43 protein-coding genes, 2 pseudogenes and 2 riboswitches are annotated in these 51,189 nt (G+C 62.5%); of the genes and pseudogenes, 33 read left to right on the plus strand and 12 right to left on the minus strand.

The annotated features are described in order from the left end of the window. The 3 genes and pseudogenes from P4U43_RS09380 to P4U43_RS09390 form a co-directional block, all read right to left on the minus strand. Positions 1-482: pseudogene (locus P4U43_RS09380) on the minus strand (hypothetical protein); the annotation flags it as partial. An 82-nt stretch (positions 483-564) separates the two neighbouring features. After that, positions 565-2,292 (minus strand): murein biosynthesis integral membrane protein MurJ, encoded by a 1,728-nt coding sequence (gene murJ / locus P4U43_RS09385; protein WP_277358504.1) that lies wholly within the window; start codon positions 2,290-2,292, stop codon positions 565-567. A gap of 91 nt (positions 2,293-2,383) precedes the next feature. Beyond that, on the minus strand, positions 2,384-2,914 hold the full coding sequence (locus tag P4U43_RS09390) for an NUDIX hydrolase (protein ID WP_277358505.1): 531 nt from the start codon (positions 2,912-2,914) through the stop codon (positions 2,384-2,386). 172 nt (positions 2,915-3,086) lie between these two features. Between P4U43_RS09390 and P4U43_RS09395 the strand changes: the two genes are divergently transcribed. Both P4U43_RS09395 and P4U43_RS09400 read left to right on the plus strand, forming a co-directional pair. Next, on the plus strand, positions 3,087-4,529 hold the full coding sequence (locus tag P4U43_RS09395; protein ID WP_277358506.1) for a CCA tRNA nucleotidyltransferase: 1,443 nt from the start codon (positions 3,087-3,089) through the stop codon (positions 4,527-4,529). Next, entirely contained in the window at positions 4,526-5,173 is a 648-nt protein-coding gene (locus P4U43_RS09400) for a histidine phosphatase family protein (RefSeq protein WP_056545578.1), read from the plus strand. The genes P4U43_RS09395 and P4U43_RS09400 overlap by 4 nt, the downstream gene beginning before the upstream one ends. Here the strand turns inward: P4U43_RS09400 and P4U43_RS09405 are convergent. Continuing rightward, positions 5,170-6,330, minus strand: coding sequence for a DUF418 domain-containing protein (locus tag P4U43_RS09405; RefSeq protein ID WP_277358507.1), 1,161 nt, complete (start codon positions 6,328-6,330; stop codon positions 5,170-5,172). The genes P4U43_RS09400 and P4U43_RS09405 overlap by 4 nt on opposite strands. Positions 6,331-6,799: 469 nt before the next feature. On the opposite strand from P4U43_RS09405, the gene P4U43_RS09410 reads away from it, so the two are divergent. The 6 genes from P4U43_RS09410 to P4U43_RS09435 all read left to right on the plus strand — a co-directional run bounded on the left by P4U43_RS09410 (position 6,800) and on the right by P4U43_RS09435 (position 13,509). Further along, the gene (locus P4U43_RS09410; RefSeq protein ID WP_277358508.1) at positions 6,800-7,111 is read left to right on the plus strand and encodes a hypothetical protein; all 312 of its coding nucleotides are present in this window, start codon (positions 6,800-6,802) and stop codon (positions 7,109-7,111) included. Positions 7,112-7,359: 248 nt separating this feature from the next. Then, positions 7,360-8,607 (plus strand): D-inositol-3-phosphate glycosyltransferase, encoded by a 1,248-nt coding sequence (mshA, locus tag P4U43_RS09415; RefSeq protein ID WP_277358509.1) that lies wholly within the window; start codon positions 7,360-7,362, stop codon positions 8,605-8,607. A gap of 50 nt (positions 8,608-8,657) precedes the next feature. Further along, complete coding sequence (locus P4U43_RS09420; protein WP_277358510.1) at positions 8,658-9,425, plus strand: phosphatase; 768 nt, start codon at positions 8,658-8,660, stop codon at positions 9,423-9,425. Positions 9,426-9,532: 107 nt separating this feature from the next. Next, positions 9,533-11,224 (plus strand): formate--tetrahydrofolate ligase, encoded by a 1,692-nt coding sequence (locus P4U43_RS09425; protein WP_277358511.1) that lies wholly within the window; start codon positions 9,533-9,535, stop codon positions 11,222-11,224. 34 nt (positions 11,225-11,258) lie between these two features. Next, entirely contained in the window at positions 11,259-12,302 is a 1,044-nt protein-coding gene (gene tdh, locus P4U43_RS09430) for an L-threonine 3-dehydrogenase (protein ID WP_277358512.1), read from the plus strand. Between the two features lie 13 nt (positions 12,303-12,315). Then, positions 12,316-13,509 (plus strand): glycine C-acetyltransferase, encoded by a 1,194-nt coding sequence (locus P4U43_RS09435; protein WP_277358513.1) that lies wholly within the window; start codon positions 12,316-12,318, stop codon positions 13,507-13,509. 118 nt (positions 13,510-13,627) lie between these two features. Here P4U43_RS09435 and P4U43_RS09440 read toward each other — a convergent pair whose 3' ends face one another. Beyond that, positions 13,628-14,122 carry a DUF2306 domain-containing protein gene (locus P4U43_RS09440; protein ID WP_277358514.1) on the minus strand — a complete coding sequence of 165 codons (495 nt, stop codon included), beginning with the start codon at positions 14,120-14,122 and terminating at the stop codon, positions 13,628-13,630. Between the two features lie 77 nt (positions 14,123-14,199). On the opposite strand from P4U43_RS09440, the gene P4U43_RS09445 reads away from it, so the two are divergent. Beyond that, on the plus strand, positions 14,200-14,820 hold the full coding sequence (locus P4U43_RS09445) for a MerR family transcriptional regulator (RefSeq protein WP_277358515.1): 621 nt from the start codon (positions 14,200-14,202) through the stop codon (positions 14,818-14,820). A gap of 20 nt (positions 14,821-14,840) precedes the next feature. Here P4U43_RS09445 and P4U43_RS09450 read toward each other — a convergent pair whose 3' ends face one another. Together P4U43_RS09450 and P4U43_RS09455 are read right to left on the minus strand one after the other, a co-directional pair. Then, complete coding sequence (locus tag P4U43_RS09450; RefSeq protein ID WP_277358516.1) at positions 14,841-15,818, minus strand: YeiH family protein; 978 nt, start codon at positions 15,816-15,818, stop codon at positions 14,841-14,843. 107 nt (positions 15,819-15,925) lie between these two features. After that, positions 15,926-17,011, minus strand: a complete 1,086-nt coding sequence (locus P4U43_RS09455; RefSeq protein WP_056545557.1) for an inositol-3-phosphate synthase — start codon at positions 17,009-17,011, stop codon at positions 15,926-15,928. 213 nt (positions 17,012-17,224) lie between these two features. On the opposite strand from P4U43_RS09455, the gene P4U43_RS09460 reads away from it, so the two are divergent. The 6 genes from P4U43_RS09460 to P4U43_RS09485 all read left to right on the plus strand — a co-directional run bounded on the left by P4U43_RS09460 (position 17,225) and on the right by P4U43_RS09485 (position 26,899). Beyond that, positions 17,225-18,694 carry a hypothetical protein gene (locus tag P4U43_RS09460; protein ID WP_277358517.1) on the plus strand — a complete coding sequence of 490 codons (1,470 nt, stop codon included), beginning with the start codon at positions 17,225-17,227 and terminating at the stop codon, positions 18,692-18,694. Then, positions 18,691-19,785, plus strand: a complete 1,095-nt coding sequence (locus P4U43_RS09465) for a lipid II:glycine glycyltransferase FemX (protein WP_277358518.1) — start codon at positions 18,691-18,693, stop codon at positions 19,783-19,785. The genes P4U43_RS09460 and P4U43_RS09465 overlap by 4 nt, the downstream gene beginning before the upstream one ends. Before the next feature lie 2 nt (positions 19,786-19,787). Further along, complete coding sequence (locus P4U43_RS09470) at positions 19,788-21,233, plus strand: phytoene desaturase family protein (protein WP_277358519.1); 1,446 nt, start codon at positions 19,788-19,790, stop codon at positions 21,231-21,233. 84 nt (positions 21,234-21,317) lie between these two features. Continuing rightward, a riboswitch (glycine riboswitch) is annotated at positions 21,318-21,419 on the plus strand. Between the two features lies 1 nt (position 21,420). Beyond that, positions 21,421-21,524, plus strand: a riboswitch (glycine riboswitch). 54 nt (positions 21,525-21,578) lie between these two features. Further along, entirely contained in the window at positions 21,579-24,407 is a 2,829-nt protein-coding gene (gcvP, locus tag P4U43_RS09475; RefSeq protein WP_277358520.1) for an aminomethyl-transferring glycine dehydrogenase, read from the plus strand. Between the two features lie 9 nt (positions 24,408-24,416). Beyond that, on the plus strand, positions 24,417-25,529 hold the full coding sequence (gene gcvT / locus P4U43_RS09480) for a glycine cleavage system aminomethyltransferase GcvT (RefSeq protein WP_277358521.1): 1,113 nt from the start codon (positions 24,417-24,419) through the stop codon (positions 25,527-25,529). Next, positions 25,526-26,899 carry an L-serine ammonia-lyase gene (locus P4U43_RS09485; protein WP_277358522.1) on the plus strand — a complete coding sequence of 458 codons (1,374 nt, stop codon included), beginning with the start codon at positions 25,526-25,528 and terminating at the stop codon, positions 26,897-26,899. Before gcvT ends, P4U43_RS09485 begins: the two co-directional genes overlap by 4 nt. 37 nt (positions 26,900-26,936) lie before the next feature. Here P4U43_RS09485 and P4U43_RS09490 read toward each other — a convergent pair whose 3' ends face one another. Beyond that, entirely contained in the window at positions 26,937-27,131 is a 195-nt protein-coding gene (locus P4U43_RS09490) for a hypothetical protein (protein ID WP_277358540.1), read from the minus strand. A gap of 19 nt (positions 27,132-27,150) precedes the next feature. Beyond that, positions 27,151-27,681, minus strand: coding sequence for a P-loop NTPase family protein (locus tag P4U43_RS09495; RefSeq protein WP_277358523.1), 531 nt, complete (start codon positions 27,679-27,681; stop codon positions 27,151-27,153). Positions 27,682-27,762: 81 nt separating this feature from the next. On the opposite strand from P4U43_RS09495, the gene P4U43_RS09500 reads away from it, so the two are divergent. The 3 genes from P4U43_RS09500 (at position 27,763) to P4U43_RS09510 (ending at position 33,372) form a co-directional block, all read left to right on the plus strand. Then, positions 27,763-29,445 (plus strand): ABC-F family ATP-binding cassette domain-containing protein, encoded by a 1,683-nt coding sequence (locus P4U43_RS09500; protein ID WP_277358524.1) that lies wholly within the window; start codon positions 27,763-27,765, stop codon positions 29,443-29,445. A gap of 114 nt (positions 29,446-29,559) precedes the next feature. Then, entirely contained in the window at positions 29,560-32,028 is a 2,469-nt protein-coding gene (locus P4U43_RS09505; protein WP_277358525.1) for a zinc ribbon domain-containing protein, read from the plus strand. A 165-nt stretch (positions 32,029-32,193) separates the two neighbouring features. Then, positions 32,194-33,372, plus strand: coding sequence for an MFS transporter (locus P4U43_RS09510; protein WP_277358539.1), 1,179 nt, complete (start codon positions 32,194-32,196; stop codon positions 33,370-33,372). Positions 33,373-33,403: 31 nt separating this feature from the next. Here the strand turns inward: P4U43_RS09510 and P4U43_RS09515 are convergent, their stop codons facing one another. Further along, on the minus strand, positions 33,404-33,820 hold the full coding sequence (locus P4U43_RS09515) for a hypothetical protein (protein ID WP_277358526.1): 417 nt from the start codon (positions 33,818-33,820) through the stop codon (positions 33,404-33,406). 267 nt (positions 33,821-34,087) lie between these two features. Here P4U43_RS09515 and P4U43_RS09520 point away from each other — a divergent pair, with 267 nt between their 5' ends. From P4U43_RS09520 to rplI, 14 genes are all read left to right on the plus strand, one after another. After that, entirely contained in the window at positions 34,088-34,558 is a 471-nt protein-coding gene (locus P4U43_RS09520) for a hypothetical protein (protein WP_277358527.1), read from the plus strand. A gap of 309 nt (positions 34,559-34,867) precedes the next feature. After that, a complete protein-coding gene (locus tag P4U43_RS09525; protein ID WP_277358528.1) occupies positions 34,868-35,854 on the plus strand; it encodes an ATP-binding cassette domain-containing protein in 987 nt (328 codons plus the stop codon). After that, positions 35,851-36,684, plus strand: coding sequence for an ABC transporter permease (locus tag P4U43_RS09530; RefSeq protein ID WP_277358529.1), 834 nt, complete (start codon positions 35,851-35,853; stop codon positions 36,682-36,684). Before P4U43_RS09525 ends, P4U43_RS09530 begins: the two co-directional genes overlap by 4 nt. A gap of 253 nt (positions 36,685-36,937) precedes the next feature. After that, positions 36,938-37,924 carry a YncE family protein gene (locus tag P4U43_RS09535; protein ID WP_277358530.1) on the plus strand — a complete coding sequence of 329 codons (987 nt, stop codon included), beginning with the start codon at positions 36,938-36,940 and terminating at the stop codon, positions 37,922-37,924. A gap of 211 nt (positions 37,925-38,135) precedes the next feature. Next, positions 38,136-38,996: a PDDEXK family nuclease gene (locus P4U43_RS09540; protein ID WP_277358531.1), complete on the plus strand. Its 861-nt coding sequence runs from the start codon at positions 38,136-38,138 to the stop codon at positions 38,994-38,996. A 218-nt stretch (positions 38,997-39,214) separates the two neighbouring features. Beyond that, positions 39,215-40,162: an ABC transporter ATP-binding protein gene (locus P4U43_RS09545; protein WP_277358532.1), complete on the plus strand. Its 948-nt coding sequence runs from the start codon at positions 39,215-39,217 to the stop codon at positions 40,160-40,162. Between the two features lie 2 nt (positions 40,163-40,164). Then, positions 40,165-41,046, plus strand: coding sequence for an ABC-2 transporter permease (locus P4U43_RS09550; RefSeq protein WP_277358533.1), 882 nt, complete (start codon positions 40,165-40,167; stop codon positions 41,044-41,046). A 34-nt stretch (positions 41,047-41,080) separates the two neighbouring features. Continuing rightward, positions 41,081-42,337 (plus strand): sensor histidine kinase, encoded by a 1,257-nt coding sequence (locus P4U43_RS09555; protein ID WP_277358534.1) that lies wholly within the window; start codon positions 41,081-41,083, stop codon positions 42,335-42,337. Continuing rightward, positions 42,334-43,017, plus strand: a complete 684-nt coding sequence (locus P4U43_RS09560) for a response regulator (RefSeq protein ID WP_082565885.1) — start codon at positions 42,334-42,336, stop codon at positions 43,015-43,017. Before P4U43_RS09555 ends, P4U43_RS09560 begins: the two co-directional genes overlap by 4 nt. 48 nt (positions 43,018-43,065) lie before the next feature. Next, entirely contained in the window at positions 43,066-44,346 is a 1,281-nt protein-coding gene (locus tag P4U43_RS09565) for a M18 family aminopeptidase (RefSeq protein ID WP_277358535.1), read from the plus strand. A gap of 188 nt (positions 44,347-44,534) precedes the next feature. After that, entirely contained in the window at positions 44,535-44,840 is a 306-nt protein-coding gene (gene rpsF / locus P4U43_RS09570; protein WP_026543913.1) for a 30S ribosomal protein S6, read from the plus strand. Between the two features lie 54 nt (positions 44,841-44,894). After that, positions 44,895-45,452, plus strand: a complete 558-nt coding sequence (locus P4U43_RS09575) for a single-stranded DNA-binding protein (protein WP_277358536.1) — start codon at positions 44,895-44,897, stop codon at positions 45,450-45,452. A 99-nt stretch (positions 45,453-45,551) separates the two neighbouring features. Beyond that, a complete protein-coding gene (gene rpsR / locus P4U43_RS09580) occupies positions 45,552-45,791 on the plus strand; it encodes a 30S ribosomal protein S18 (protein WP_005273147.1) in 240 nt (79 codons plus the stop codon). Positions 45,792-45,806: 15 nt separating this feature from the next. Further along, complete coding sequence (gene rplI / locus P4U43_RS09585) at positions 45,807-46,256, plus strand: 50S ribosomal protein L9 (protein WP_056545506.1); 450 nt, start codon at positions 45,807-45,809, stop codon at positions 46,254-46,256. 66 nt (positions 46,257-46,322) lie between these two features. Here the strand turns inward: rplI and P4U43_RS09590 are convergent, their stop codons facing one another. Next, on the minus strand, positions 46,323-46,748 hold the full coding sequence (locus tag P4U43_RS09590; RefSeq protein WP_277358537.1) for a DUF1801 domain-containing protein: 426 nt from the start codon (positions 46,746-46,748) through the stop codon (positions 46,323-46,325). Positions 46,749-47,324: 576 nt separating this feature from the next. Between P4U43_RS09590 and dnaB the strand changes: the two genes are divergently transcribed. Next, entirely contained in the window at positions 47,325-50,984 is a 3,660-nt protein-coding gene (dnaB, locus tag P4U43_RS09595) for a replicative DNA helicase (RefSeq protein ID WP_277358538.1), read from the plus strand. Between the two features lie 12 nt (positions 50,985-50,996). On the opposite strand, the pseudogene P4U43_RS09600 reads toward dnaB, so the two are convergent. Then, a pseudogene (locus P4U43_RS09600) lies at positions 50,997-51,189 on the minus strand (hypothetical protein); the annotation flags it as partial.

Below are 51,189 nucleotides of genomic sequence, written 5' to 3' on the forward strand. Positions count from 1 at the left end.
GCAGACCCGCGGCCGAAACGGGGCATCCGCGCCTTCGGGAGGCGTGCCGGCCGCCGTTCCGGCTCGTGGTGATAGTCGTCGTCGTCCTCGTGGGTTTCCGGCTCCGTGGAACGGGCAACACCGAAGATTTCCGAACCGAGGGTGTCTGTGAAGAACGGTTCGATATAGGGGGCATCCTGCTGGATCACAAGGTCCAGGAGGTCAGCCGCCGGTGCGCGGTTGGTGACAAGGTAGGTGCCGGCGTCGGTGATTCCGAGATCAAGAACCTGGATATTACCGGACCGCTCACCCGTGGCGACTTCGCGGGCGCTCGTGGCAACCTGACCGGCGTTGGAAGGCGATGCCACCAGGATGCTGACCGGCCGATTGAGCACCTGGTCCACGCCATCGAGCACCAGGTCCTTCTCAGCAGAGGCGAGGACGTAAGCGGTGACCTTGTACCGGCCGCCCAGTACTGAGCCGACGTCTACTGCTTCTGGCACGTGTTCCTCCCGGATGTGGATACTTTGTACCAATGCTACCGGCCACTTCCGGGCAGATAGTGCGCACGCGCGGGGCCACCGCTTACCGGCGTGCGAAGCGGGATAGGAGCGGAGCGAGGAAGTCGCTCAGTTCGGTGATCCGCAGGACTTTCAGCATGCCGATGTAGACCCCTGCCATCAGCGGTCCGGCAACCAGCAAAACGACGACGGCGCTTCCCACCGACTGCCAGACGAACCCGTCCGGCTGGTAGGCACCGAAAAACCACAACAGCCCGGCGCCGAAAGCCGCGGCGATGAGGCCCGCAACGGTCAGCCGGACGTGCACGTCGTAAATATGCCCAGCTCCGTATCCGCCGATTTTCCGGACCAGAAACACATGACTGACGACGACGGCCACAATATTGCCGAGGGTGAAGCTGAGAGCCAGCATGGGAACGATGAGAGCCGGCTCGAACAGACTGGCGGTGAGGGCCAGTGCAACCCCGGTGACCGAGAGGATGAGCTGGATTTTCAGCGGGGTGATGGCGTCTTCCGCCGCGTAGAAAACCCGGTTGAGGAAGAAATTGGCGCTGAGGAAGGGCGCGCCGACCGCCAGCAGCGTGATGATCAGTGCGTTGAGTGCGCCGCCGGCACGGATACCACCGGAGAAGACCATGCCAAGCGGCGCGGCCAGGGCCAGTAGCGCTGCTGCACCGAAAACAGTGGCCACGCCGATGGTCCGCATGCCCAGGGACAGTGTTTCCTTGGTGGTTTCCACATCACCCTGCGAGTGCGCGGCCGCTAGACGATTGAACATGACGGTTGCCAGCGATAGCGCAATCACGGAGTGCGGCAGAACATAGACCAGCGACCCGATGTCCAGGTTGGTCAGACCGGCAATGTAGACGTCGTCGGGCAGGTCGGTTCGAGCTTCTGTGGCGATCGTGGCCACCCACTGGTTGATCATGTAGAGACCGTTGCCGATCAGCATGGTCACGATCGTGATGGAAGCCAGCCGTCCTGTCTTGCCGAGCCCGACGCCGCGCCACCCGAACCTGGGACGAAGGCCGAGGTGCAATCGGCGCAGCGGGACGATGAGGACCACCGCCTGGATGACGATGCCGAGGGTGGTGCCGCCGGCCAGCAGCAACGTATGGGTGGGAGTCCACGTATCGGGGGTATGGCCAGTGGTCCGTTCGGCGCCCAGCATCACGATGAAGGCAATGAGGAAACCGATCGAGACGATGTTATTGACCACTGGAGCCCACATGTACGGGCCGAAGGAGCCGTTGGCGTTAAGCACCTGGCCAATGATCGAGTAAAGCCCGTAGAAGAAGATCTGTGGCAGGCACCAATAGGCAAAGACCGTAGTGAGGGCCAGCGCGTCACCGGACACATTGGTGAGCAGGTCCGCCAGGAACGGCGCAGCGAGCGTAATCAGCACCGTAAGAATGAACAGGACGATGACCGAGAGCGTCATCAGGCGGCTCACGAAGTCCGAACCGCGGTCCTCCTGCTGGCTCGCTCGGATGATTTGCGGCACGAGCACTGCGTTGAACACACCGCCGGCAACCATCAGGAAGATGTAGGTCGGCAGGTTGTTGGCAGCAGGAAACAGGTCGGACACCGCGCCGGCCGTGCCGATCGCCGTGGCGAGAAGAGCGACACGGACGAGGCCGAGGATACGCGAAACGAGGGTACCCGCGGCCATGATTGCGCTGGAGCGTGCTGTTGTATCAGTGGGCGGAACGTTGCCCGCGGGAGTGGGACGGCGACTGGGCACCACGCCCGCATCCTGGACCGGTATTGAGGCGGTGTTGGTATCAGACATCGTGACTTATCGTCTCACCATTGGCGGCCGATCCCGGTAACCGCGGTCCACGCAGCAAGCCCGTAATCGCCACGGTATGACGGGCACCGGCTCAGAGGTACTGCGGCAGGACCTCTCGGGCGAGGTCGGCGATACGCCGCTCGTTAGGGAAGGAGAGCTTGCGGCCGAGGTCTGCGAGCGGAACCCATGCGACGTCGACGGCCTCGTGATCGGGATCATTCTCGATGGTCAGATGCCCGCCCGTAGAGACAAGGAGAAAGTGGTGGACCGTCTTGTGGACGCGGTGACCGCTGACAGTGAACCAGTAGTCAATACTGCCGAGCGCTGCGAGGACGCGGCCGCAGATGCCGGTTTCCTCCTCGATCTCCCTTACTGCTGCCTGTTCGTTGTTTTCCTGGTTCTCCGGATGTCCCTTGGGCAAACACCACTCAAGCCGTCCACCGCGGTTCAGCCTCGCGATGATTGCTACGTTGAGCAGGTCCGTAGAGGTGTCGACGACGATTCCGCCGGCCGACACTTCCTCCACCGTGGGGAGGGACTGATGAATTAAAGGCGCGCCTGTTCGGCCCATTGACGCTGTCAATGGGGTGCGCTTTGGTGCGCTCGGAACGGGACGGTCCATGATCCCACTCTAACTACCTTTGCTGGGGGATGATGACCGCGCGGGCGGCTCCCCGCCAGCATGCAGGACGGTCGGCGTGTTGCCGTGCCGATGGTTCCACCGGCGACCCTTTAGCGCGTGCCCCCGTTCCCGTAATGGTGTTTGGGCTGATCTCTGGCACGCTTAAAGGACTATGGTGCACCTGTTGGAAGATTCCCCGTTGACCGCCCCCCTTCCGGCGGTGGTTACTGAGCTAGGACGGCTGTTCGCTGATGCCGGCCACGAGCTTTCACTGGTGGGCGGGCCGGTCCGCGACCTTTTCCTCGGTAGGTCCTCGCCGGACCTCGATTTCACCACGGACGCTGATCCGGATCAGATAATCGCGGTCATCCGGCGGTGGTCCGACGCCTTTTGGGAGATTGGCCGGGAGTTCGGAACGATCGGGCTGCGCAAGGCGTCCTTCACCATCGAAGTCACGACCTACCGCGCCGAGGCGTATGAGCCGTCCTCCCGCAAGCCCGTGGTTGCCTTCGGCACGAATCTGGAGGATGACCTCCTCCGCCGGGACTTTACGATCAACGCCATGGCCTTGCGTCTGCCCTCACTGGAACTCGTGGACCCGTACGGTGGAGTAAAGGACCTGCACGCGGGCCTGCTGCGCACTCCGGGGGCGCCGTCGTCGTCATTCTCCGATGATCCGCTCCGAATGATGCGCGCGGCACGGTTCGCTTCCCAGCTGGGAGTGGAGGTTGCGCCGGAGGTGCGGGATGCGATGACCGCGATGGCCGAGCGCATCACCATCATTTCCGCAGAGCGCGTCCGGGATGAGCTGATCAAGCTCATCAACGGTGCCCACCCCCGGCGGGGCGTCGACCTCATGGTTTCCACCGGGTTGGCCGACCACGTGCTGCCTGAGGTGCCTGCGCTGCGCCTTGAGATGGATGAGCACCACCGGCACAAGGACGTCTACCAGCACTCACTGACCGTGCTGGAGCAGGCGTGCGCACTGGAAACCGATGACGACGGCGCGGTGCCGGCTCCGGACTTTGCCCTGCGGTTCGCTGCCCTGATGCACGACGTCGGGAAGCCGGCCACCCGGCGCTTCGAACCAACCGGCGCGGTGAGTTTCCGCCACCACGATGTTGTCGGAGCAAAGCTGACAGCCAAGCGGATGAAGACGCTCCGTTTCGACAATGACACGATCAAGGCGGTGGCGCGCCTCGTGGAGCTGCACATGCGCTTCTACGGCTACGGCGAGGCGGGCTGGACGGATTCCGCCGTGCGCCGTTACGTGAGCGACGCCGGGCTGCAGCTTGAACGGCTGCACCGGCTGACGCGGTCGGACGTGACAACGCGCAACCGCCGGAAGGCAGAGCGCCTCGCTTTTGCTTACGACGACCTCGAGAACCGCATCGCTGCGCTCGCCGAGCAGGAAGAGCTCGCATCGATACGGCCGGATCTGGACGGAGAAGACATCATGAAGCTGCTGGGTATTCGGCCGGGGCCGGTTGTGGGGCGGGCCTATCGCTTTCTTTTGGAGGAACGCATGGAACATGGTCCGCATACCCGTGAGGCTGCCGAGTCCAAGTTGCGCGTCTGGTGGGCCGGCCAGCCCGAAGCAGGAGATGAATCATGAGCCAGTCCGGAGCAGCTGCCGCTGATCTGACCGCGGCGGGCACACCGCTGCCTAACCTTTGGCTATTGCGCCACGGTGAGACGGAGTGGTCCCGCGACGGCAACTACACCGGCCTCACTGACCTTGCGCTGACTTCGGCCGGCGAGCAGCAGGCACGGGACGCTGCGAGCCGGTTGGCCGGCGTCGAGTTTGACCTGGTCTTCACGTCTCCGCTTCAGCGTGCGCGACGCACGGCTGAGCTGGCCGGTTTTGGTGGCGCCGAGGTGCTCCCGTATGCCCATGAGTGGGACTACGGCGACAATGAAGGCCGTAACAGCGCGCTTGTCCGCAAGGAGAATCCGGATTACCTCATCTGGAAGGACGGCGTCCCAAACGGAGAAACCATTGCCCAGGTGGCAGCACGCGCTGACCGGATCATCTCGAGGGTTCAGGCCGGTTGCGGCACACCGGCGGACCAGGATCCGCAGGCGCAACCGGTGCGTAACGCCCTCCTGGTTGCTCACGGCCACTTCCTCCGGGTGCTTACGGCGCGCTGGCTGGAGTTCGAACCCGTGGAGGGGCGGCGCTTCATCCTTGGTACGGCCGCGGTGTGTGCGCTCGGCTGGGACAAGCGCACTCCCGCCATCCTGCGCTGGAACGTCTAACTTCCCGGTGCCCGCGTACTCCGTCGGCCATACGTGATGCTCCGCAGTAGCCACTCTGCCGGGCCAATTCGTATGCGTGCGAGGAGAAGGCGGCTGAGGATAAGTTGGGCTGCAAAGATGACGACGGCGATTCCCGCCACCGCGCTGGCCGGCAGTCCGTCGGAGAGCCGCAGCCCGTAGGCGGTGAAAACGAGCGCCATGATCACCGACTGCAGGAGGTAGTTGGTGAGCGCCATGCGTCCCGCGGGTGCAAGCAGTCCGCAGAGGCGTGCTCCGGCCGCCGTGCGGAAGAGCAGCAGGAGGAGACTCACGTAGCCGGCTGTCTGCAGAGGCGCGGTGAGCGTTGAGATGCCGAAGGCCAGCACACTGAACCGGTCGCCGCTCCCATAGGTGGTCAGGTAGGCCTGGAAAACACCGGCGGCGAGGCCGACGGGAAGGCAGGTTGCCGCCGTCGTCGTCAGGATGCGGGTGGGGAGCGGCCGTTCCAAAAGGCGGGCCCGGGCGGCCGCGAGCCCGAGGTAGAACATTCCGAGCGAGAGCGGACCCTGAACGAAGACCACACCGGCAACGTTCTCCAGGAAGTTGTCCGCGTTGGCTGCGAAGACCGAGCTTGGGCTCTGGGTGAGCGCGCCTGAATTGACTGCAATAGCGGCGGAAGGAGCACCCGCTCCGGCGCCGGCAATGAAAAGGCCCACAGCCAGGATGAGCGAACCGATCCCTCCAATCAGCGCACTGCCCGTGATGACGGCCGTGGACGTGCGCAGTGAGTGCGTCGCGAGCAGAATCAGGCCCATCAGCGCATACGTCAGGAGGATGTCCCCAAAAAACAGGACGAGACCGTGCAGCAAGCCGAGGACAAACAACGCAGCAAGGCGGCGCTGGATGCGTTGTACCGGGGATGCGGTTGCCGCAATGGCCGCCCGCCACTGCAGATCAAAGCTGTAGCCGAACAGGAAGGAGAAGAGTAGGTAGAACTTCGCTTCGAAGAGAGCTGCAACCGTGAACCGCACTGCGAGGTCAGCTGCCGACCGGTGATTCGGGCTGATTTCGCCGGCAAGGGTGAACGGGTCGGCGAAGTACCAGATATTGACCATGAGGATGCCGCCGAGCGCAAAGCTGCGCAGCGCATCGACCTCGCGGAGCCGTGCAGATCCCATCCGCCTACCTCTCCTCGAATCCTTGGTCAGCCTAACGCTGCCTGGCGGGCTAATGCGCTGCTGCTGTCCCGGCTACTCCCCGTCCGGCAAAATATTCGGAATTTCTCGCAAAAGAGCTAGGCGAAGGCGCTTCGTTTGAGGTAGCTTTGAGAAGTGCCATTGGGAGAACCCAATCTTCCTTTGTTTTTGCACTGTTCAGGTAAGCGCAAGTTAGAAGTGGAGGTGGGATTCGGTGATTAATCTTCTCGGCGGCATGATGGCCGCGCGAACCCGCCCAGCCTCCGCCATCGCTGCGCATTAACTTCCTGCTGAAAACGGCACTTCTCTCCTAATTTCTTCTGCGGAGAAGTTTTCTTTTTCCTTTGTGTGCGTCAGGCGGAACCCGCCTCGCTTTTTCGTGCCTTTCTCACGAATTCCGGGCTCATCGCAGCCCTCTTCTCTTCCCGCACCACAATCTCAGGAGATATCCATGCCTGTTTCAGCCCCTGTTTCCACCGAACGCACCACGGCCCAGGTCGATGCACAGCAGCGTTCACACGGGGAATTCATCATGTCCGGCAGTCTCACCCGCCTCGACCCGGTTCGTGAACCCGACACGCAACCCGTCGATTTATCAGCGGTGATGCCTGACTTCACGCAGCGAGAGGAGGTGTACTTCATGATTAAGAAACTTCGGGAAAGTGTTTCCTTCTGGAAGCGAATACAGGAATCGTCGGTCGATAACGCCTGGGAAAACGCCCAGTCTTTTGCCCTGCCGCAGCATCACCTGTTCATCAAGTAACAGGTGCGTCCATGCGGCGTGTAGCCGCGCCCTGTCGATCCGCGAAGGAGAAACTGATGCAAGTCATCGGTGCCACCACCAGAGAAGCCCGCGCTTCCCAGCGCGGGCTTCCGCCTTTAACGGACCACTCCGGCTCCACGAGGCGCTCCCGCGGAATGTCGTGACTGTTGTCCGCGTTATATGGTCACTAGTGGCCAGAGGTCAAGTGCTGGCAGAAGAATACAACCTGGACGGCGAAGGGAGGGCTCGTGACCCCCGTGAAGCGCGTGGCGATGCTGTCGCTTCACACGTCGCCCTTCGATCAGCCCGGCGGCGGCGACGCCGGCGGTATGAATGTCTATGTACGCTCAGTGGCGCTGGAGCTCGCCAAGGTCGGTATCGACGTCGAAATTTTCACTCGCGCAGCAGCGGACGGGCAACCTCACATTGAGGAGCTGGGCCCGGGCGTCCTGGTCCGCCACCTTATTGCCGGACCCACGCGCCGGGTTCCGAAAGAAGTACTTCCCCAACTCTCCGATGACCTGGCCGACGCCATCGCCGACGCCACCGATCTGCTTGCCGACGGACACTTCGATGTCATCCACTCCCACTACTGGGTCTCCGGCATCGTGGGCTTGACCGTCGCGAAATCCCTCAACCTGCCGTTGGTCCACTCGATGCACACCATGGCGAGGGTGAAGAACCTCCGGCTGCATGCCGGAGGAGTAAGGGAACCTGAATCGCGGATTTCCGGCGAGCAGACCATCGTCAACGACGCCGATCGCCTCATCGCCAACACAAGTACCGAGGCCGCGGAATTGGAATCCCTTTACGGGGCGGCCGCCGAGAAGGTCGACATTGTCGCCCCCGGTGTGGATCTCGACATCTTCAATGCGCTTGACCGGCCCGCCTCGCGTTCCGGGCTTTCGTTCTCTGCCGAGACGTTCCACGTGGTCTTCGCCGGCCGGATCCAGAAGCTGAAGGGTCCCCACCTGCTGGTTGAGGCTGCCGCTGACTTGCTGGCGCGGCGCCCCGACATCCCACTCCAGGTCAGCATCATCGGCTCCGGCAGCGGACCTGAAGCCCTGGAGCTGCGGCCCCTGATCAATCGGCTTGGACTACAGGACGTGGTCCGGCTCTATCCGCCCGTTTTGCCGGAGCAGCTTGCGCACTGGTTCCGCGCGGCCGACGTCGTTGCGATGCCTTCCTACAGCGAATCTTTCGGTCTGGTGGCGCTTGAAGCGCAGGCCTGCGGCACACCGGTTCTGGCAGCGAATGTCGGCGGACTGCCGCAGGCGATCAGTGCCGGGCGAACCGGCGTTCTGGTTGACGGGCATGGTGCCGCACTATGGTCAGCGGCGCTGGAGGTCCTGCACGACGACGGCGTAATGCGCCGCAGGCTCGGCACCAATGCTGCGGTGCACGCGTTGGCTTTCGGTTGGCAGCGGACCGCACTGTTCACGGCGCAGAGCTACCGGACGGCCGTCGAACAATACGAGGGTGCGCCCGCACTGTAGGCCCCAGCACATCAGCCAGTTCCCCAGGACCGTGTGCCTAGGATGGACGGGTGAATGCAGCCGCCGAACTCGCCAGCTATCTCGACTCAGTAGGTATTACCGGGAAGGTTGCCACACCGCGGCAGGACAACCTGCGGCACATGCAGCTGTTCCTCGATGGAAACGAGCACCTCGAGTTTGGTGTGCGGCTTACCCGCACCTGGAGCCTTGATGAGGTGTTTGACCTGATGCACGAGCGCGTCGGCACCAGCGCCGACCGGGATCATCTCGAGGGTCAGGACACCATCGACGCGCACAAGTGCGTCGCAGCACTCGACCGGTTCGCGGACCGGTTTGGCGTGGCCGTCCGCTCGGGCAGCCGGATTCTGTTCGCGACCGGCCACCCCGCAGGGTTGCTGCCCGTTCACGCTGCGCTCGCCGCTGCAGCTGAACGGGGCGGCGCAACCGTCGTCAAGGTCCCCGAGGGCCAGCCCTTCCGTGACGGTGACATCCGGCAGTTGTTCGGTGTCCTGGCCTGGCATCAGTACGGCGGCCTCGTCCACACCCACTATCCGGAGCCGATGCGGCTCAGCCTTGAGCTTCTCGCATCCCAGGGCGCACCCGCGCCCGAGCTGGTCGTGGCCGATCATGGTTGGGCAGGGCATGCCGCATCAGTTGGCATTCCGACTCTCGGCTTCGCCGACTGCAATGACCCCGGCTTGTTTGTCTCCGAGGCTGAGGGGCAGTTGGAGGTCGCGGTGCCGCTGGATGACAATCTGTGCCCCGGTCTGTATGAGCCGATGACCAGCTACGTTCTGGAGCGCGCAGGACTCGGCTAAAGCCCCTCTTCGGCGGCGCGCTCGCGCGTGGGCGCGCTGGTAGATTGGATGCAGCTCACACCCGAGCCGCCCATAGTCCAGCCAGCACCCCGGAGGGATTTCAGACGATGACGTCTATCCACGCCCCTGTGTCCGATCTCGACATTGCACGAGCGGCCCGTATCCGTCCCATCGAGGACATCGCAGCAGCGGCGGGTATTCCTGCTGAAGCGCTGGAACTGCACGGGCGGTACAAGGCAAAGATCGACGTCGCGCAGTTGCCTCGCGTCCCCGGGAAGGCGCCGGGGAAAGTGGTTCTGGTCAGCGCCATGAGTCCAACTCCCGCGGGTGAAGGAAAGTCCACCTTGACGGTAGGGCTTGCGGATTCGCTGGCGCGGGCCGGCCAGAGCGTGATGGTTGCGCTGCGCGAGCCCTCGCTTGGCCCGGTCATGGGCATGAAGGGCGGAGCCACCGGCGGCGGGTATTCGCAGGTGCTGCCGATGGAGGACATCAACCTTCACTTCACCGGTGATTTCCACGCGATCACCAGTGCAAACAACACGCTCATGGCCCTGGTGGATAACTCCATCTACCAGGGCAACCCGCTCAACATCGATCCGCGAAGGATCACCTTCAAGCGCGTGCTCGACGTCAATGACCGCAGCTTGCGGGACGTGGTGATCGGACTGGGCGGGCCCACGCAGGGAGTTCCGCGCCAGGACGGTTTCGACATCACGGTGGCGTCCGAAGTCATGGCCGCTTTCTGCCTCGCCACTGATCTCGCCGATCTCCGGAACCGGCTGGCGCGCATGACCATCGGATATACCTATGACAGGAAGCCGGTAACCGTTGCGGATCTCGGCGTCGAGGGAGCGCTGACACTGCTGCTGAGGGACGCCGTGAAACCGAATCTCGTGCAGACGATTGCCGGCACGCCGGCGCTGGTGCACGGCGGACCGTTCGCCAATATCGCACACGGCTGCAACTCGGTCATCGCCACCCAGACAGCGCAGCGCCTTTCCGACATCGTGGTAACCGAGGCTGGGTTCGGCGCAGATCTGGGTGCCGAGAAGTTCATGGACATCAAGGCGCGGGCCGCGGATGTGGCGCCTGACGCCGTCGTAGTGGTTGCGACCATCCGTGCCTTGAAGATGCACGGTGGTGTGGCGAAGGACAATCTGCGGGAGCCGGATGTCGACGCGGTGAAGCGCGGAGTCGTGAACCTTCGGCGCCACGTAGCGAACGTGCGGAAGTTCGGCATCACACCCGTGGTGGCCGTCAACAAGTTTGTTACTGATACGGATGAGGAACTCGAGTGGCTGTTGTCGTGGTGTGCTGCCGAGGGTATCAGCGCGGCCGTGGCGGATATCTGGGGTGAGGGCGGCGGCGGCCCGGGCGGTGACGATCTCGCCGGGAAAGTCCTGGCCGCGCTTGAAGCACCTCGCTCCTTCCGGCACCTGTATCCACTGGAACTCCCTGTGGAGGAGAAGATCCGCACGATTGCGCAGGAGATTTATGGGGCATGCGACGTCGAATTCTCCGCTGCTGCCCTGCGCCGGCTCAAGGAGATCCAGGCAAACGGGTGGGATCAGCTTCCGGTGTGCATGGCCAAGACGCAGTACTCGTTTTCCGACGACGCCACCCGGCTCGGCGCTCCCGAGGGTTTCACCCTCCATGTACGGGACCTGATCCCGAAGACCGGAGCGGGCTTCATTGTCGCCCTCACCGGAGCGGTGATGACCATGCCCGGTCTGCCGAAGGAGCCAGGCGCCCTGCGCATGAACGTGGATGACGAGGGCGGCGCGGTGGGACTGTTCTGAGTATTGTCCAGCGATACAAACGAAAGGACTGTGGGTGAAGGCGCTTTATAAATCGGGTGCTCGGGCTGGTTTTGAGTTCGTGGATCGGCCGGAGCCGGTGCCTGGCGTGGGTGAGGTGAAGATCCGGGTGTTGACCACGGGTATTTGCGGGACGGATCTGCATATTGAGTCGTGGGATTCGTGGGCGGCCGGGATTATCGAGGCGCCGCTGATTCCCGGGCACGAGTTCTACGGTGAGGTTGTGGAACTCGGTGAGGGTGTGTGTGAGGTCCGGGTGGGGGACCGGGTGTCCGGTGAGGGACATATTGTGTGTGGTATTTGCCGTAATTGCCGTGCTGGGCGCCGGCAGATGTGTATCCGGACGGTCAGTGTGGGCGTGCAGCGTGATGGTGCGTTTGCTGAGTTCGTGGTGATTCCGGAGACCAATGTGTGGGTTCACCACGATGCTGTGACACCGGAGTTGGGTGCGGTGTTCGATCCGTTCGGTAACGCGGTTCATACGGCGTTGAGTTTCCCGTTGGTGGGTGAGGATGTGTTGATCACGGGGGCTGGTCCGATTGGTTTGATGGCGATCGCTGTTGCCCGTCATGCCGGTGCACGCAACATTGCGATCACGGACGTGTCGGAGCCGCGGTTGGATCTTGCCCGGTCCATCGGCGTGGATTTGGCGGTGGATGTGAGCCGGATGCGGATCATCGAGGCGCAGCGTGAGCTGCATATGGTGGAGGGTTTTGATATTGGTCTGGAGATGTCCGGGCACCCCACGGCGTTGCCGGAGATGATCGAGAACATGAACCACGGCGGGCGGATCGCAATGCTGGGCTTGCCGTCCCAGGACATCACGATCGACTGGGGGAAGGTGGTCACGCACATGCTCACGTTGAAGGGTGTGTATGGGCGGGAGATGTTCGAGACGTGGTACGCGATGAGTGCGATGCTGCAGTCCAATGACCGGTTGCGTGATGCGGTGGCGAGTGTGGTCACTGACGTTTTGCCGGCGTCTGACTGGCAGGAAGGTTTCAGCATTGCCCGTGATGGGCGCAGCGGCAAAGTAGTGCTTGACTGGTCGGCGATCTAGAGGGAGTTTGCGAATGTTTGTTTCAGTGCGGGATCAGCTGCAGTCGGAGCTGCAGGAAATCCGGGATGCGGGTTTGTATAAGCATGAGCGGACCATTTCTTCGCCGCAGTCCAATAGGATCCGCGCGGCGTTGGGCAGCGCGGAGGGGGCGCAGGTGTTGAACTTCTGCGCCAACAACTACCTTGGTTTGGCGGATCATCCGGCGATTATCGAGGCTGCGAAGGGTGCGTTGGATGATCGCGGGTTCGGGATGGCGTCGGTGCGTTTCATCTGCGGGACGCAGGATCTGCATCTTGAGCTCGAGAAGCGCGTGTCGGCGTTTTTGGGCACTGAGGACACCATCTTGTTCTCGTCGTGTTTCGATGCCAACGGCGGGGTGTTCGAATCCCTGTTGAACGCTGAGGATGCTGTCATCTCGGATGCGTTGAACCACGCCTCGATCATTGACGGGATCCGGCTCAGTAAGGCGCAGCGGTACCGGTACGCGAACCGGGATATGGCGGATCTTGAGGCGAAGCTGCAGGAGGCTTCTGGTGCGCGCCGTCGGTTGGTGGTGACTGATGGGGTTTTCTCGATGGATGGGTATCTTGCTCCGTTGCAGGAGATCTGTGACTTGGCGGAGCGGTATGACGCCATGGTGATGGTCGATGATTCGCATGCTGTGGGTTTCATGGGGCCAACGGGGGCGGGAACACCGGAGCATGCTGGTGTGTCTGACCGGGTGGATCTGTATACCGGGACGTTCGGTAAGGCGTTGGGTGGTGCCTCGGGTGGGTACGTGTCCGGGCGGGCGGAGATCGTCGAGTTGTTGCGGCAGCGGGCGCGGCCGTATCTTTTCTCCAACTCGCTGGCCCCCTCGATTGTCGCGGCAACCCTGACGGCCCTGGACCTGGTCCAGAACAGTGCGGAGCTTCGTGCACGGTTGGGTGAGAACGCGGCCCTGTTCCGGTCTCGGATGAGCGAGGAAGGATTTGAGCTGCTCGCCGGCGAGCATGCCATCATCCCGGTTATGTTCGGTGATGCCGCGCTGGCGGCGAGAGTGGCGGACAGCATGCTCGAACACGGGGTCTACGTGATCGCGTTCAGCTACCCGGTTGTCCCCAAGGGAGCCGCGCGCATCCGTGTGCAACTCTCCGCAGCCCACAGCGCCGAAGACGTGGAAGCGTGCGTCACCGCCTTCGTTGCAGCACGGGACGCCACGGCGTAGTTCCTGCGTGCCGCGCTGAAGTAGGCGAGGGTGATTGCTTCCTGCTGAGGAGTACGTAGGCGGATGCCGCGCGGAGGCGATCCTGCCGCCCCAACCGCCCCGGTCACGCCCAACGGTACTAAACCGGCGCCTTGCCGGTGTGGACCACCTTGACAGGTGCCGCTACCGTTCTCGGCCGGACCGCCAGGTAAAGCCCGCCCACTGTGAGCAGCACCAGCGCAGCAACAACGACGGCGGTGCCCGGGTCATCAGCCAACAGCAGCGGTATTGCCCGCCCCGGTGCCGTGGCTGCGAACACAAAAGCGATTGCAATGCCGATGTAGCTACCGATCATGTTGGCCCGGTGAGCAACGATGTTGCGGCGGATCGCCGAGACGAGGCCGAGCGTCACCGTGATAATGGTGAAGGCGGAGAGACCGTGAAGCCAGCTGAAATGTCCGTCGGTCACAATCCCGAAACTGCTCACGCAGACGAAGTACATGGCGCTCACCCAGGTATAGCCAATGATCCTGTGGGTGCGGTCGCGTCGCCGTCGGAAAATATTGAGTGGCCCGAGCACCAGGACGTACAGCGCGGCGACCACGTGGGCGGCTATGAGCGGGCTCCAGTCCATGGTCATAAGATAGACCCACTATCTTGCGATGTATATCTGGATAGTTGACGTCTTTCCACTATCCAGTGAGGACCCTCGTGCAGCTGAAGGAACTGAGCGCGTCAACGGGCATAAGCGCCGCCAGCATCAAGTTCTATCTTCGCGAAGGACTGCTCCAGCGCGGGGTCGAGATCCATCCCACTCGTGCCGAGTACAGCATCCGGCACGTTGAACGCCTCGAGCTGATCTCGGGTCTCCGGTCAGTCGTCGGGCTTCGTGTCGATCAGATCCGTGGCTTGATCGGACTCATTGAGGATACCGGTGTATCCCGCCTTGAGCTGTTGGGCAAAACCCAGGCGATGGTGATGGGTGCCCCTGCGGAAGCGGTGCAGGACCACCCGCTTATGAACGGGCTGTTGGCAGCCCAGAGCTGGCCGGATGCACCCTCTGAGGCGCGCGCGCTGCTCAACATCATCCTCCGGGAAATGGAGACAATGGGACTTTCGGTGAGCGCCGACGTCGTACTTGGATATGCACGAGCGGCCGATCAGGTGGCACAGCAGGATCTGGGCACAGTCCTCGACACACAGTCCCGGGATCAGGCAGTGCTCGCGGTGGCAGTGGGTGTCCGCGCATACAGCCGACTGCTCCTTGGCCTAGTGGGGATGGCGCAGGCGTCGCACAGCATCCGCCGACTGGGTGGAACACGTTCCGCGTGAAGCCTGCAGGCCACGTTTCTTCAGGACAGTGGCAGGGCCACCGAGCAGACGAGGGATACCGCGAGGATCACCAGGGTTGAAATCAAACCGAGCAGCACCGGGCGCTTGCCCACGCGCAGCAGGCTTTTCAGGTGGACTCCCAGACCCAGGGCGAACATCGCCGCTGACAGCAGCAGCGTCTGCAGGATCTGTGCCAGTTCCAGGACCCCTTGCGGGAGGACATCCGAGGTGCGCAACAGCATCGCTCCGACAAACCCCACAATAAAGAGCGGGACCACGGGAGGAATCTTGCCGCCTGTAGCCGGTTCGGCACGGCGCATGCGCAGGGCTATTCCGGCGGTGATCGGCGCCAGGGTGAGGACACGGGCGAGTTTCACCGTGACGGCAACAGCAAGAGCAGAGCTGCCCACTGATCCGCCCGCGGCAACAACCTGTGCCACTTCATGGGTCGATGCCCCGATCCACACGCCGAGGGTCCTCTCCGGCATTCCCAGCAGCCCGCCCAGGAAGGGGACCGTGGGGATCATCAGGGTCCCAAAGAGCACCACCAGTCCGATGGCGGTGGCGACTTCCGTCTTCTTGGCGCCGGCCGCAGTCTCCGTGGCTGCAACCGCTGCCGCACCGCAGATAGAGAACCCTGAAGCGATGAGAAGTCGCTGGGCAAAGCTGATGCCCAGGAGCTTTCCGATCCACAGTGTGGCAGCGAAGGTCACACCCACTGACAGAAAAACAAGGAGGAGCACACCGGGGCCCAGCCCAAGTACTGCTGAGAGTGAGAGTTGAAGTCCGAGCAGTACGATGCCCGCCCGCAACAGGGTTTTGGATGAAACACCGATCCCCTCGAAGAACAGGGATGGCACCGGCAACAGGTTCCCCCAGGCCGCTCCAAGGAGGATGGCGATCAAGAGCGGGCTGGTTCCCGGAAGTAGACCGCTCAGCAGCCAGGAAATTGCAGCGCCGGCGAGACACACCGCCAGACCGGGAAGGCTATTGCTCATGTCAACAATTTCTCATGCGATGCGATCGCCAGCGGTCGGACAGGCCACTTCCCCACAACAAAACGCCCCCGGTAGGACCGGGGGCGTTTCATCAGAGGGGAACTGCTCTAGCGCTCGACCTCGCCGCGAATGAAAGCTTCAACTTTGTCGCGGGCGATGTCGTCGTTGTACTGCTCCGGCGGCGACTTCATGAAATAGCTTGACGCCGAGAGAATCGGTCCGCCGACGCCGCGGTCTGCGGCAATCTTCGCGGCGCGGATGGCGTCGATGATCACACCGGCAGAGTTCGGGGAATCCCACACCTCGAGCTTGTACTCAAGGGAAACCGGTGCATCGCCGAAGTTGCGGCCCTCGAGACGCACAAACGCCCATTTGCGGTCATCGAGCCAGGCGACGTAATCCGACGGTCCGATGTGGACGTCGTCGGCGTGCAGTTCGGCCTCTACGTTTGAGGTGACAGCCTGGGTCTTGGAAATCTTTTTTGACTCAAGGCGGTCCCGCTCGAGCATGTTCTTGAAGTCCATGTTGCCGCCGACGTTGAGCTGGTACGTGCGGTCCAGCGTGACTCCGCGGTCTTCGAACAGCTTGGCCATCACGCGGTGGGTGATCGTTGCGCCGATCTGGCTCTTGATGTCGTCACCCACAATCGGCACACCCGCTGCAGTGAACTTATCAGCCCACTCCTTGGTGCCTGCGATGAAAACGGGAAGTGCGTTGACAAAAGCGACGCCCGCATCGATTGCGCACTGGGCATAGAACTTCGCTGCTGCTTCGGAGCCGACTGGCAGGTAGCAGACCATTACGTCAACCTGTGATGCCTTGAGCTCAGCGACGACGTCAATCGGCTCCGCATCGGATTCGACGATGGTCTCGCGGTAATACTTGCCCAGGCCATCGAGGGTGTGCCCGCGCTGGACCTTCACTCCGGTGGGCGGCACGTCCGCGATCTTGATGGTGTTGTTCTCGCTGGCGCCGATGGCGTCGGCGAGGTCCAGGCCGACCTTCTTGCCATCGACGTCGAACGCGGTGACAAACTGCACGTCATTGACGTGGTACTTGCCGAACTCCACATGCATCAGGCCGGGGATGGTCGCCGTGGCGTCTGCATCCTTGTAGTACTGCACACCCTGCACCAGGGATGCTGCACAGTTGCCAACACCGACGATTGCTACCCGAATGGGGTTAGTTCCCACTGTTCTCCTCTTTACGCGCACTTATAACCGCCCGGACCGAGGTCTTTGTTTGCCTTTGCCTCCGGCGAAATCCACAGCTTACCCAGTCTACTTGTTATTGCGAACGCCCGTTGTTGCCTGCTCATTCCCTCAAGCCCTCCGGAGTGCGGAATTACAGGTGGGTTTCTACGAAGAGGGCGCCATTGTCCTGCCCGTTGGCTAGGCTTTCGAGACATGGAGCAAGAGCAGGGTCAGCGCCGCCCCGCAAGCATCTCCGTGCCTACGCGCGGGGACCCCTTGCTCAGGCATGCCGCGGAAGTCGCCGGCGGGCCACTTGGGAGGCACGCTGCACCGGGCAGGGTGCGGCCGGCCGTCTTCACCGTCGGGCGGGTCCTGATCCTGATGACCACAGCCGCCGCTGTCCTGGCGGTGCTGATCAAGGCTCCGTGCCGAACCGACGGATGGACACGTCCCGCGCAGTTCTACCGGGGCTGCTACTCAGACTGGACCGAGGCCTTCCAGTTCCAGGGTCTCGGAAGCGGTTTGTCCCCATTCGCGGAGGGGTCCACCTTTGATGGGCCGCTGCTCGTTGGAGTGTTTGCGGGACTGGTCGCGCTACTGGTGCCGACGTCCGCGGACGGCATAGTCCAAACGCAATCCCTGATGCAGTATTTCGACGTGAACGCTGTACTGATCGCTGCCGCGTGGATTGGAACTGTTGTTACCGTGATGCGACTGGCGAGTCGCCGACCCTGGGATGCGGCGCTTGTGGCGGTGGCGCCGATCGCGATCCTGACGGCAACCTCAAGCTGGGTGCTGCTGTCCGTCCTATTGAGTGTCCTGGCTGTGTGGGCGTTTGCGCAGGAGCGCTATGTGATCTCCGGCGTCCTGCTCGGGTTCGGCGCCGGGTTCAGCGTTCACGTGCTCCTGGTCCTCGCTGCCGTCATACTGTTGGCCATCCGGACCGGCCGGTTCAGGGGTGCCCTGCTGAGCGGCGGTTCGCTGATCGCCGTCTGGGTACTCACCGTTCTGCCGTTCGGGCCCGAACGCGTTCTGGCACTGCCGTGGGAATACGATCCGGCTCGCCTCGGCATTTCCTCTTCGCTGTGGGCGGGCTATGACCTGCTTGCGCAGCGGCTCGGCCTGCCGGTGCTCTCTCCGGTAGCAACAGCAACCCTGGCTTTTACCATTTTCGCGGTGCTGGTTGCCCTGATATGCCTGCTGGTGCTGCGGGCACCGCGACGCCCACGCCTTCCGCAAGTGATTCTTCTGCTGCTCGGAGCACTCGTCCTGGTCCTGCCCGACTACCCTCCCGCACTCACTCTGTGGTTGCTGCCCTTCGTTGCGCTCTCGTATGTCGATTGGCGAATACTTTGTGTCTGGCAGCTTGTTGAACTACTTCACTGGTGGGCGTACTGGATGTACGTAGCCCGAGAAGCGTCGTCAGGCGTGGTGGAGAACAATATCGACTCCCCCTACTATGTCGCCGCGATCTTGGCGCGCCTACTGGCCACCGGTTACCTGTTGTATCGGGTTGCGCAACATATACTTGAACCGACATATGATCCGGCGCGGCGCATTGGTATTGACGATCCGGCAGGCGGCCCCTTCGATGGTGCTCCAGACCGGCATGCGCCTGCTCCGGTACTGTTGAGCGAGTCCCCTCCAAACCTCACCATCACCGCACCGAGAGACCCCCAGTGACAGAATCCGTCTTCCGCAGCGAGCGCCTTACGCCAGAGGAATTCGAGCTGTTGGCGTCGGCAAGCCCCGATGTCGTCATTCCGCTCGAACAGACTCCGCAGTGGGCGGGCTTCGAGCGCAGTCTGGGCCGGGAACCGTACGGATTGTGGGCCTACTACGACGACGACGGCGCACCGGCTGCGATGGTGAGCTTCCTCCGGGTGCGGCGCAGGTTCCGAGAATCGCTGGTCGCGATCAACGGGCCCGTATGGTTCGCGGACCGTACCGCGGAAGCTGAACTCCGTCTTATGCACACGGTTCAGCACCAGTTCACTGATGATCCGGGCACAGACCCTCTCTATGTCCGCATGCAGGTGAAACACCCGCTGCCTCCTGCAGCCGGCCCGATCGAGCACGGCTGGTATGAGCGCGAGATCGTCGTTGACCTGACGCCGGGCGAGGATGCAATCTTCAAGTCTTTCCGGCCGAATGCCAGGAACAGTATCCGTCGTGCGGAACGGTCAGGCGTGGAGGTCCGGACCATTGAGCGGGCACGCTGGGTCGAGGTATTCAGGGCGGACCTGTACCCGATTCTGCAGGAAACAGCGGAGCGCGACGGCTTCTCCAGCTTCGGCCCCGAATACTACGAGTTGCTGCTCTCAACTCTGGGGGATCATCTTCGGCTCATGGTCGCCTACGTGGACAGCAGGGCTGTGAGTTGGTTGATCACTACCGAATACCGCGGCTACTCGGTCTACTATTTTGCGGGCAGCACACACGACGCGCGCAAGACGTTTGCGCCTTATCTGTTGCTGTGGGAAGCGTTTAAACAGCTCAAAGCTGCCGGCAATACCGCTTGCGGGCTTACCGGCATCGTGAGTGAGAACTACCCACAACTGGTCAACGTCACCACGTTCAAGCGGAACTTCTCCAAGAACGTTGTGGACCTCCCCACAACTTATGACATCCCGCTGAACCCGGGTAAGTACAAGGTGGTGGCTGGACTGCTCTCATTCCGCAGAACGGCGCCGGCCAAAGGTCGCGCGTTGCTCATGCGAGCAGCCTCGTCCGTGTCCACGCTTCGCGCCCACCGGTCCGGAGGGAAGAGCTAGCCATGGCGGACGTCGCGATTGTCGGTGCCGGCCCCAATGGGCTGGCTGCCGGCGTCGTGATGGCACGTGCAGGCTTGAGCGTGGAGATATTTGAGGCCGAACGAGCTATCGGCGGCGGGTCACGCACCATGGAGCTGCTTGAGCCGGAACACGTGCATGACATTTGTTCGGCTGTGCATCCGATGGCGCTGGCGTCACCCTTCTTCCGGGAGTTCGGTCTCCGGGAACGGATTCCCTTCGTGGTTCCCGAGCTGTCGTACGCCAATCCGCTGGACAATGGCCGTGCTGGACTCGCGTACCGCGATCTTGGGCGTACGGCGCTCGGTCTGGACAAGGACGGACAGGCCTGGCGGCGACTGATGCGCCCGCTCGTGCAGCACATTGATGGGGTGGTCGATACCGGGCTCAACCAGTTCCTGCGGGTCCCGCGGCATCCAGTCGCGGCCGCCCTGCTCGGTTCAAGGACGCTCGAGCAGGGGACTGGCCTGTGGAACCTGCGCTTCTCGACGGAAGAGGCGGCGGCATTGTTTACCGGAGTTGCCGCACATGCCGTTGCTGCCCTGCCCACACTCGCGGCTGCAGGTGCCGGGCTCACCCTCGGAGCGTTGGCGCATGCCGTGGGATGGCCCATTCCGGTTGGCGGATCCCAGGCATTGGTCAACGCTATGGCGGATGACATCCGGGCACATGGCGGCGCCGTCCACACTGCCCGTCGGATTGAATCGGTCGGCGAGTTCGACGGAGCAAAGGCAGTCCTGCTCGATGTCTCACCCGGTGCTGTTGGCGGCCTGGCAGGCGATCGCCTCCCGCAGGGCTACGTCTCAATGCTGGACCGGTTCCGCTTCGGGGACGGCGCCTGCAAGGTTGACTTCATCCTCTCGGGGCCGGTGCCGTGGGCAAACGAGGAAGTACGAGCGGCCGGCACAGTTCATGCGGGCGGAACCCGGGCTGAAGTGGCGGCGTCGGAAGCCGACGTGGCCGCCGGACGCCATCCGGAAAAACCGTACGTGCTGGTTTCGCAGCCTTCCCTGTTCGATTCTTCCCGCGCACCCCACGGACGGCAGGTTCTGTGGACTTACTGCCACGTGCCCAACGGTTCCACGCGGGACATGACGGAGGCCATTGTGCGGCAGATCGAACGTTTCGCGCCCGGCTTCCGCGACGTCGTCGTGCGTTCACACGTCATGACTGCAGCTGACCTTGAGCAGTACAACGCCAATTACGTGGGCGGTGACTTCAGCGGTGGCGCGGTGACCATCCCTCAGCTGCTGGCGCGTCCCTCATTCGGGCCGCACCCTTGGCGGATGCCGGGGAAGGGCCTCTATCTGTGCTCAGCATCGACCCCGCCCGGCCCGGGCGTGCACGGGATGGGCGGTTATCACGCGGCAAAACTTGCACTCAAGGACGTGTTCGGGCTGCCGGTGCCGCAGTTGGGAAGGTCATCGTGAGCGCACTCCTTTGCTGATCGATTTCAGCGAAGAGTAAGCTTGATCACGATCGCATAACTGAAAAGCGCAGTAATAAAACGCCCTTGACCCGCAGCGGGAGAGTCCTGCCGTTGACCTACAGCCGGCAGGCGCCGTAGGAGCAAACCCTCCCCAGGAATCTCTCAGGCCCAGCACCGCAGCGGAAAGGCAACTCTGGAAAGTAGCGCAGCTGAAGATAGGTTGTGCTCACCGACGGTGCAAGGTGAACCCTGTGTTCACGGAATCTCTCAGGTCCAAGACAGAGCGGGGAGGAACCCACCCACCTGTCCGCGCGCCCTGCACGCACACTGATTCACGGAGTTCCTCATGACGCACCAGACGGAATCAACTTTCTCCGACCGCCACATCGGTCCCCGCTCGGACGACGCCGAGCAGATGCTCAAGGTCCTGGGCTACCCCAGCCTGGACAAACTCGTCGATGTTGCGGTGCCGGCGAGCATCCGTATCAACGAGGGCCTGGACATTCCGTCTGCGCTGAGCGAGTCGGAGGTCCTGGCGGAACTGCGCAGCATCGCCGCGAAGAACAAGACCGCCGTGCAGATGATCGGTCAGGGCTACTACGACACGGTCACCCCTCCTGTCATCCGCCGCAATGTGCTTGAGGCTCCCGCCTGGTACACCGCCTACACGCCCTACCAGCCGGAAATCTCCCAGGGCCGTCTTGAAGCCCTGCTGAACTTCCAGACGATGGTCCAGGACCTCACTGCGCTGCCCATCGCCAACGCCTCCCTGCTCGATGAAGCATCGGCCGTTGCCGAGGCCGTCCTCCTGATGCGTCGCTCCGGCAAGAACAAGGGACGAACCATCCTGGACGCGGAATGCCTCCCCCAGACCATCGCCGTCGTGCAGGGCCGCGCTGAGGCGCTGGGCTTTGATATCGAGATCGCTGACCTCTCAAAGGGATTGCCGGACGGCGACATCAACGGCGTCGTCCTCCAGCAGCCCGGGACATCCGGCACGCTCCGCAACCACACGGACATGGTCGCGAAAGCGCACGACGGCGGCGCCCTGGTGACGGTCGCAGCGGACCTGCTAGCGCTGACCCTGATCACCCCTCCGGGGGAGCAGGGCGCGGATATCGCCGTCGGCTCCGCCCAGCGTTTCGGTGTGCCGCTGTTCTTCGGCGGACCGCACGCTGCGTACATGGCCGTTCGAAAGGGCCTGGAGCGCATGCTCCCCGGCCGCCTTGTTGGGGTGTCGAAGGATTCCGACGGCGCACCCGCCTACCGGCTTGCACTGCAAACACGTGAGCAGCACATCCGCCGCGAGAAGGCTACGTCGAACATCTGTACCGCTCAGGCGCTCCTCGCGATCGTTGCCAGCATGTACGCCGTTTACCACGGTCCCGACGGGCTGAAGGCGATCGCGGAACGTGTCCATGGAAAGGCGGCGCGGCTCGCTGCAGCCGTTCCAGGGACGGTCCACGAGTCCTTCTTCGACACCCTTCTCGTGAAGGTCGAGGGCCAGTCCGAGAGCATTGTCCGCAAGGCCGAGGAGCGCGGCATCAACCTGCGGTTGGTCGATGCCGATCACGTCGGCATCTCCTGTGACGAGACCACCACGGACGCTCACCTTGAAACCATCGCCGAGATCTTCGGGGTAAATCTGTCAGCCGACGCGGAGACTGCAATCCCTGCTGACCTGCAACGGACGTCGTCCTATATGACCCATCCCGTGTTCTCCCTCCACCGCTCAGAGACCCAGATGCTGCGCTACCTGCGCGGTCTCTCGGACCGCGACCTGGCACTGGACCGCACCATGATTCCGTTGGGATCCTGCACCATGAAGCTCAACGCCACGGTTGAGATGGAACCGATCTCCTGGCCCGAGTTCGCAACCATCCATCCGTTCGCCCCCGAGCACCAGACCGAGGGCTGGCGCCAGCTGATTGATGACCTGGAGGGCCGTCTCGCTGAAATCACCGGCTACGCCAGGGTGTCGATTCAGCCGAACGCCGGCTCCCAGGGTGAACTCGCCGGTCTGCTGGCCATCCGCAAGTACCATCTTTCACGCGGTGATGAGGCTCGCACAGTGTGCCTCATCCCATCGTCAGCACACGGCACCAACGCCGCCTCTGCTGTGCTCGCCGGCATGAAGGTGGTTGTGGTCAAGACAGCCGGAAACGGCAACATCGATCACGATGATCTCCAGGCAAAGATCGAGGCGAACAAGGATTCCCTCTCCGCGATCATGATCACCTACCCGTCCACGCATGGCGTTTTCGAGGAGGACGTCCGCTGGGTCTGCGACCAGGTGCATGGCGCGGGCGGTCAGGTCTACATCGACGGCGCAAACCTTAACGCGCTGGTCGGGCTAGCAAAGCCGGGTGAGTTCGGTGGTGATGTTTCCCACCTGAACCTGCACAAGACGTTCTGCATCCCGCACGGCGGCGGAGGTCCCGGTGTCGGGCCGGTAGCAGTGGCGGAGCACCTTGCCCCCTTCCTGCCTGGAGATGCGAATAGCGCAGCTGGTGTAGACAACAGCAACACAGCCGGCGTCCCTATCTCCGCCTCCCGCTTCGGTTCAGCAGGCGTACTGCCGATTTCCTGGGCCTATGTGGCGCTGATGGGAAGCGAGGGCCTGACGGCAGCCACGAAGTCCGCGCTCCTTGCAGCGAACTACGTCGCCGCCCGCCTCAATGAATACTTCCCGGTGCTCTACTCGGGTGAGAACGGACTCGTGGCGCACGAGTGCATTCTGGACCTTCGCGCACTTACCGCGAAGACCGGTGTGACAGCCGAAGACGTGGCCAAGCGCCTCATCGATTACGGCTTCCACGCCCCGACGCTGAGCTTCCCGGTAGCGGGCACGTTGATGGTGGAGCCCACGGAGTCCGAGGACCTGCGCGAACTGGACCGTTTTGTCGAGGCGATGATCGCCATCCGACACGAGATCGACCGCGTCGGAACAGGCGAATGGCAGCTGGAGGAGAGTCCGCTTCGCCAGGCACCGCATACCGCACAGACGCTCATCAGTGACGAGTGGTCGCAGGCCTACTCCCGGGAACTGGCTGCATTCCCGCTGCGGACGCTGCGCCACGACAAGTACTTCCCGCCGGTCCGCCGTATCGACGGCGCCCACGGTGACAGGAACCTCGTGTGCTCGTGCCCGCCGATCGAAGACTTCGAGGACTAAGGGATCGCCATGACAAAGCAGACAGCGCTGTATGCCCAGCACCAGGAACTCGGTGCGGCATTCACCGACTTCGGCGGTTGGCAGATGCCCCTGAAGTACCGCAGCGAACTTGAAGAGCACCACACGGTTCGCCGGGCCGCCGGCATTTTCGACCTTTCGCACATGGGCGAGGTGATGGTCACTGGGCCGCAGGCAGCCAGCTTCCTCAACTATGCCCTCGTGGGAAATATGGAGATCATGGCGGTGGGGAAGGCCAAGTACTCCCTCATCTGCACCGAGGGCGGCGGAGTGATTGATGACCTCATCACGTACCGTCTCGCCGAGGACCAGTTCCTTGTGGTGCCCAACGCCTCGAACTCCGACACGGTTGCTGCCGAGCTGCAGCAGCGTGCTGCCGACTTCGATGTCACTGTGCAGGATCAGTCGGAGGAGACCGCTCTCATCGCGGTGCAGGGACCGAACGCGGAGGCGATCCTGCTCGGCATGGCGCCGGCTGCAGACCGCGACGCCATCACCTCGCTCAAGTACTACGCCGCCGTTCGCGTGGAGCTCGCCGGTCAGCCGGTCCTCCTCGCCCGCACCGGCTACACCGGCGAGGATGGCTTTGAACTTTTCATCGAGAACGCGCAGGCCGTACAGCTGTGGAAAGCCGTGACCGAGGCAGGAACCAACCATGGCCTGGCGCCCTGCGGGCTGGCCTCGCGGGACTCGCTTCGCCTTGAAGCCGGCATGCCGTTGTACGGTCATGAGCTCGGCCTGGAGACAAATCCGTTTGAAGCGGGATTGGGCGGTGTCGTCAGCCTGAAGAAGACCGAGAACTTCGTGGGCCGCTCCGTGCTGGAGCCGCTGAAGGCCGAAACACCGGAGCGAAAGCTGGTCGGTTTGCGTGGTACCGGACGCCGGTCTGCCCGTGCAGGGTACGACGTCGTTTCGAACGGACAGACCGTAGGTACCGTTACGTCTGGCCTTCCGAGCCCGACCCTCGGGTACCCGGTTGCCCTCGCTTACGTTGACACAGCGTTGAGCGAACCGGGCACGGAACTGCAGGTTGACCTGCGCGGACGTCCGGAGGGTTTCACCGTCGTTGAGCTGCCGTTCTACAAGCGTCCGGGCCGCTCATGACCATCAGCGCCTTCGACCTCTTCAAAATCGGGATAGGTCCGTCCAGTTCACACACGGGCGGGCCCATGACGGCGGCCTTTCTCTTCACCCGGATGGTGGTGGAGCAGGGGCTGCTGGAACAGGTCCAGCACGTCGATGCTGAACTGTTCGGTTCGTTGGGCGTAACCGGTCATGGGCACGGAACAGTCAAGGCCGTGATCCTGGGGCTCGAGGGCGAGCAGCCGCACCTTACCGATCCGGAACGCGCTGAACCTCGTGTGGAGGAAATCTCGAAAACAAAGACCCTTCGTCTGGCCGGCTCACACGATGTAGCTTTTGATCCGGAGAAAGATCTTGTTCTGCACCGCAAGCAGCGGCTGGACTACCACACCAATGGGATGCGCTTCTCGGTATATAACGCTGAGGGCATACTCTTATTCGCCTGCGAATACTACTCGGTGGGCGGGGGTTTCGTTCTGGACGAGGACCAGATCGGCACCGACCTGTCCGCGGAACAGACCGTCGCGATTCCCTACCCGTTTGAATCCGGCGAACAGTTGCTCGGCCTTGCAGCATCGACGGGAAAGTCCTTTTCCGGGATTGTGCTGGCCAATGAACTGGCCGTCCGGTCCGAGACTGAGATCCGCAACGGCCTGCTCGAGATCTGGGACGTCATGCAGGACACCATCCGGCGGGGGTCGACCAACAGCGGCATTCTTCCCGGTGGGCTGCATGTCCGGCGTCGTGCTGCCCGGCAGTTGGAACTGCTTCAGAAGGAAGCTGACCCCAATGACCACCTCAGCACCATGGAGTGGGTCACCCTGTTCGCGCTTGCCGTAAACGAGGAAAACGCGGCCGGCGGTCGTGTGGTGACCGCTCCCACCAACGGCGCGGCCGGCATCATCCCGGCAGTCCTGAAGTACTACACAGACTTCGTTCCGGGAGCCGACGACGACGGCGTTATCCGCTTCCTGCTCGCCGCCACTGCTGTCGGTGCCCTCTTCAAGAAGAATGCCTCCATCTCGGGTGCCGAGGTCGGCTGTCAGGGGGAAGTTGGTTCAGCGTGCGCGATGGCCGCTGCGGGGCTGGCCGAGGTGTTGGGAGGCACACCCGAGCAGGTCGAAAACGCCGCTGAAATCGGCATTGAGCACAACCTGGGCTTGACCTGCGATCCCGTCGGCGGACTGGTGCAGATACCGTGCATCGAGCGCAACGCCGTGGGAGCGATGAAGGCAATCACCGCAGCCCGCATGGCCGTGCGCGGCGACGGGCAGCACTTCGTCTCACTTGACGCTGCGATCAAGACGATGCGTGAAACCGGTGCGGACATGATGGACAAGTACAAGGAAACCGCCCGTGGCGGGCTGGCCTTGAACGTCGTGGAATGCTGATTGGGTTCCAGGGACTGCCCCGGAACTGAGCGACGGCTCAGTCACCCTTGACGTTCACGATCTGGCGCAGCGTGTGCCGGTTGCGCACGAGGTCGCGGGCATCCTGCATCACCACGTCGATGTCCACACCGACTGCCGCGGGAATGATGGCGCCGAGGGTCGGGATGACCGATCCGACTGCAGCTCCTCCTGCACCGATTTTTAGCGCGCTACTTTGCGTGAGCGAGCTCATCGTTCGATGAATTAGGCCGTCACCTCTCATAGGACCTGAGCCATTGCTCCAGATCCCGCGGTCTGGTGAAGCGAAGCACTGGCAACCCGGCGTCCTGATATTCACGAATCCTCCGGCGCTTGCTGGCGAAGGACGTGAAGTGCCAGCGAATGATCGAGTCGTGTGCGATGACCCGGCGGAAGCTCTCCCTGTTCCCGTTGCAGACCTCTTCCCGCAGCACCATGCGCCGCAGTGTCCTGCAGACCAGCCGGGACAGCGAGAGCCAGCGCGGATAATCCAGCGCAACGATGACTTCAGCGCGCGGAATCAGGTGGTCCGACCACTTCCGGTAGAAGCTGTCCAGCACCCAGGCATCCCGCGAGGCGATTTCCTCAACCATGCGGAGCTGCTCGGCGGGATCCCGCTCCGCCCATCCCGGAAGCCACCCGATGTCCGAGTCTACGGATGTCAGCGGCAACCCGGTCGCAGCGGCATAGCGCTCAGCCGCTGTTGTTTTCCCGGATCCGGTCACGCCGAAGAACACCACCCGCTGGGGAGTTATTGGAATCACGCTCCCATCCTCGCACTCGAGTGTCTACCCACGGATGAGACCCTATTTCGGCTCACTGGATGCGGGTGGAAGACTGGGAGCGTGGCGCACCTCGACATTTCCAACATCGACTACTTTCTTTCCGACGGCCGCCAGTTGCTCAACGGCGTCACCTTCAAGGTCGGCGAGGGCCACAAGACTGCCCTGATCGGTCCCAACGGCACCGGAAAGACCACGCTCCTTCGCATTGTTGCCGGCGATATCACCGCCGATGAGGGGGCCATCACCCGCTCCGGCAGTATGGGCATCATGCGCCAGTTCGTGGGCCAGGTCCGCGATGACACCACGGTGCGGGACCTGCTCGTCTCCGCTGCGCCGCCGGTGCTTGCAGCGGCCGCGAAAAAGATCGACGACGCTGAGCTCGCAATGATGGAGCACGACGACGAACCCACCCAGATGCGTTATGCCCAGGCGATTGCCGATTGGGGAGACGCCGGCGGCTATGAGCTCGAAACCACCTGGGATGAAGTGACGATGGCTGCGTTGGGCGTTCCGTATGATCGCGCACAGTACCGCGCGGCGTCGTCGTTATCCGGAGGAGAACAGAAACGGCTCGTCCTGGAGGCGCTGTTCTCCGGTCCAGACGAACTGCTCCTCCTCGACGAGCCGGACAACTACCTCGACGTACCCGGCAAACGGTGGCTCGAAGCGAAGCTCAACGAGTCCAGCAAGTCGGTCCTCTTTGTCAGCCACGACCGCGAGCTGCTGGACAATGCGGCTACCCGGATCGTCACGCTGGAACCCGGCGCACTCGGCGCCTCCAGCTGGGTGCACGGTGGAGGTTTCAGCACCTACCTGCAGGCCCGGACGGACCGCAACGCCCGCTTTGAGGAACTGCGGCGACGTTGGGATGAGGAGCACATCAAGCTCAAAGAGCTCGTGAACATGTACAAGAACAAGGCCGCGTTCCGCTCGGACATGGCTAATCGCTACCACGCCGCCCAGACGCGCCTGGCGAAATTCCTGGAGGCAGGGCCGCCGGAAGCGATCCCGATCGAGCAGAACGTGAACATGCGGCTCAAGGGTGGCCGCACAGCCAAGCGGGCCGTCGTCGCGCAGAGACTGGAGCTGACCGGGCTGATGAAGCCGTTCAGCACCGAGATCTGGTTCGGTGACCGCGTCGGAGTGCTGGGCTCCAACGGGTCCGGCAAGTCCCACTTCCTTCGCCTCCTCGCCGCCGGCGGCACCGATCCGGAGAAAGAACATGAACCGGTGTCCGAGGTGAGCATCGCACCCGTGCCTCACACCGGCGTGGTGAAGTTGGGTGCGCGCATTCGCCCTGGGTTCTTCGCCCAGACCCATGTCCGTCCGGACCTGCTGGGCCGGAGCCTGCTCGACATCCTGCACCGCGGCGACGATCACCGATCGGGCCTCGGCCGGGAGGCGGCGTCGGGAGTACTGGACCGCTACGGGCTGGCAGGGCAGTCGGAACAGCTGTATGACTCGCTTTCCGGCGGGCAGCAGGCACGGCTGCAGATCCTGCTCCTCGAACTGTCCGGCGCCACGCTCCTGCTCCTCGACGAGCCCACGGACAACCTCGATCTCCATTCAGCCGAAGCCCTGGAACGCGCTATCGACGCGTTCGAGGGAACCGTGCTGGCCGTAACCCACGACCGCTGGTTCGCGCGGAGTTTTGACCGCTTCCTCGTCTTCGGCGAGGACGGCAAGGTGTATGAATCGGAAGCTCCTGTGTGGGACGAAGGCAGAGTGCAGCGGTCGCGCTAGGACAAGGCTTGACACTTATCCACAGCACTACCCGGGGCACTGGCCGCTCATAGTAAATTGTCTCCGGGGGCAAATTAGTGATCGTCCTCATCATTCTTTCGTTGGGGGACAACCATGAATCCAGAATCCGTCGATCGGCCTGCCCTTCCGCCGCTGCCGCCAGCCACTCCGCGCGTATCGGCTCCGTCATCGTCAGAGCGGCCCGTTGATCCGTTGCCAGTTGGCGGAGGTTTCAGGGACATCGGGCACAGCCGTTGGTTGAGCGCGGGTTTGGCCGGGGTCATCGCGTACGGCGTCACAGTTTTCGCAGCATTCGCAGTCTTACTGCTGGTTGCTCTGGGCCTGGTTCTTTCAGCACAGGACCTGCAGGCCTCCCTCGATGAGTACGTGGGAGTGGAGACGCCCTCGGACGTTGGCGGCGCTTTTCTTTTGCTCGCACTCCCATTTCAGCTCGCCGGCATGGCGATGATGGGAGCCCTACACGCCGATCTGGGTCTTAATGTCCTCGGGATGCCGCTGCAAATAGGCGCTGTAGGCTGGGGCGTCCCGCTCGCTCTGACGGGAATCGCGGTACTCACGCTGTGGTTCCTTGGTAGGCGGAGCGCTCGAAGCCAAACAAGTATCACCAGTACGCAGGCGTGGATGCTTTCGGCGGTCAGCGGACTGACACTTGCACTCGTTGGCCTGTTGCTTAGCTTCCTCTTCGCAGTCCGGATCTCCGAGAACGGCATGTCTGCTGTCCTTACGAGCGCCTCCTTGCCATTGTTCTTCGGGGCCCTTGCCATCGGAACACTCGGCAGTCGCTTGGGACATCATCACGGGTCGGCGACTACACACGGCCTTCTGCAAGCAACTGCGAGGCGACGCGCAGGCGCGGAGATACTGGCGGGCGTGAGGATCTTCTGCCTCCATTACATGGCCTACACGCTCGTGAGTGGGCTTGTACTGTTCATCTTTGCCACGGTGAAAGGCGGAGCAGCAGCGGCGTTCTCAGCACCGCTCTGGCTACCCACCGCCGCCGGCTGGGCCTACGGAATCGGGCATCTGTCTTCCGTCAGCAACGCCACCAGCCAAGGCACAGATTCCATGACGGTTTTTGATCTCTCATGGTGGGCCGCCCTGCTGCTTATCCTGTTAGCCATCACGATCGCTTTCGTCGCATCGATCGCCTGGGCAGCTGCGCGAGCCTCCTACCGCCAACGGGAGGGTTGGATGTCATGGGCCATCCTGCCGGCCATCTTTCTGGTGGGTGGGCTCCTAATCACTCTGTTCACCTCAGTGGTCTTCGGTGTCAGGGGCGGCGCATTGTCGTTTTCGGGCACTCTGGCACTGGCTCTCTGGACGCCGCTGATCATGGGTTTGTGGGGAGCCGCAATTGAAGTTTCGGGACGATACCTGGCCCCGGTGGCAGTGCCTTTCCTGCCGGCCATTATCCACCGCTGGTTCTCCGGTCCCACAGCAACCGCCGACTCCGCAGTCGCCGGCACCGATACCGGGCGCCAGGTGGAGGAGGTGCCGGGTGCCGGCGGGCGGGAGACCAAACCATTAACCGCCCATGCCAAGAAAAGGCTGCGGATTGGCACAGCAATCGCGGGAATCGTCATCCTCCTGATTGTGGCTGCCACTGTTGCGTTCAACATTCTGAGCGCCACAACCTATGGGCCCCAAGCGCACGTTGAGAAGTACCTCAAGGCGCTCGAGGAGGGGGATGCGAGCGCAGCGGTAGCGCTGCATGATCCAAATGTGACGTCCGAGGAGCGGTTGCTGCTGGATGACGGCATCTTCGGTGCTGCTCAGAACCGCATAACCGACCATGAGATTCGCGACGTCGAGTTCTCGGGTGAATTGGCGACCGTTACGGCGGAGGTAACCCAGGATGCCAAAAGGGTGCCACTTATCTTCACCCTGGAGAAGGCAGAGCGAACGGCGCTGTTCTTCCACAACTGGACGGTGACCCGCGGGACGTCCTGGACCTTGCCGATCCAAGTGCCTGAAGGCGTGGACATGGTGACGGTAAACGGCGTGGACGTGGAGCTGTCCCAACAGCTCGGCCAGCAGGCTCCAGGCGCGTTCTCATTGCCGGTCCTGCCGGGCGACTATGTGCTGACTCCGCCGGAAGGCACCAAATATGTGACGTTGGGGGAGGAGCAAACCATTACAGTGTCGGCTGATCCGGCAAGCAGTGTTGGGGAAGGGGCCCTTTTCCAGCGCTCCATGACGGATGCAGTGACGGAAGATGCGGTGGCTCAGGCGAGGGAATTCCTTCAGACCTGCGCCGACTCCACAGAGGCGGCGCCCGAGGACTGCCCGAACAGAGCGTTCACGTTTGGCGACGACGAGGACTATCGCAATTTCAGCTGGACAATTACCCAGGAGCCCGAGTTCGAGGTGTCGGAGAATTGGGATGGGTCCCTGGCGCTGTACGCCACGGAAGGCGAGATGACTGCCACCTATGAGCGGAACACTCAGTGGCAGGACGACGAGCCGGCCGAATGGGAGCCGGAAGAAGACACCGCGAGCCTCTACTTCAGCGCGGCCGTGCAGATTGATGGAGACCAGCTCACCCTCAGCTTCGAGGATTAGCGGTACGTCGAGCCGGGCGTGTTTCTTTTGCCCGGGGTTTCAGTGCGGTCCGCCACAGTAGCGGCGGCAACCTGTTGTCATCTCCATCACACTGCCTGCCCTGGGTAGCCCCTTCCGAGCCCGTGCGCCTACGGTTTAGAGGTGCAGAGCAACGTCAATTCAGCCATGTGGGCTACCTTCGCTATCTTCGGTCTCAACGGCCTCGTATTCGCCAGCTGGGCGGCCCGGATTCCATCTGCGTCGGACACGCTGGGGCTGAGCGACGGCCAGACGGGCGCGCTGCTGCTTGTTGCGGCGATCGGGTCCATGGTGTCGTTGCCGTTGTCGGGCGGGATCGCCGCACGGATCGGGACAGCGAACACCGTGAGGCTGGGCGGAGTGGCTGCCACTATCGCCGCCTCCACCATTGCCGGCGGACTCGTCACGCAATCCGTGGTGGTTGCCGCCGTCGGCCTCTTCATTTTCGGCCTTGGTATAGGCCTCTGGGATGTTGCGCAGAACCTGGAAGGCGCCGACGTCGAACGCCGGCTCATGCGCACCATCATGCCGAAGTTCCACGCGGCCTTTAGCGGTGGTGCCTTCATCGGCGCGCTCACCGGAGCCGGTCTCGCGGCCGCAGGCGTAGCGCTATCAACCCACCTGGCGGTGGTTGCGGTGCTGGTACTCATTATTTCGCTGTGGATTCCGCGTTACTTCCTGCCTGAGGACCCTCACGCCGGGAAACATGACGACGCCGAGACCTCCCCTTCCGGCGGATTTGCCGCCTGGAAGGAGCCGCGCACGCTCCTCATCGGGCTGGTAGTGCTCGGTGCAGCGCTCACTGAAGGTGCTGCAAACGACTGGGTGGCGAAGGCAACAGTGGACGGCCTTGGTTCCACTGAAGCCGTCGGTGCGCTGATGTTCGGCGTGTTCGTAGCCTCAATGACCCTCTTCCGCTTCGTTGGCGGCGGCTTTATCGACCGGTTCGGGCGGGTGCGGGTGCTGCAGGTGAGCCTTGCGTCGTCGCTGGCCGGCCTGGTGCTCTTCGTCTTTGCACCCACTGTGCTTCTTGCCGGAGTCGGAGCGGTTCTGTGGGGAACGGGCGCCGCGCTCGGGTTCCCCATGGGAATGTCTGCCGCTGCGGACGAACCGCGCCTGGCTGCTGCCCGCGTGTCGGTGGTTTCCACGATCGGGTACACGGCATTCCTCGCTGGGCCTCCGCTGCTCGGATTCCTCGGTGACCAGATGGGAATCCGGAATGCCCTGCTCGCCGTCGGAGTGGCTGTATTGGCGTCGTTCCTTGTGGCGCCTGCCGCGGCCGAGCGCCCCGCGGGCGAACCGAGGGGCGCCGGCATCCGATCCTGATGACGGAGCGGCGCGGTCAGCGGCCCAGCTGTCAGTGACGTCCGGGCCGGCCGGGATCGGCGCCGTTCTTCCTATCGCTGCGCGTCCCCTGGTCGTTGCGTACGTCAGGATCGATCTCATCCGCGTGGCGCGCGCGTTCTTCGGTTTCCCGGCGCAGGCCCTGGGCATCGTTCTGCCGCTGTTCCGCTTCCTTGCGCAGTCTTTCGGCGTCCACCTCGGCCTGCTGGGCATCGGCGTCAGCGCGGGCGGCGCGTGCCTCACGCTCACGGGCTTCCAGGTCCTTGGCGTGCGCCTCTTCCCGAATCTCGTTTGCGTGCTCGTGGTCTTTCCGGCGCTTCTCCTGGTCGTGTGCGTGCTTGCGCTTCCGTCCAAGGAATACGATCAGTCCGATGATGAGCAGCACCACGAGGATCCCGATGATGATCCAGACCCACATCATTGCGTCCATTGCCTTCGCCTTCCTATGAATGGCCGCCGCGTATGCAGCGAGCCAATTGAGCGGCGCCCAGAAGGGACGTCATGTAGTAACTCTCGACCCGCGGATGAAGGTCGTCAAGGGCTCCGGATTCCCGGCACGGCCGTCATTTCCCCGGTACGGCCGCTCATTGGGCAGAGATACTCCCTCAGGACGACGTCGGCAGAGACCTCAGGTAGCTAGGCTCAGAACGGCTGCCCGCAGAGCGGTCGCAACTACAGACAACGACGAAAGAATCAGATGAACTCCCAGCCGCCGATCGAGCGATTTTCAGTAACCCAGAAGGTCACCCTCATGGTCAATCGGTACGAGGTCCGATCCGTCGATCCGGACGGAAATCCGGGGGCGCTCATGGCTCTTGCGCAACAGAAGCGGGCTGCCTTCAAGGAAGAGGTTAGGTTTTTCACGGACGAGTCGAAGAAGACGCAGCTATTCTCCTTCAAGGCTCGCCGGCGTCTTGACCTGGGAGCAACCTATGATGTGCTCGATGCGCAGGGAAGCCCGCTGGGCTGCTTTCGCAAGAACTTCGGATCCTCGCTGCTGCGTTCCACCTGGGAGCTTGAAGCACCCGGAATTCAGGCAGTGGGCAGCGAACGGAGCCAGGGCGTCGCGATCGCCGTGTGTGGGAGATTGTGCCGTTCCTGGACGCCATCCCGGCGCCCTTCCTGTTCCACTTCGATTTCCGCGATCCGACGGGCCAGCTTGTCCTGACTTCGGAGCGGCGCGCTTCACTGCGGGACAGGTATGACGTTAATGTTCCCGGCGGACGTCTCGACTGGAGACTCGCGGCAGCTATGGCGGTTGCGCTGGACTCGCTGCAGTCCCGATGAATGCGGTTGGTACAAAGAAAACCGTTGCCGTCAGGATAAGAAATGTATACGGTGTCTACATGCTGTTTCCCTAGGAGCCGCACACTCCTTATGACATCGCTCAGCGGCACAATTTGCCGCCACCAGGTCGCGGACCAAAGCTGTCCGCAATCTCCTTCTTCCCGTAATTCCGAAAACCTAGGGTTGACCCATGACGATTATCCAGGCTGAAGGCCTGACCAAGACCTACAAATCGAAGAGCGGCCCGGTGCATGCACTGGCGGGCCTCAACCTTTCGGTCCCGCAGGGGACCGTGAAGGCTCTGCTCGGGCCCAACGGCGCTGGCAAGACAACGGCGGTCAAGGTACTTACCACCCTGATCAAGCCTGACGAAGGCACAGCACATATCGACGGCATCGACGTCGTGAACAACCCCAAAGCGGCCCGGCGGATCATCGGAGCATCCGGTCAGTATGCGGCGGTCGATGAAAATCTCACCGGGTTCGAGAATCTGGAGATGGTGGGCAGGCTCTACCATCTCGGCGCGAAGACCGCACGCAAGCGGGCACAGGAGTTGATTGACCAGTTCGAGCTCACGGAAGCCGGGAACCGGCCGGTCAAGGGATTCTCCGGCGGCATGCGCCGTCGTATTGACCTCGCCGGAGCGCTGGTCATCAACCCGAAAATCCTTTTCCTTGACGAGCCGACTACCGGACTGGATCCACGAAGCAGGCTCGCGCTGTGGGAGATCATCTCCCAGCTGGTGAATGATGGGACCACGCTGCTCTTGACCACCCAGTATCTTGAGGAGGCGGACCACCTGTCAGATGACATTGCCGTGATTGACGGCGGTAAGGTCATCGCCGAGGGCACTTCGGATGAACTGAAGGCGCAGATCGGCGGACACCGGGTGGTCGTGACGCTGGTGGATGAAGCAGACGCCGGCGCGGCCCGTGAAATCCTCGCGCGTCACGGTGACGGCACTCCTACCGTCAGCGACCGCACCGTGGAGGTGTCCGTCGTCGACGGACCACGCGCGCTGCAGTACGTGCTTTCCGATCTGGGCCAGGCAAACATCCAACTGCACGACGCCGGTATGCGCCGGCCCACGCTTGATGACGTCTTCCTCAAGCTCACCGGCCACCGGGCCGAAGACGAGACCAGCAAGAATGACGCCGAAATGGAGAAAGCCCAATGACCGCGGTCAGCCAGCCCGCCTACGAGAGCGTAGGGTCGCCTCTCGCCCAACTGTTCTCGGACGGTTGGATCGCCACACGCCGCAACCTGATCAAGATCAGGCGCGTGCCGGAGATCCTCGTTTTCACCATCCTCCAGCCCATCATGTTTGTACTCCTGTTCAGCCAGGTTTACGCCGGCGCAATGAACGTGCCCGACTACGTGAACTTCCTGATGGCCGGGATCTTCGCCCAGACCGTGATTTTCGGCTCGACGTTCTCCGGGGCAGCCATGGCACAGGACCTGAAGGACGGCATTATCGACCGCTTCCGCACCCTGCCGATGAGCCCTGCAGCAGTGCTCATCGGCCGTACCAACGGTGACCTCGTGATCAACAGCATTTCGATGATGATCATGATGGGCACCGGCTGGCTGGTCGGTTGGCGGGTCACCACCTCGGTGTGGGGTTTCCTGGGCGGCGTGGCGGTCCTGCTGCTGTTTTCCTACTCCTTCAGCTGGGTGATGGCCCTTCTCGGGATGAGCGTCCGCAGCCCGGAGGTCATCAACAACGCGTCCTTCATGATCCTGTTCCCGCTGACGTTTATCTCGAACGCCTTCGTTCCCATCCATACCCTGCCGGAGGTTCTAAAGAACATCGCTGAGTGGAACCCGGTGTCAGCCCTTGTGGAATCGGCGCGCCAACTGTTCGGGAACACAAACCCCGACTTCCCTGAGCCCACCGCATGGACCCTGCAGAACCCGATCATCACGGTGATACTGGGAATCACCGTGATGCTTGCCATCTTCGTGCCGCTCTCAGTGAAGAAGTTCAAGTCCATCAGTTCCCGGTAACAGATCAGCCGTCGACGGCGGCAGCCCACCGGGGCTGCCGCCGATGCGCCTTTCGCGGGACAATGGGTGCATGTTTCGCAGCGCCGTCGCCATTCTGTGCCTGTTGTTTCTGACAGCCTGCACAGCGGTGCCTATCCCGAGCGCCACGAGTTCGGCCCCTCAACCGGCGGCCACCCCTTCCAGCATGGACGTGCCCACCTCTGGTCAATCTCCCTCAGCAAAGCCGACCCCACTGCCGTCACCACGGGAATCCATGGTCCTTGCTACCGACGCGGCAGGAGCGGACCTTCTGGTCATCAATCCCGCAGATTCGGGCAGTCCCGTTGAGCAGCGGATTCCCGTCGGGCAGGCACCTTGGGATGTCGCGGTGAGCGACACGCGTGCCTTCGTCTCCACTGCCGAAGGAGTGGCGGTAGTCGACCTTGTGGAGCGGCGTCGTACTTCACTGATCCCGTATGTGAATCCGGCCGGTTCCATCTCGCAGGGGGAGTATCGGCCAGGCGGTACGGGTATTGCCGTGAGCGCGGACGGAAGCACGGTTTATGTGGCGGTGCTCCGGGCGGACGGCACCTCAGCGCTGGAGAAGGTGGATGTCCAGGAAGGGCGGACCATCGGTACCGTTGAGGTGGGACTGCGGCCGTTTGACATCCTGCTCTCCGCCGACGGCTCTGAGGTCTACACGATCGACCATGATTCCTTTTCGGTCCACGTCGTCAATACCGAAACCCTCATCGTGCGGCGAATCGAGGTAGCGCCGTTCGGCACGCAGGGCGGCCTGGCCTCCTGGGAGAAGCCGCACTATGGCGCAATTGACGACGCCGGGAACCTCCTTCTGCCCTATCAGGGCCTGGCGCTCGCCATCGTCAACCCGGCCTCGGGTGCTGTCTCCGTGGAGGAGATGACCGCCAACTCGCATCAGCACGGAACGGCTCTGGTTGACGGCACCCTCCTTGTGATCGGAACGGGGGCATTCGGCAATGCCACCGGATCTCCGAACCTCACGGTCCGGGACACCGAAACTAACGCTGAGCGAATCGTGCCGCTGGACCGGTTGCACGAGACCGTGGTGCCGTGGACCGATCCCGCGACCGGCGAGGCCTATGCGCTGCTCTCCGGGGGCTACACTCGGGACGGTTTCTGGCCCGGTGTCACCCTTGTCGATCTCGAAACGTTCGAGCAGCAGGAGCTTGCGGTGCCAGGGAGGCCGCAGTCGCTTGCCGTGATTCCCGTCGCCCCCTGAAAGTTTTTGTCGCCTTGTTGAGGCGTAGAGGCGGCGAAAGCAGCAAGTAGGCGACAAAAACTCGGGAAGGGGCGCGGATATGACTCAAGATATCCACATACCCGGGCACGGCTGATTTTTCCTGAGTGCGGCGTGGCATCAAAGGATGATGAAACAACCTCATCCCCTACCTTCTCCACTGGATCAGCGCCCGTTCACGGTGCAGGAGTCGATGGCCCACGAAATCCCCTATTCGCGGCTCCGTGCGAAGGACCTGACTGCGCCCACGAGAGGCATCCGTGAAGCTGTCGGTCAGAACGCTGACGTTCTCAGTCGCGCCGAAGCCTTCATACAGCTCAATCCGGGCTCCTGTGTCAGTCACGTGAGTGCCGCGAGGCTTCACGGCATTGCCGTGCCGGGTCAACACGAGGATGTGCTGCATCTCGCACGCCCTGCACGCGGCTCTCTTACCCGTCGGAACGGGGTTGTCAGTCATCGACTGGCGCTAAGAGCAGAAGACACAGTGATCATAAACGGGTTGCCAGTTACAAGTGTCTTCCGCACCTTCGTCGATCTGGGAACTCTGTTGCACCTTGATGACCTGGTGGCTGCGGGTGATTCGATTGTCAGCGAGCACCACCGCCATTTCGGAGAGCCTCGCCACCCCATGATTCCTGTCGCTGGACTTCGAAAACTGGTTGAGCACACGAGCAAAATTCACGGTATCCGGGCGGCACGGCTTGCGATCGACCTGATTGAGCCCGGAGTCGATTCGCCCCCCGAGACCCAGATTCGGCTGATGCTCGGCCGTGCCGGTCTGCCCGTTTTCGTCCCCAATTGCCGGATCGACACCGAGATTGGCCTTCCCGTCTGGGCGGACCTCGGCTGCCATGAGTTCAAGACCTGCATAGAGTACGACGGCGGACATCACCTTACGCCCGAACAGCAGCAGTACGACGCCCGGCGGGATCAGCGCACCCGCGAAGCCGACTGGGCTCAGGTGAAGCTCAACAAACTGGATATTCGGAAGGGGGAGCAGTGGATTACTTCGCTGGCGCGCGGGGCACTACGTTCCCAGGGCTGGCCCGGGTAGGCAAGGGGGGCGCCATCGTCGCCGGGAGTTTTTGTCGCCTACTTGCCGATTAGACGGTGTCGAAGCAGCAACTAGGCGACGAAAACTTCAAATAGGGGTCATCCTTTTGATGGACGCATGACGCGTGCAAGATCATCCGGTTGGTCGGTGCCCTTCGCGGTGAAGCTCCGTAGGGTTGGGTGTATTCCAAAACTTTCCCTTCCCCAAGGATGCCCATCATGATTGAGGCAGCAGAACTGTCCAAGCGCTATGGCGCAAAAACGGCGGTAGACCGTATCTCCTTCAACGTTAAGCCCGGCCGCGTGACCGGTTTTCTCGGTCCCAACGGCGCCGGTAAGTCGACCACAATGCGCATGATCGTCGGGCTCGACAATCCCTCAGGCGGCGACGTCCGCGTCAACGGCAAGCACTACGCCAAGCACTCCGCACCCCTGCGTGAAGTCGGCGCCCTGCTCGATGCCAAGGCGGTCCACACCAAGCGCTCCGCCTACAACCATCTGCGGGCGATGGCTGCCACTCACGGTATCCCCAATAGCCGGGTCAAGGAGGTCATTGAAATGACCGGTCTTGGACCTGTGGCGAAGAAGCGTGTCGGAAGTTTCTCCCTCGGTATGGGCCAGCGGCTCGGCATTGCCTGCGCGCTTCTTGGAGATCCGCATACGGTGATCCTCGATGAGCCGGTCAACGGACTCGACCCGGAGGGCGTGCAGTGGGTCCGGCACCTCGCCAAGGGCCTTGCGTCCGAAGGCCGTACCGTCTTTCTTTCCTCCCACCTGATGTCGGAAATGGCGCTCACAGCGGACCACCTCATTGTCATCGGCCGCGGCCGGATCATCGCTGATGCTCCCATCAGCGAAATCCTCGACGCACAGGGTCAAACCCGCGCCCGGGTCCGCACCGACCGACCAGCCGAGCTGGTGCGGGCACTGGCCGCGGACGGCGTTTCGACCCAGCAGCTTGAACCGGAACTTCTCGAGGTCACCGGGGCGAACTCGCGCCGGATCGCGGAGGTCGCTCTTGACCACCAGATCCTCGTCTACGAATTGACACCGCTGCAGGCCTCGTTGGAGGACGCATACATGCAGCTCACCTCCGATGAGGTCGAATACCACTCACACACTCTTCCGGATGCTCCTTCCGGCGCCGACTCCAAGGAAGGCAAGTAACCATGTCGCATACAGCAACCGCACCCGCGCCGGAAACTGCCGGCTCCCACCGCGGCCCCGCCAAAGGATCCGGCGTGAACTTCGCGCGGGTACTCAAGTCCGAGTGGATCAAGGTGACAACCGTCCCCTCGACGGTGATCATGCTGAGCATCACCGTGGTGGTCATGGTTGGCCTCGCGGCGCTGTTCGCCTGGCAGACAACTATCCTGTTTGATCTCCAGTCCGATCCGGAGGTGGCTGCCCAGGTGCAGGGAGCGCCGGACGCAACCTCGATCGTTTCCACCATCCCGGGCTCCGGACTGATCTTCGGCCAACTGCTCATGGGGTCCCTGGCAGTGGTCCTGATTGCCTCCGAGTGGGGCACCGGGATGATCCGGTCCACCATGGTCGCGGTCCCCAAACGTATTCCGGCGCTGCTGGCGAAGCAGCTCGTTTTCGCTGTCATCGCATTTATCCTCGGCGCGGGTTCAGCTTTCGTCGGCTACCTCGTTGCACAGCCGATTCTCGCCCCATCAGACCTGGCCTTCGGCCTGGATACTGACGGCGTGCTGCTGCACATCATCAACACGGGTTCGGTTCTGGCCCTGGTCGCCATCATTGCCATGTCCATCGGAACCCTCCTGCGCAACACCGCCGGCGGAGTTGTAACGACCATTGGCCTCCTGTTTGTCCTTCCGATCCTCGTGGCCACGTTGCTGGCAGGTATCGCTGACTGGATCCCTGACGCCGCGCGGTTCCTACCGAGCAGTGCCGGCGAGCAGATGGTGGCAATCACCATCGCTGAAGACGCCCTCAACCAGTGGCAGGGTGCGCTGGTACTCGGCGGCTGGGCTCTCGTGCTGCTCGTCATCTCGGTGGCGGTCACCAAGAAGCGCGACGTCTAGACGAGTAGACCTGCGCACCACATAAGCTCACTCCATGAGTGAAAAAGCCTTGGTGAAGGAGACTGCGGAACGAACGGCCGCCGTCTCCTTCACCGAGATTAACGCCCGGCGGCTCGGCCCCATCCGCCGGTACTTCCGGTCACATCCGCGGGTGATGGATGTCGCCGTCGTCGTGCTGTTCCTTGTTGCCAGTGTGCCCAACGTCGTCCTGGCAGCAGACCTTCCCCTGGGGTGGTGGGGTATAGCGCCTCTCGGCGCCGCCGCCCTCATCCTCTTCTTTCGGCGCCGACGGCCACTGGTTGTCCTGGCGCTGTTGTGTTTGATCGAACCCGTGGCGCTGCTGATCTCCGACGGGCGCGCAACGGTGGGCATCAGCATCTGGTTTGCGCTGTACGCGGTTGCGGTGGCTTTCCCTATCAAAATTGCAGCTGTGGCGTTTGCTGCCGCACTGGTCACCTCGGTGGTTCCCCTGCCCTTTATCCCGGACCTGATGCCCGACGACGCTCCCTTCCTCATCTGGGTTGTCGTGGGATTCGTGGTCATGTGGTACGTCGTGGCCGTCGGCATCGGCATGACCGTCCGCCGGGAGAGGCTGCATGAGAATGAGTTGCGCGAGTGGGCTGAACGTAACGCGGAACTTGCCTCCGCGAACGAGAGGAACCGGATCGCCCGTGAGATGCATGACGTCGTCGCGCACTCCCTGTCGGTGATGATCGCGCTGTCCGATGGCGCCGGCGTCGTCATGAAGCGGGATCAGGATCGAGCGCGGGAGGTACTGGCGGAGCTCTCCGCCACCGGGCGCACAGCGCTGGCGGATATGCGGCGGGTGCTGGGTGTTCTCCGTGAAGGACCGGACGCGGCCCCGCTCGCGCCGCTGCCGGCCGGCGGTTCACTCGCCGGTCTCCTTGAGGGATTTCGCGCGGCAGGGCTGCCTATCCGGGTGCAGCTGAGTGGGCCGGGCCTGCCCGAGGATGCCGCCTTCCAGATGACCGTCCACCGCATTGTCCAGGAGTCATTGACCAACGTGTTGCGGTACGCGAAGGGGGCCACCACGGTCGACGTCCTGATCGCCAGACTGGGCAGCACCGTCAGGGTGCGGGTGTCCGACGACGGCCGCGGCGCCATGGAACCGCTGCCGTCAGTGGGAACCGGGCAGGGAATCACGGGCATGCGTGAGCGGGCCGCCATTTACGGCGGCACAGTGAACTGTGGGCCAACGCCGTCCGGAGGATGGGTTGTTGCCGCAGAACTACAGGTTCCCATTGAGAACCGACAGGAGAAGATTGCGTGAGCGAGCCGACAAGGGTGCTGCTGGTGGATGACCAACCGCTGCTGCGGATGGGCTTCCGCCTGATCCTCGAGGGCGAGGAAGACATGCACATCGTCGGTGAGGCCTCCGACGGCGCTGAGGCTGCACGCCTGGCAGCACGGCTGGAGCCGGACGTCGTGTTGATGGACGTCCGCATGCCGGTGATGGACGGGATCGAGGCCACCCGGCGCATCACCCAGTCAGGCGCGTGTGCCCGGATCATCATCCTCACCACCTTCGACCTTGATGAGTACGCGTTCGCAGGGCTGCGGGCAGGGGCTTCAGCCTTTCTCCTCAAGGACGTCGCGCCCAACGAGTTGGTGCAGGCCGTCCGGGTGGTCGCGAGCGGGGATGCCGTGGTTGCGCCGAGGGTCACCCAGCGGCTGCTCGAGGAGTACGTACGCTCCCGCCCCGACGCGCCGAAGCCTCCCCGCGACCCGCTTTTGCAGGACCTGACGCCGCGTGAGCTCGAAGTTCTTGGTGCCATCGCGGAGGGGCTTTCCAATGCGGAGCTGGCACACCGGTTCTTCCTCTCCGAAGCCACCGTGAAAACCCATGTGCGCCGGATTCTCACCAAACTTCATCTGCGGGACCGCGTCCAGGCCGTGGTGTATGCCTACGAAACCGGTCTGGTTACCCCAAGCCAGGGGCTCGATTTCTGAGCTTGCCGGCTTCCGGGGCAGCACGCGGCGGACAGTAGGCTTGCAGGCATGACTGCCGCTCACGCTCATATCGCAGACCTCGGTGCTTACGTTGCCGCCTCACCCTCCAGCTTCCACGCTGCCCACGAAGGCGGCATCCGACTTCAGGCGGCCGGCTTCAGCCAGCTGCATGAGGACGATCCCTGGGATGGGGGACCCGGCCGCTTTTACGTCATCCGCGACGGCGCGCTGATCGCCTGGATCACCCCGTCCACTGCGACGGAGACCACCGGCTTCCACATCCTCGGAGCGCATACGGACTCCCCGTCCTTCAAGCTGAAGCCCAAGCCCACCATCGGACGGCACGGTTGGCTACAGGCCGGCGTCGAAATCTACGGCGGACCGCTGCTGAATTCCTGGCTCGACCGTGAGCTGGCGCTCGCCGGCCGGCTGGTGACGCACGACGGCGCGGAGCACCTTGTCCACACAGGCCCGCTCCTGCGCTTCCCCCAGCTGGCCATCCACCTGGACAGGGCTGTCAACGACGGACTGAAGCTCGACAAGCAGCAACACATGAACCCGGTCTGGGGCCTCGGTGATCCGGGACGGGCGGACCTCCTGCAGCTTCTTGCGGTCGACGCTGATCTCGAAGCAGCGGAGATCGGCGGCTTCGATGTGGTGGTTGCGGACACTCAGCAGCCCCGGGTCTTCGGCGCGGACGGCGAGTTCTTCGCCTCGGGCAGGCTGGATAACCTCTCTTCCGTGCACGCCGGGATCACCGCCCTCATTCAGGCAACAAAGAACGACGCCGGTGGCGCACCCATCGCGGTGCTGGCCGCCTTTGATCACGAGGAAGTCGGTAGCGGATCACGCTCCGGCGCGAGCGGGCCGTTCCTGGAGGACATCCTGCACCGGATCTCGTCGGGATTGGGTGCCGGTGAGGAGCAGCGGCGGCGGGCTATCGCGTCGTCGTTCTGTGTGTCATCGGATGCCGGCCATGCAGTCCATCCCAACTACGCCGAGCGCCACGATCCGGCAAATCACCCGGTCCTGAATGGCGGGCCACTGCTGAAGATCAACGCGAACCAGCGCTACACCACCGACGCTCCCGGCGCCGCCTATTGGGCGCGGTTGTGCAGGGATGCGGGCGCGCCGTACCAGGAGTTCGTGTCGAACAACGTGATGCCGTGCGGATCCACCATTGGACCGCTGACCGCAACCAGACTTGGCATCCGGACGGTGGATGTCGGCGTTCCACTGCTGTCCATGCACTCGGCCCGTGAGCTCTGCGGCGTCGAGGATCCATACCAGCTCACCCGGGTGCTGCAGCGGTTCTTCACGGTGTCCTGACACGGTTTGCCGGCCCAGCCACTTGTCCACAGGCGGTTCGGAGAGCTGGCTCATGTCCGGTAGTATTGATAAGTCCGTGCCAACGTGGAACCGCTGAAATGAGTGGTTTCCGCGCGCGGATCAACGCTAAAGAACCTCCTGTTGCGGAAAGACCGCGACCGTTTAGCCCAGAGGAGGTGGGTTCACAAATGCGTGCATATGAACTGATGGTAATCATCGACCCCGATGTCGAGGAACGTACCGTTGAGCCAACACTCGAGAAGTTCCTGAATGTCGTCCGTAACGGCGAAGGAACTGTGGACAAGGTAGACATCTGGGGACGTCGCCGCCTTGCCTATGAAATCAAGAAGAAGTCCGAAGGTATCTACGCCGTCGTCAACTTCACCGCTACCCCGGCTGTTGCAGCTGAACTTGATCGCCAGCTTGGTCTGAATGAGACCATCATGCGCACCAAGATCATCCGCCCCGAGGAGCAGAAGGTTTCCGCCGAGTAATTTCGGCTATCAAACCAGGCCCACTCCGGTGGGCCCGTGACCGTAGGAGGCACCATGGCAGGCGAGACCACTATCACGGTCGTCGGTAATCTCACCAGCGACCCGGAACTTCGTTTCACCCCGTCAGGCTCTGCAGTGGCTAATTTCACCATTGCGTCGACGCCGCGGACCTTCGACCGTCAGTCCAGCGAGTGGAAGGACGGCGAAACGCTGTTCCTCCGGGCGTCGGTCTGGCGTGAAGCGGCTGAGAACGTAGCGGAGACCCTCACCAAGGGAACCCGTGTTGTTGCTCAGGGCCGCCTCAAGTCACGTACGTATGACACCAAGGAAGGCGAGAAGCGCACCGTCATGGAGTTGGAGGTGGACGAAATCGGTCCATCCCTGCGCTACGCATCGGCCAAGGTAAGCCGTACCCAGCGCTCCGGCGGTGGTGGCGGCGGTTTCGGTGGAGACAGCGGCGGCGGCTTCGGCGGCGGCAACTCCAACCAGGGTTGGAACGGCGGCGGCGGCCAGCAGGCCCAGCAGCCGTCCCAGGACCCGTGGGGTGCACCGGCCGGCGGTAACTCGTCCGGTTGGGGCAACGGCCCGGAATCATCCGAGCCGCCTTTCTAGACCTTCCAGGAACGGTGCCGCACCGGCGGCGTTCCACTTTTGAAATTCCCATCCCGCAGAACCGTTCTGCGGGCTCCACCAGACATAAGGAGCACCACGATGGCTAAGGCTGAACTTCGTAAGCCCAAACCAAAGTCCAACCCCTTGAAGGCCGCTGACGTCACCGTCATCGACTACAAGGACGTAGCACTGCTGCGTAAGTTCATTTCCGACCGCGGAAAGATCCGTGCGCGCCGCGTTACCGGCGTGACCGTGCAGGAACAGCGCAAAATCGCCCAGGCAATCAAGAACGCCCGCGAAGTTGCACTCCTGCCTTACTCCGGCGCAGGCCGCGGCTAAGGAAAGGAACACACCATGGCAAAGCTTATTCTGACCCAGGAAGTCACCGGTCTGGGAACCGCAGGCGATGTTGTCGAGGTCAAGAACGGTTACGCACGTAACTACCTTCTGCCCCGCGGCTTCGCCCTCACGTGGACCAAGGGCGGCGAGAAGCAGGTGGAGTCCATCAAGGCTGCACGTTCTGCCCGCGAACACGCTTCACTCGAGGACGCTCAGCGTCAGGCTGCTGCTCTGCAGGCAAAGCCGGTCAAGCTGACCGTCAAGGCCGGCGAGTCCGGTCGTCTCTTCGGAACCGTCAAGGCCGAGGATGTCGCCAAGGCTGTTGAGGCCGCTGGACTTGGCGCCATCGATAAGCGCAAGGTCGAATTGCCGGCACACATCAAGTCGGTCGGCAGCTACCAGGCAAACGTTCGTCTCCACGAGGACGTAGCCGCAGTGATCGATCTCGACGTCGTCGCCAGCTAGAGTTACGCATAGTACGCGCAAGGCCCTCGTTCCTTCGGGAGCGGGGGCCTTCTGCCTGCCGCCGGATCAGCTGCTTGTGAAGTTCTCACTGACCATGAACTCGTGACCCAGGGCGATGAGCTGAGCGAGAACGTCCTGGTCGACGTCGTCGAGCTTATTGATGTACAGGCATCCTGCACCAGTTCTATGCTTGCCCAGCTCCGGAAGAAGCTCGGCGGCTTGTGGTGCGTAAGTGAGCCCGTAGAGCGCGAGGTTGGCGCTGCGCGGTGAGAACCCGACGGCCAGGGCGTCCCCCTCGCGGCCGGAAGCGTACTTATAGTGGTAGCTTCCGAACCCCACCATTGACGGACCCCACATCACCGCTTCGAGCCCGGTGATACGGCTCATGAGGGCCAGGAGCGTTTGAGCGTCCTGCCTGCGGCGTTCATGGGGTACTGAATCGATGAAGTCCTGTGGGGACGCGGCGGTGGGTACAGTCTTGTTGTCTGCCATGGGTGGAAGTATCTCAGGGTTAAGACGTACACCGGACCGTACCCGGTGCATATATCTCGCAGGTGGAGTATTCCCGTGTCCGTACGTCTATGGCCGGTCCATCAGTGTAGGGGCATAAAGGGCCGTCATGCTTTCTATTCGCTGTGACGCACGTCATGTCTAGTGGCGTACGGGTTGTGGATAGTCAGTGCATAAATGCGCCGCCGTAGGGCTCTTTTGCTCGTCTGTCAACACGAAAGTGCGGGCTGAATGTTGGCGGAATAAACTTCTTCTCCACAGGTGGAATGAAGCATTTACCCAAGTCAGCCCCACATTGTGGATTAATATTCTTTCTACTCCACAGAGATATCCCCAGCCTGTGCACACAACACGCCGAACAATTGCCTGTTTATACACACCCCCTGTGGATAACTCACTTGGCAGAGCGGAAGCTGGGCACTAGCGTTGCGGGGTATCCCATACCGCAAGGACTGTCGGTGACGGCTGGTATCTATAGTTATTCAGCTCGGATCCACCACTCCTCGGCAGACGCCCTGGGCAGGGATCGGGAAAGTTTCGGGAAGGAAGGCCGCACACGTGTCTTTGACTCATGCGGATTCATCAGAAGACACTCGTTCACCGCAGTTCTCCCGAACGCCTCCACAGGATCTGGTTGCTGAGCAGTCCGTCCTCGGCGGGATGATGCTGTCCAAAGACGCAATTGCCGATTGCGTCGAGGTGCTACGCGGCGTGGATTTCTACCGCCCGGCACACGAGAGCATCTATGAAGCGATCATCGATCTCTACGGTCGTGGAGAGCCCGCTGATGCCGTGACCGTATCGGACGAGCTCACCAAGCGCGGAGAGATCTCCCGCATCGGCGGTCCTGCTTACCTTCACACACTCATTCAGTCTGTTCCCACGGCCGCCAACGCGGGCTTTTACGCTGAAATCGTTCGCGAGCGTGCTGTCCTGCGTCGCCTGGTTGATGCCGGTACCAAGATTGTCCAGCTCGGCTACTCCAATGACGGAGAGGTGGATGACCTCGTCAACGCCGCCCAGGCCGAGGTCTATGCAGTAGCCGAACGCCGCACCGCTGAAGATTATGTGCCCCTGAAGGACATCATCGAGGGCACGGTCGACGAGATTGAGTCGGCTGGCCACCGTGGCGAGGGGATGACCGGGGTACCGACGGGCTTCTACGAATTCGACGAACTTACCCAGGGTCTGCATGGCGGGCAGATGATTGTGATTGCGGCTCGTCCTGCCATGGGTAAAGCGCTTGCACTAGACACCCCGCTGCCCACGCCCAGCGGCTGGACAACCATGGGTGAGGTGTCGGTGGGGGACCAGGTGATAGCAGCAGACGGTAGCCCAACCGCGGTCGTAGCTGCCACGGAGGTCATGCATGGCCGACCGTGTTTCAAGATAACGTTCGACGACGGTTCGACCATCGTTGCTGACGAAGAACACCAATGGCTGACCGATACCCGAGCTTCCCGAAAGTCCGCGCAGGCGGCGTCCGTAGGCCACAGCGGTGTACGCAATCAACGGGTGTTCCCCTCTGTTCGCACTACACGGGAAATCGCGAATACGCTCCGGTGCAATACCAGCGATCAGCGACTCAACCATTCAGTGCGCAATACCCGTCCGTTGGCCCTGCCTCATGCTGAGCTCCCGATCGGCCCTTACACTTTGGGGGCGTGGCTGGGTGACGGCGCATCGGCGACCGCTCGAATAACCACGGCTGACGAGGAGGTGCTCCTCCGTATTGGCGGCGAGGGGTACGTGACGAAGCAGATTACCGACATCACCTATTCTGTACGCCTTCCTGAGCAGTACATCTTCCATGGTGTTTGTGTCGTTTGCAGTCGCCCGTTTGAAAACAAGGTTCGCCATGTCCGGACCTGCTCGCGCTCGTGCGGTGCTCGGGCAAGTGCTGTATCGGCCCCGGTTCCTCCTAGCGTTTGCATGGATTGCGGTGAGCGGTGCGCCGGCGGCTTGCGTTGTATGGCGTGTCGTAACGGCAACGGATCTTTACAAGCCCAGCTGCGCACCCTTGGAGTGCTTGGGAACAAGCACATCCCTGCCCAGTACCTTCGAGGGAGCGAGGCGCAGCGGCGCGCTCTCTTGGCCGGTCTGCTGGATACGGACGGTACCGTTACCGCGAATGGCTGCGTGCAGTTTGCGGTCACGCACGCTCGCTTGGCAAAAGATTTCGGTGAGCTCGCGCTCAGCTTGGGCTACCGCACCGGCTGGTGGGAAAGACCTGTCAAAGGTCGTAGCGCTTCTTCGTCGACGTGCTTCGTCATCACTTTTTCCACTGATGACACTGTATTTGGGCTCACTCGCAAGCAGATTCTCCACAAAGAGCGGGACTGTAGGTCCACGCCGAAGCGGACTCAGCGGTTCATCACCTCGGTGGAACGCGTCGAGTCGGTACCTGTTCGATGCATACAGGTAACGAATGACGAGCATCTGTATCTGGCAGGCAGGTCCTTCGTCCCCACTCACAACTCCACGTTCGCTTTAGACTGGGCCCGTTCTGCCGCCATCAAGCACAACATGACTACCGTCTTCTTCTCGCTCGAGATGGGCCGCAATGAGATCGCCATGCGTTTGTTGTCTGCGGAAGCCACCATCGGACTGCAGGACCTGCGCAAGGGCACCGTAAAGGATGAACAGTGGGGCAAGATCGCCACCACGATGGGACGCATGAACGACGCCCCGCTCTTCATCGACGACAGCCCGAACATGTCGCTGATGGAGATCCGCGCAAAATGCCGCCGTCTCAAGCAGAGGCATGATCTGAAGCTCGTTGTCCTCGACTACCTGCAGTTGATGTCATCCGGAAAGCGTGTCGAATCACGGCAGCAGGAAGTCTCGGAATTCTCGCGAGCCCTGAAGCTCCTGGCGAAGGAACTGAACGTTCCCGTCGTTGCACTGTCACAGCTCAACCGTGGCTCTGAACAGCGAACAGACAAGCGGCCAATGGTCTCGGACCTTCGCGAATCGGGCTGCCTCACTGCTGACACAAGGGTGCTTCGATCGGATACCGGTGCGGAGACCACAATGGGCGAGCTGTTCCGGACCGGTGCCCGTGATGTGCCTGTTTGGTCTTTGGATGACAGCCTCCGGTACGTGGAGCGCCACCTCACGCATGTTTTCTCGACCGGCACAAAGGAGGTTTTCCGTCTAACGCTGGCCTCCGGGAAAACTATTCGAGCCACTTCCAACCACCCGTTTTTCACCTACGACGGCTGGCGTGCGCTCGGTCATCTCAAGGTCGGGGACCGACTGGGTGTTCCTCGCCATGTCAACGGGCCGTCAGAGCGGACCCATTGGGATGATTCTCAGGTCATCCTTCTCGCCAATAAGGTGAGGGACTTCGTTCCGGAAGAGGTCTTCGCTTTACCCAAGGCCCAAATTTCCCTGTTCCTGAAGCACCTGTGGGCCACCGACGGTTCTGTGACCGTGAACCGGGCGGCTACGGGCGGCCGCATCTACTATGCGTCGACCTCACGGCGGCTCATCGATGACGTAACGCGGCTCCTTCTTCGCTTCGGTATCAGCGCCAGGGTAAAAACGGCGACCGCCAAGGGCAACTACCGTCCGGGTTACACGCTCGACGTCTCGGGCGGTGACGATCAGCGCCGGTTCCTTCAGGAGATCGGCGTCCATGGTGCCCGGGCGGCTTCATGCGAGCATCTGCTTGAGATCATCCGGGACAAAACAGCCAACACCAATGTTGACACCGTTCCTCTGCAGGTTTGGGATGATGTGAAGTCCATCCTCGCGGAAAAGGATATGACCCACCGTGAGTTCCAGGCAGCCATTGGGACCCAATATTGTGGATCAACCCTCTTCAAGGCCGCTCCGTCGCGGCAGCGATTGGCAAGGGTGGCGGCCGTGTTGGGCTCAGCGGAGCTCGACGTCATGGCAGTCAATGATCTCCTCTGGGACAGCGTTGTCAGTATCGAACCGGACGGTGAGGAAGAGGTATTCGACGCGACTGTCCTTGGAAACCACAACTTCGTTGCCAACGGCATTGCCGTTCATAACTCGATCGAGCAGGATGCCGATATGGTCATCCTGCTCCACCGCGACGACGTCTATGACAAGGAATCGCCGCGAGCCGGAGAAGCCGACGTCATTGTCGCCAAGCACCGTAACGGTCCCACCAAGACTTTGGTTGTCGGGTTTCAGGGCCACTACTCGCGGTTCAACAACATGGCAGCGGACACCGGCGGGTTCTAGGGGGAAGGGTGATCACGGGAGACGGCTGGGCTTCAGCCGATGAGGCACGCCGGCCTGCGCCGGGTCAAGCTCCACTGGGCTCACCAGGACGGCCGGCCCTCGGCGCAGCACCCCACTGGCGACAGGCTGACAGAGCATGGTGTGTACGGTTTCCTGAATCAGTTCAGGGGAGTTAGCGGCGTCGAGAGCCATGATGCGTTTCCTT

It is taken from the genome of Arthrobacter vasquezii (assembly GCF_029455255.1).
GTDB classification, from domain to species: Bacteria; Actinomycetota; Actinomycetes; order Actinomycetales; family Micrococcaceae; genus Arthrobacter_D; species Arthrobacter_D parietis.

What these genes read in the sequence shown, in the direction of transcription:
- murJ (WP_277358504.1), bottom strand. Translation starts at nt 2,292, where the DNA reads ATGTCTGATACCAACACCGCCTCAATACCGGTCCAGGATGCGGGCGTG.
- P4U43_RS09390 (WP_277358505.1), bottom strand. Translation starts at nt 2,914, where the DNA reads ATGGACCGTCCCGTTCCGAGCGCACCAAAGCGCACCCCATTGACAGCG.
- P4U43_RS09395 (WP_277358506.1), top strand. Translation starts at nt 3,087, where the DNA reads ATGGTGCACCTGTTGGAAGATTCCCCGTTGACCGCCCCCCTTCCGGCG.
- P4U43_RS09400 (WP_056545578.1), top strand. Translation starts at nt 4,526, where the DNA reads ATGAGCCAGTCCGGAGCAGCTGCCGCTGATCTGACCGCGGCGGGCACA.
- P4U43_RS09405 (WP_277358507.1), bottom strand. Translation starts at nt 6,330, where the DNA reads ATGGGATCTGCACGGCTCCGCGAGGTCGATGCGCTGCGCAGCTTTGCG.
- P4U43_RS09410 (WP_277358508.1), top strand. Translation starts at nt 6,800, where the DNA reads ATGCCTGTTTCAGCCCCTGTTTCCACCGAACGCACCACGGCCCAGGTC.
- P4U43_RS09425 (WP_277358511.1), top strand. Translation starts at nt 9,533, where the DNA reads ATGACGTCTATCCACGCCCCTGTGTCCGATCTCGACATTGCACGAGCG.
- P4U43_RS09435 (WP_277358513.1), top strand. Translation starts at nt 12,316, where the DNA reads ATGTTTGTTTCAGTGCGGGATCAGCTGCAGTCGGAGCTGCAGGAAATC.
- P4U43_RS09440 (WP_277358514.1), bottom strand. Translation starts at nt 14,122, where the DNA reads ATGGACTGGAGCCCGCTCATAGCCGCCCACGTGGTCGCCGCGCTGTAC.
- P4U43_RS09450 (WP_277358516.1), bottom strand. Translation starts at nt 15,818, where the DNA reads ATGAGCAATAGCCTTCCCGGTCTGGCGGTGTGTCTCGCCGGCGCTGCA.
- P4U43_RS09460 (WP_277358517.1), top strand. Translation starts at nt 17,225, where the DNA reads ATGGAGCAAGAGCAGGGTCAGCGCCGCCCCGCAAGCATCTCCGTGCCT.
- P4U43_RS09470 (WP_277358519.1), top strand. Translation starts at nt 19,788, where the DNA reads ATGGCGGACGTCGCGATTGTCGGTGCCGGCCCCAATGGGCTGGCTGCC.
- gcvP (WP_277358520.1), top strand. Translation starts at nt 21,579, where the DNA reads ATGACGCACCAGACGGAATCAACTTTCTCCGACCGCCACATCGGTCCC.
- gcvT (WP_277358521.1), top strand. Translation starts at nt 24,417, where the DNA reads ATGACAAAGCAGACAGCGCTGTATGCCCAGCACCAGGAACTCGGTGCG.
- P4U43_RS09485 (WP_277358522.1), top strand. Translation starts at nt 25,526, where the DNA reads ATGACCATCAGCGCCTTCGACCTCTTCAAAATCGGGATAGGTCCGTCC.
- P4U43_RS09490 (WP_277358540.1), bottom strand. Translation starts at nt 27,131, where the DNA reads ATGAGCTCGCTCACGCAAAGTAGCGCGCTAAAAATCGGTGCAGGAGGA.
- P4U43_RS09505 (WP_277358525.1), top strand. Translation starts at nt 29,560, where the DNA reads ATGAATCCAGAATCCGTCGATCGGCCTGCCCTTCCGCCGCTGCCGCCA.
- P4U43_RS09510 (WP_277358539.1), top strand. Translation starts at nt 32,194, where the DNA reads ATGTGGGCTACCTTCGCTATCTTCGGTCTCAACGGCCTCGTATTCGCC.
- P4U43_RS09515 (WP_277358526.1), bottom strand. Translation starts at nt 33,820, where the DNA reads ATGGACGCAATGATGTGGGTCTGGATCATCATCGGGATCCTCGTGGTG.
- P4U43_RS09520 (WP_277358527.1), top strand. Translation starts at nt 34,088, where the DNA reads ATGAACTCCCAGCCGCCGATCGAGCGATTTTCAGTAACCCAGAAGGTC.
- P4U43_RS09525 (WP_277358528.1), top strand. Translation starts at nt 34,868, where the DNA reads ATGACGATTATCCAGGCTGAAGGCCTGACCAAGACCTACAAATCGAAG.
- P4U43_RS09530 (WP_277358529.1), top strand. Translation starts at nt 35,851, where the DNA reads ATGACCGCGGTCAGCCAGCCCGCCTACGAGAGCGTAGGGTCGCCTCTC.
- P4U43_RS09535 (WP_277358530.1), top strand. Translation starts at nt 36,938, where the DNA reads ATGGTCCTTGCTACCGACGCGGCAGGAGCGGACCTTCTGGTCATCAAT.
- P4U43_RS09540 (WP_277358531.1), top strand. Translation starts at nt 38,136, where the DNA reads ATGGCCCACGAAATCCCCTATTCGCGGCTCCGTGCGAAGGACCTGACT.
- P4U43_RS09545 (WP_277358532.1), top strand. Translation starts at nt 39,215, where the DNA reads ATGATTGAGGCAGCAGAACTGTCCAAGCGCTATGGCGCAAAAACGGCG.
- P4U43_RS09550 (WP_277358533.1), top strand. Translation starts at nt 40,165, where the DNA reads ATGTCGCATACAGCAACCGCACCCGCGCCGGAAACTGCCGGCTCCCAC.
- P4U43_RS09555 (WP_277358534.1), top strand. Translation starts at nt 41,081, where the DNA reads ATGAGTGAAAAAGCCTTGGTGAAGGAGACTGCGGAACGAACGGCCGCC.
- P4U43_RS09565 (WP_277358535.1), top strand. Translation starts at nt 43,066, where the DNA reads ATGACTGCCGCTCACGCTCATATCGCAGACCTCGGTGCTTACGTTGCC.
- rpsF (WP_026543913.1), top strand. Translation starts at nt 44,535, where the DNA reads ATGCGTGCATATGAACTGATGGTAATCATCGACCCCGATGTCGAGGAA.
- P4U43_RS09575 (WP_277358536.1), top strand. Translation starts at nt 44,895, where the DNA reads ATGGCAGGCGAGACCACTATCACGGTCGTCGGTAATCTCACCAGCGAC.
- rpsR (WP_005273147.1), top strand. Translation starts at nt 45,552, where the DNA reads ATGGCTAAGGCTGAACTTCGTAAGCCCAAACCAAAGTCCAACCCCTTG.
- rplI (WP_056545506.1), top strand. Translation starts at nt 45,807, where the DNA reads ATGGCAAAGCTTATTCTGACCCAGGAAGTCACCGGTCTGGGAACCGCA.
- P4U43_RS09590 (WP_277358537.1), bottom strand. Translation starts at nt 46,748, where the DNA reads ATGGCAGACAACAAGACTGTACCCACCGCCGCGTCCCCACAGGACTTC.